33 protein-coding genes and 1 tRNA gene are annotated in these 41856 nt (G+C 46.2%); 14 read left to right on the top strand and 20 right to left on the bottom strand.

Annotation, left to right across the window (positions count from 1 at the left end):
• Window positions 1-279 precede the first annotated feature (279 nt).
• Window positions 280-2496 carry a bifunctional alpha,alpha-trehalose-phosphate synthase (UDP-forming)/trehalose-phosphatase gene (locus ACYVGR_RS03820; RefSeq protein WP_460953952.1) on the bottom strand — a complete coding sequence of 739 codons (2217 nt, stop codon included), beginning with the start codon at window positions 2494-2496 and terminating at the stop codon, window positions 280-282.
• 270 nt (window positions 2497-2766) lie between these two features.
• Here ACYVGR_RS03820 and treS point away from each other — a divergent pair, with 270 nt between their 5' ends.
• Entirely contained in the window at window positions 2767-6117 is a 3351-nt protein-coding gene (gene treS, locus ACYVGR_RS03815; protein WP_460953951.1) for a maltose alpha-D-glucosyltransferase, read from the top strand.
• 75 nt (window positions 6118-6192) lie between these two features.
• On the top strand, window positions 6193-7803 hold the full coding sequence (treF, locus tag ACYVGR_RS03810; RefSeq protein ID WP_460953950.1) for an alpha,alpha-trehalase TreF: 1611 nt from the start codon (window positions 6193-6195) through the stop codon (window positions 7801-7803).
• A 344-nt stretch (window positions 7804-8147) separates the two neighbouring features.
• On the opposite strand, the gene ACYVGR_RS03805 is transcribed toward treF, so the two are convergent.
• From ACYVGR_RS03805 to ACYVGR_RS03780, 6 genes are all read right to left on the bottom strand, one after another.
• Window positions 8148-8372 carry a universal stress protein gene (locus ACYVGR_RS03805; RefSeq protein WP_460953954.1) on the bottom strand — a complete coding sequence of 75 codons (225 nt, stop codon included), beginning with the start codon at window positions 8370-8372 and terminating at the stop codon, window positions 8148-8150.
• Between the two features lie 196 nt (window positions 8373-8568).
• A complete protein-coding gene (locus ACYVGR_RS03800) occupies window positions 8569-10317 on the bottom strand; it encodes an alpha-amylase family glycosyl hydrolase (protein ID WP_460953949.1) in 1749 nt (582 codons plus the stop codon).
• 718 nt (window positions 10318-11035) lie between these two features.
• Entirely contained in the window at window positions 11036-11299 is a 264-nt protein-coding gene (locus ACYVGR_RS03795) for a transposase (protein WP_460953953.1), read from the bottom strand.
• Window positions 11300-11845: 546 nt separating this feature from the next.
• Complete coding sequence (locus ACYVGR_RS03790) at window positions 11846-12616, bottom strand: hypothetical protein (RefSeq protein WP_460953948.1); 771 nt, start codon at window positions 12614-12616, stop codon at window positions 11846-11848.
• A 264-nt stretch (window positions 12617-12880) separates the two neighbouring features.
• Entirely contained in the window at window positions 12881-13162 is a 282-nt protein-coding gene (locus ACYVGR_RS03785) for a hypothetical protein (RefSeq protein ID WP_460953947.1), read from the bottom strand.
• Between the two features lie 547 nt (window positions 13163-13709).
• Window positions 13710-14129, bottom strand: coding sequence for a DUF3592 domain-containing protein (locus tag ACYVGR_RS03780; RefSeq protein WP_460953946.1), 420 nt, complete (start codon window positions 14127-14129; stop codon window positions 13710-13712).
• A gap of 1022 nt (window positions 14130-15151) precedes the next feature.
• Here ACYVGR_RS03780 and ACYVGR_RS03775 point away from each other — a divergent pair.
• Entirely contained in the window at window positions 15152-15520 is a 369-nt protein-coding gene (locus ACYVGR_RS03775; protein ID WP_460953945.1) for a LytTR family transcriptional regulator DNA-binding domain-containing protein, read from the top strand.
• 117 nt (window positions 15521-15637) lie between these two features.
• On the opposite strand, the gene ACYVGR_RS03770 is transcribed toward ACYVGR_RS03775, so the two are convergent.
• Window positions 15638-16078, bottom strand: coding sequence for a response regulator (locus ACYVGR_RS03770; RefSeq protein WP_460953944.1), 441 nt, complete (start codon window positions 16076-16078; stop codon window positions 15638-15640).
• An 86-nt stretch (window positions 16079-16164) separates the two neighbouring features.
• On the opposite strand from ACYVGR_RS03770, the gene ACYVGR_RS03765 reads away from it, so the two are divergent.
• The gene (locus ACYVGR_RS03765) at window positions 16165-16611 is read left to right on the top strand and encodes a response regulator (protein WP_460953943.1); all 447 of its coding nucleotides are present in this window, start codon (window positions 16165-16167) and stop codon (window positions 16609-16611) included.
• A gap of 45 nt (window positions 16612-16656) precedes the next feature.
• Here ACYVGR_RS03765 and ACYVGR_RS03760 read toward each other — a convergent pair whose 3' ends face one another.
• The 6 genes from ACYVGR_RS03760 to ACYVGR_RS03735 form a co-directional block, all read right to left on the bottom strand.
• Window positions 16657-19167, bottom strand: coding sequence for a PAS domain-containing sensor histidine kinase (locus ACYVGR_RS03760; RefSeq protein WP_460953942.1), 2511 nt, complete (start codon window positions 19165-19167; stop codon window positions 16657-16659).
• 711 nt (window positions 19168-19878) lie between these two features.
• On the bottom strand, window positions 19879-20292 hold the full coding sequence (locus ACYVGR_RS03755; RefSeq protein WP_460953941.1) for a response regulator: 414 nt from the start codon (window positions 20290-20292) through the stop codon (window positions 19879-19881).
• A 335-nt stretch (window positions 20293-20627) separates the two neighbouring features.
• On the bottom strand, window positions 20628-21041 hold the full coding sequence (locus tag ACYVGR_RS03750) for a hypothetical protein (RefSeq protein ID WP_460953940.1): 414 nt from the start codon (window positions 21039-21041) through the stop codon (window positions 20628-20630).
• A gap of 294 nt (window positions 21042-21335) precedes the next feature.
• A complete protein-coding gene (locus tag ACYVGR_RS03745; RefSeq protein ID WP_460953939.1) occupies window positions 21336-21623 on the bottom strand; it encodes a hypothetical protein in 288 nt (95 codons plus the stop codon).
• A gap of 35 nt (window positions 21624-21658) precedes the next feature.
• Entirely contained in the window at window positions 21659-22264 is a 606-nt protein-coding gene (locus ACYVGR_RS03740; protein ID WP_460953938.1) for a hypothetical protein, read from the bottom strand.
• A gap of 562 nt (window positions 22265-22826) precedes the next feature.
• On the bottom strand, window positions 22827-24158 hold the full coding sequence (locus tag ACYVGR_RS03735) for an MFS transporter (protein ID WP_460953937.1): 1332 nt from the start codon (window positions 24156-24158) through the stop codon (window positions 22827-22829).
• Between the two features lie 369 nt (window positions 24159-24527).
• On the opposite strand from ACYVGR_RS03735, the gene ACYVGR_RS03730 reads away from it, so the two are divergent.
• The 6 genes from ACYVGR_RS03730 to ACYVGR_RS03705 all read left to right on the top strand — a co-directional run bounded on the left by ACYVGR_RS03730 (window position 24528) and on the right by ACYVGR_RS03705 (window position 28723).
• Window positions 24528-24776: a hypothetical protein gene (locus ACYVGR_RS03730; RefSeq protein ID WP_460953936.1), complete on the top strand. Its 249-nt coding sequence runs from the start codon at window positions 24528-24530 to the stop codon at window positions 24774-24776.
• A gap of 7 nt (window positions 24777-24783) precedes the next feature.
• Complete coding sequence (locus ACYVGR_RS03725; protein ID WP_460953935.1) at window positions 24784-25164, top strand: hypothetical protein; 381 nt, start codon at window positions 24784-24786, stop codon at window positions 25162-25164.
• Window positions 25154-25285 carry a hypothetical protein gene (locus ACYVGR_RS03720; RefSeq protein ID WP_460953934.1) on the top strand — a complete coding sequence of 44 codons (132 nt, stop codon included), beginning with the start codon at window positions 25154-25156 and terminating at the stop codon, window positions 25283-25285. The genes ACYVGR_RS03725 and ACYVGR_RS03720 overlap by 11 nt, the downstream gene beginning before the upstream one ends.
• A 216-nt stretch (window positions 25286-25501) precedes the next feature.
• Entirely contained in the window at window positions 25502-26941 is a 1440-nt protein-coding gene (locus ACYVGR_RS03715) for a cell division protein ZapB (RefSeq protein WP_460953933.1), read from the top strand.
• 203 nt (window positions 26942-27144) lie between these two features.
• Window positions 27145-27588 (top strand): DUF1810 domain-containing protein, encoded by a 444-nt coding sequence (locus ACYVGR_RS03710; protein WP_460953932.1) that lies wholly within the window; start codon window positions 27145-27147, stop codon window positions 27586-27588.
• A gap of 724 nt (window positions 27589-28312) precedes the next feature.
• Window positions 28313-28723 carry a hypothetical protein gene (locus ACYVGR_RS03705; RefSeq protein WP_460953931.1) on the top strand — a complete coding sequence of 137 codons (411 nt, stop codon included), beginning with the start codon at window positions 28313-28315 and terminating at the stop codon, window positions 28721-28723.
• Window positions 28724-29230: 507 nt separating this feature from the next.
• Here ACYVGR_RS03705 and ACYVGR_RS03700 read toward each other — a convergent pair.
• From ACYVGR_RS03700 to ACYVGR_RS03690, 3 genes are all read right to left on the bottom strand, one after another.
• Window positions 29231-29303: transfer RNA gene (locus tag ACYVGR_RS03700), tRNA-Gly, on the bottom strand.
• A 54-nt stretch (window positions 29304-29357) separates the two neighbouring features.
• Window positions 29358-30629: an adenosylmethionine--8-amino-7-oxononanoate transaminase gene (bioA, locus tag ACYVGR_RS03695; RefSeq protein ID WP_460953930.1), complete on the bottom strand. Its 1272-nt coding sequence runs from the start codon at window positions 30627-30629 to the stop codon at window positions 29358-29360.
• A gap of 89 nt (window positions 30630-30718) precedes the next feature.
• Entirely contained in the window at window positions 30719-31231 is a 513-nt protein-coding gene (locus ACYVGR_RS03690) for a KdsC family phosphatase (RefSeq protein WP_460953929.1), read from the bottom strand.
• 47 nt (window positions 31232-31278) lie between these two features.
• Here ACYVGR_RS03690 and ACYVGR_RS03685 point away from each other — a divergent pair, with 47 nt between their 5' ends.
• The 3 genes from ACYVGR_RS03685 to ACYVGR_RS03675 all read left to right on the top strand — a co-directional run bounded on the left by ACYVGR_RS03685 (window position 31279) and on the right by ACYVGR_RS03675 (window position 34643).
• Window positions 31279-32700 (top strand): methyltransferase RsmF C-terminal domain-like protein, encoded by a 1422-nt coding sequence (locus tag ACYVGR_RS03685; RefSeq protein ID WP_460953928.1) that lies wholly within the window; start codon window positions 31279-31281, stop codon window positions 32698-32700.
• The gene (locus tag ACYVGR_RS03680) at window positions 32697-33734 is read left to right on the top strand and encodes an alpha/beta hydrolase (RefSeq protein ID WP_460953927.1); all 1038 of its coding nucleotides are present in this window, start codon (window positions 32697-32699) and stop codon (window positions 33732-33734) included. The genes ACYVGR_RS03685 and ACYVGR_RS03680 overlap by 4 nt, the downstream gene beginning before the upstream one ends.
• Before the next feature lie 93 nt (window positions 33735-33827).
• Entirely contained in the window at window positions 33828-34643 is an 816-nt protein-coding gene (locus tag ACYVGR_RS03675; RefSeq protein ID WP_460953926.1) for an enoyl-ACP reductase FabI, read from the top strand.
• A 108-nt stretch (window positions 34644-34751) separates the two neighbouring features.
• Here the strand turns inward: ACYVGR_RS03675 and ACYVGR_RS03670 are convergent, their stop codons facing one another.
• Entirely contained in the window at window positions 34752-35774 is a 1023-nt protein-coding gene (locus ACYVGR_RS03670; protein ID WP_460953925.1) for an alkaline phosphatase D family protein, read from the bottom strand.
• A 336-nt stretch (window positions 35775-36110) separates the two neighbouring features.
• On the opposite strand from ACYVGR_RS03670, the gene ACYVGR_RS03665 reads away from it, so the two are divergent.
• A complete protein-coding gene (locus ACYVGR_RS03665; RefSeq protein ID WP_460953924.1) occupies window positions 36111-36851 on the top strand; it encodes a nuclear transport factor 2 family protein in 741 nt (246 codons plus the stop codon).
• Window positions 36852-36887: 36 nt separating this feature from the next.
• Here ACYVGR_RS03665 and ACYVGR_RS03660 read toward each other — a convergent pair whose 3' ends face one another.
• The gene (locus ACYVGR_RS03660) at window positions 36888-39998 is read right to left on the bottom strand and encodes an SbcC/MukB-like Walker B domain-containing protein (RefSeq protein ID WP_460953923.1); all 3111 of its coding nucleotides are present in this window, start codon (window positions 39996-39998) and stop codon (window positions 36888-36890) included.
• The gene (locus ACYVGR_RS03655; protein ID WP_460953922.1) at window positions 39995-41221 is read right to left on the bottom strand and encodes a metallophosphoesterase family protein; all 1227 of its coding nucleotides are present in this window, start codon (window positions 41219-41221) and stop codon (window positions 39995-39997) included. The genes ACYVGR_RS03660 and ACYVGR_RS03655 overlap by 4 nt, the downstream gene beginning before the upstream one ends.
• Window positions 41222-41856: the final 635 nt, after the last annotated feature.

Here is a 41856-nt window from a genome sequence, read left to right as displayed (position 1 = left end):
TTGGCCCATGTCGGAAAGATACTTAATTTTATCTAATCATTAAATTGGAAGAGTACTAGTACTCTTCTAATTTAGAATCTTTTGATTCTATTTGATGGTTTAAGTGTTGATTATCAGTAGAATTAGATAGGGTCAGACGCACGGGTGAACCTGAGAATCTACTTTGGTAAAGCACTCGTTAACTGATAATCCACAAGGAGTCAGGCAACATACAGATCAGTCAACGTAAAAGCCAGTCTAACTAAACACTGGCTTTTTTGATTTACGGTAGGTAAGAAATCAGGCTTCAATCAAGACGTCATTCATGCGTTGTAACAGTACTTCTACGTCCTGTTGACGGGCTAGCCGATACCGTGCAAACGATACGCCCGAACCCACTTTCAGGGTGTAGGCCCAGTTGGGTAGCTGCCGAAACATATCTTCGTCGGTGGTATCGTCGCCAATGCTGATAATAAAGTCATACGGCTTTTGCTCGGCAATCGTTTGAGCTACTGTCCCTTTGCTATGTTGAGCGGGTTTTACTTCCACCACTTTGTTCCCCTGAATAACGGTTAGGGGTATGGAGGATGCCACTCGCCGGAGTTGGGCAGCCAGGTCAATAGCCTGCCCTTCTACGTCCTCGCTCTCGGCCATTCGGTAATGCCAGGCAATAGCCGTTTCTTTACCCTCAATAAATGAACCCGGAAAACGATCCACAAATTGATCCATGGTTAGGCGAACGGGTTCGACCCAGTCATCGGTCGATAAGTCGAGACGCTGCCAGGGCTGATCCGGTTTTTTCAGAAAAGCCCCATGCTCCGCTACCAGATGAACGGGAATGCTGGTAAAGGTCTTTTCCAGAAACGACCGATTACGGCCGCTAATGACCACTACGTCACTGCTTTCGGCTAACTGAATAAGTACTCTTTGTAAGGATTCGGAAGGCCGGGCCTCGGCGGGGTCATTCACAATAGGAGCCAGTGTTCCGTCGAAATCAACTAAGAGTAGTCGCTTTCTTGCGTCGCTAAAGGCGGTCATGAAAGGCTGAATGGGCAGGTCTGTTTCTAAATCGGTTGGGCTGGTTATCATATCGTTGAATGCAGTAAAAAAATCATGGCTCCACCGGAAAACATTGTGATTTTGCAGGTGCTTTCGCATGTGCAGTAACCGTTTTTCCTGTTCGGCCGCGGGCATGAGCAATGCTTGTTTAATCGCATCGGCCACTTCCTGGGTGTCGGTTGGATTGATGATGATGGCATCGCGTAGTTCCTGAGCCGCCCCGGCTAATTCACTTAAAATCAGCACGCCTTTGAGGTCGTGTCGACTGGCGACAAATTCCTTACAAACCAGATTCATGCCATCACGAATGGGTGTAATCAGGGCAATGTTGCAAGCAGTGTACAAGGCCAGTAGCTCCGTAAAGGTCAGCGATCGGTACGAATACACGATGGGTCGCCAGCCAATGGTGCCAAACAGACCGTTGATGCGCCCAATTGTTTCTTCAATCTCACGTTTAAGTTCCTGATATTGCGAGATTTTATCACGCGATGGCACAACCGTCATCACGAAGGTCACCTTGTCATGCCAATCTGGGTTCTGGATCAAAAATCGTTCGTAACCTTGTAATCGGGATGTAATTCCTTTGGTGTAATCAAGTCGGTCAACCGAAAAGATGATCTTGTTATGCCGGAGCAGATTTTTGTAGTGTTGTTGGGTGGCAAAAACCTCCGTGTCCTGTCCGCTTTTATTGAATTTATTAAAATCGATACTGATGGGAAAGGCGTTGACGCGAATTGAGCGGTCAGGCATGATGATGCGTTGCCCAATAATGGGTAAGTCCTGTACCTCAGACACGCTCTGCAAGAAATGCTGAACATAGTCGTTGGTGTGAAATCCAACGACATCAGCTCCCAGTACACCCTGAATGAGTGCTTGCCGCCAGGTTCGGGGTAATAGTTTAATAATTTCGTAAGTGGGAAAAGGGATATGAAAGAAGTAGCCAATCGACGTTTCCGGCATGGCCTGTCGGAGTAGATCGGGCAGTAACATCAATTGGAAATCGTGAATCCAGACGAGATCGCCGGGTTCGACCAGTGCGGTTAATTCTTCCAGAAAACGCGTATTGGCCTGTTGGTAACAATCAAAATCGTGTTCTTTAAAGGAGGCATAGGAGGGAAAATAATGAAATAATGGCCAGATCAAATCATTGCTAAATCCTTCATAAAAGCCTTTATGCACAGCCTCATCTATAAAAACCGGATGCGCCACAAACGTATCGTTTTCCAGGGCTGAGGAGTCGAGTTGTTGAAGGGACGAATCGCCGTGACCAACCCAGTGGATTTTGGTAGCTGATTTTTGCTGATTCTGACCCATTTGTTCTGCCATTGATAGCACAGCCGAAACCAGGCCCCCTGAATTTTGCTCGAGTTTAGGCCCTTCATCCGTTTGTTGTATCGAAAAGGGTAGGCGATAAGAAACAATGAGTAATCGATTAAACGAAGAATTAAACGTCTTCATGGTGTTGATGCGCTACTGAACGCTCAGTGTAGACTAACAAATGACGCATCAACGACTTAGAGGAGGCTTAAACAAATCTTAGAAACTCCTTAGAAGTAAAGCTTGCCCAATTTCCTCTAATCAATTTCTAAGCAGATTGTAAGCGTATTCTTAGCCTGAGACGTCAACTTGCATCACATCATTTCAACGGGTCAGCGGAATACTCTGATCCCATGCGATCTCTGGGTGGGACACGGTCAGACAACTTTCAGGCCTTACTTCTATTTCACTATGTCAAAAAATAATATGGACCTATCCGATAATCTTCTCTGGTATAAAGACGCTATTATTTACGAATTACACATCAAAGCCTTCCGCGATGGCAACGGTGACGGAATCGGTGATTTTCAGGGTCTGCTCGAAAAACTAGATTACTTACAGGAGTTGGGCGTTACGGCCATCTGGCTGCTGCCGTTCTATCCGTCACCCCTGCGCGACGATGGCTACGATATTGCGGATTATTACACCATCAATAAGTCGTATGGCGATATTGAAGAGTTTAAAACCCTGCTCAATGAAGCCCATCAGCGGAACCTGAAAGTCATTACCGAGCTGGTCATTAACCACTCCTCCGATCAGCACCCCTGGTTTCAACGTGCCCGAAGAGCACCCAAAGGATCACCCGAACGAGATTACTACGTCTGGACCGACGACCCAACCCAATACAGAGACGTTCGGATTATTTTTCAGGATTTCGAAAAATCTAACTGGACCTGGGATCATGAGGCTCAGCAGTATTACTGGCACCGCTTTTTTCATCACCAGCCTGATCTGAATTACGACAACCCACTGGTCCAGGAAGAAGTAGTCAAGATGATCGACTACTGGTGTGAGCTTGGTGTAGATGGGTTTCGGCTGGACGCCGTTCCATATCTGTTTGAATGCGAGGGGACCAACGGCGAAAATCTGCCCGAAACCCATGCCTTTCTGAAGACGCTGCGGAAACACGTTGATGATCATTTTCCCGGTGTGGTTTTTCTGGCCGAGGCCAACATGTGGCCCGAAGATTCAGCGTCGTACTTTGGCGAGGGCGATGAATGCCACATGAACTACCATTTTCCGGTGATGCCCCGCCTGTTTATGTCGCTTCAGATGGAAGACCGGTATCCAATTACCGATATTTTTGACCAGACACCCACTATTCCCGACAATTGCCAATGGGCTATTTTCCTGCGTAACCACGATGAACTGACCCTCGAGATGGTTACCGACGAAGAGCGGGATTATATGTATAAAACGTACGCTAAAGACCCAAAAGCCAAAATCAATCTGGGTATTCGGCACCGACTGGCGCCACTACTTGGCAACAACCGGAAGAAAATCGAACTGATGAACAGTCTGCTGTTTTCGTTGCCGGGCACACCTGTTATTTACTATGGCGACGAAATCGGGATGGGCGACAATGTCTACCTGGGGGACCGCGACGGCGTACGAACCCCTATGCAATGGTCGCCGGATCGGAATGCGGGGTTCTCAACGGCGAATCCCCATAGGTTATACCTACCCACTATTCTTGACCCAGAATATCATTATGAATCGGTCAATGTAGAAACTCAGCGACAAAATACATCGTCGTTGTTCTGGTTCATGAAGCGGATGATTACACTGCGCAAAAAACACAAAGCCTTTGGCCGGGGAGACCTGAACTTTCTGACTGTCGAAAATCCTAAAGTGTTAGCCTTTACACGAACCTATGCCGACGAAACCCTCCTGATCGTCATTAACCTCTCGAAGTTTTCGCAGCCCGCCCAGATTGAGTTAGCGGGGTATAGTGGATACGTACCGGTCGAAGCGTTCAGCCAACATTCGTTTCCCGTTGTTTCTGAAAATGAAACGTATTTTTTTACACTGGCACCCCATGATTATCAATGGTTCGTGTTGGAAAAAAAACGTACGGACGTAATCCCTGCTTTCCAGCTGCCGACAATCAATGTGGCGCTATGGGGACAGATTTTGAACAATGGCACTCGCGAACAACTGGAAACAAAGGTTTTGCCGGATTATTTACGCCGAACGGACTGGTTTAGCGAGAAAAAGCAGACCATACAAAGCTTCTCTATTCTGAATCAGGCCCCGCTTCTGCTCCCGGTTGGCTCGGCCTATATACTGCTGCTTGAAGTAACGTATGAACAGGATTTGCCCGAGATATTCCAGCTAATCGTTGCCTTTGCCGGTGCGTCACAGGTTGCCAGACTTACCCACGATTGCCCACAAGCTATACTGGCGAGTCTGGAGCTTGGCCATGAGTCGGGCATTCTTTGCGATGGATTGTATCTACCTGAAGTTCAGCAGGCCCTTCTTCAGAAAATGACTGAAAAAAGTAGGCATAAAGAAGGGAATCTGGCATTTCAGCATACATCGGCGCTGGCCAGTTACGTTCGGGAGCACAGCGCTATAAAGTCAAAATTAGCTACTTCTAGTCATCATTACGCAGCCATCACCTACGACCACTGTTTTCTGCTTAAATTCTACCGGAAGGTTGATATGGCTATCAATCCCGATACGGAACTGACTCGTTTCCTGTCCGAAAACGCTGATTTTTCCTATGTTCCAAAGTTTGCCGGAGCCGTAGAAATGTTTTCGGGAGGTGAGCCGATCCTGTTGGGAGTGATGCAGGAACTGGTTGCCCTGCATGGAGACGGAAAAACGTACGTACTGGAACGGATCAATAACTTTATCGAGCGTATTCTGGCCCGCAATCAGAACCAGTTAGCGACGGCTGTTGATGTCCCGCGCGGAACCTTGAGTCAACCCCTTGCACTTACTGACTTACCCATTGAAACACAGGAGTTGATCGGCCCACGGGGCGCTGAACAGGCTCGTCTACTGGGTATCCGTATCGGGCAGATGCACCGGGCTCTGGCCTCTGATCATACGCATCCGAATTTTGCCCCGGAAGAATTTTCATTGCATTACCAGCGTTCACTATTTTCGGGTTTACAGTCGTTGGTACGCGAAAGCTATCAGAGCCAGCAACGGAATCTACAACGTCTTCCCGACGATGTACGAGCGGATGTTGAGCAGATGCTGGGTCGAAAAGACGACGTCCTGAACCTGCTGAAGCGGATTTACAGTAAAAAGCTGGACACCAGCAAAATTCGAATCCACGGCGATTTGCAACTGGAAAAGATCCTGCTCACGGGCAAAGATATTGCCATCCAGGATTTTGGTGGCGATCCGACCCGAAGTTATAGTGAACGACGGCTGAAACGCTCGCCCCTGCGCGATGTCGCGGCCATGATTCGCTCTTTTTACTACGTAGGGTATGAAGGTTTTTTGCGGACCAATCAGGTAACGGATGATGATCTGGTTCGTATTCTACCCTACGCCGAGTTCTGGGCGCATTACATGAGTGGTTTCTTTATGCACGCGTATCTGGAAACGGTTCAGGGTAGTTCATTTATCCCAACCGACCCGGACGATCTGCAAATGATGCTGGAAACGTACCTACTCGAAAAAGCCATTACCGATTTGAATCAGGAACTCAATCACCGTCCCGATTGGGTGCGTGTTCCATTGCAGCTTATTAAATCCATTGTCAAAGCACCCGTCCCGGTTGTTCTTGAGCCGGAAGAGGTGTAAGTCTGGCCTTTTCAGATACGCCCTATCTTCTAAATAGGGCGTATCTGAAAAGGCCAGACCGATGAAAACGATTGTATGAAACTACCAATAAAACTGATTTTACCCTCTATCTTCTTTTTGTTTAGCCTGACTCCAGTTTGGAGCCAACAGGTTCTCGAAAAAAAAGCATACGTCGTTACCCGGAATCTGGCTGGCCCCGACGAACAGTTTGGGGCCTTATTCGAGGCCGTTCAGATGAAAGCCGTTTTCCCGGACTCCAAAACCTTTGCCGATTGTACGCCTAAATTTCCACCAGAAACGATTCTATTAAATTACGAAATTGCCCGCCAACGTAGTGATTTCAATCTGAAAGCGTTTGTGCTACAGAATTTTACGTTACCGATTAAGCCTGCGTCGGGCTACGCCAGTAAAGCCGGGCAATTGGTTCAGGATCATATTACTGATTTATGGCCCGTGCTCACCCGCCCTGCGTCGCTAACTTCTAAAGCAGCTCAGCAGACCGGTTCGTTGATTTCGTTACCAAAGCCCTATGTAGTGCCGGGCGGGCGTTTTGGCGAAATTTATTACTGGGACAGTTATTTTACGATGCTGGGGTTGAGGGCATCAGGCCAGACTAGCCAGATTCGGAACATGGTCGATAATTTTGCCTACCTCATCAAAACGGTTGGTTTCATTCCCAACGGCAACCGGACCTACTTTTTAGGGCGCTCGCAGCCACCGTTTTTCTCGTTCATGGTGAACCTGCTCAGCGAAATACAGGGCCGTCGGGTGCTGATCAATTACCTGCCCCAATTGCAACAGGAATATGATTTCTGGATGGATGGCAAAGACCAGCTTACGACCCTGCACCCAGTTCACCGGCGGGTGGTTCGGCTGGCCGAAGACGTTTACCTGAACCGGTATTTCGATGATAAACAAACACCTCGCCCGGAGTCATACCGGGAAGATGTGCTACTGGCCCGACGCGCCAAAGATCCGAAAGTACTGTATCAGCACCTTCGGGCCGGAGCTGAATCGGGTTGGGATTTTAGCAGCCGATGGTTTCGCGATGGCAAGAGTCGCCAGACAATCCATACAACAGATTTTATCCCGGTCGACTTGAACTCGCTACTCGTTCATCTAGAACTAACCCTGGCCGAAGCTTACCGCCTGAAGGGTGATGATACCCAGTCGAAAAAATATCTGCAACTGGCCCAGCAACGGCGGGAGGCTATTCAACGCTACTGCTGGAACGCGAAAAGTCTGTTCTATTTCGATTATGATTTTGTGGCCAGAAAACCGTCTACAGTTTATTCATTGGCCGCTGTTTATCCGCTTTTTGTAAAAATAGCGACGCCGGCTCAGTCAATGGCTGTGGCCCGAAAACTAGAGCAATCCTTCCTGAAACCCGGCGGTTTAACTACTACACTTGTCCGCACGGGCGAACAGTGGGACGCACCTAACGGCTGGGCTCCTTTACAGTGGCTGGCTATTCGAGGACTGCGAAACTATAGACAGTTACCACTGGCTACTAAGATTAAAATGAATTGGGTAGCCGAGAACTTGCGCGTCTATAAAGCCAGCGGTAAGATGGTCGAAAAGTACGACGTGATTAATACAACCGCAGCCAGAGGGGGCGAGTATCCCAATCAGGATGGTTTCGGCTGGACAAACGGGGTGTTGCTGAAGCTGTTGAGTGAGAAATAAATCTTATATAATCAGCCTCACTCCGCCCAGTTCCTCAACGCGGTACTGGAATCGCTGGCCGGGGAGCCGACATAAACCTGACAGGGGTAATCTATTTGGCCGAATTCTTCAGCTTCTAATCGGTTGGGTAAGCCGTATATAAATTTGGGGTTTCTGAACCCATTGATCAGATCCCAATTGACGAAAGTTTTGACGGGATGGATTTTCGTACAGATGAAATCGAATCAGATAGTTCATAATGCGTAAGGAATAGAACTAAAGCCAGAAATGCCCAAAAGATAAGATTAGCTACCTATCGCTTATAATAATGGTGCCAACCATGTATTTCCGAGGATCGGGGGCGGTCAAGCCGGACTAAATGCTGACGTTATGGCCTGAAAAAGGCCGTCTGCGGGTTGTTGTTGCAGTGCGCCAGCAATAGATTGCGGTTTGATTACCAACACAGGAACTTTAGCGTGATTGACAATCTGCTCAATAAACGGGCCGAATAAAGAAAATTTACTGGCCTTGTCGATGTCGGAGGTGATAATGATCTGGTCGGCCTGTAGTTCGCTTGCTTCTTGGTGTATCGTACACGGTTGAGCGCTGTTTGGCTGTAATCAATGGGAACCAGTAGTTTTTTATAGGCTAATTTGCATGGCTTTGGGGATTTAGATCGATTAAAAAAAATAGTAGGTACTGAGTCCAAGTTCCACCGCAATGCTTAACAACTGCTTAATACCCGATTAGAATTTGATAAGAAAGTCTAACTTGTTACGTAAATAGTTATGACCGCGCTTTATAAACCACGATCGATTCGGGCTGTAGAATGAGCGTGTCCTCATCCGAGAGAAAGTCTAGGGAAGCTACAGGACCGCTCCAAAGTGGGTCGGCCGAATCGAGTAATTTCTGCCAGTTTTTTCCCAGAGAAGGCAACGTAATCGGCTGATCTATCTGAGAAAAGTTTAATAGGCAAAGCACGTGATTGTCTCTACACCAACGGTGAAGGATCATGGTCTGCTGGTCTTGCCGGTGATTGATTTCTACCTGCTTTGGATTCAGATGGTAGAGTGCCGGTTGTGATCGGCGTAAAGCGGTAAGGGCCTGGTAATAGTGGTAGAGTGTTTTATTGGGAACCTGATTCAGTAATTCCCATGAAAGAGGCTTATTATCGGTCAATAGAGATACCTTATCCGTAGCGTGAACGGCCGAAAACGGACTGGTTTGTAATGATTCCGAAAACGGATTCGTAGCCCCCCACTCTTCGCCCATGAAAATGGTCGGAATATAGGGGCTAACCATAATGGAGCCGGCCGTAAGTTTCAATAATTCAAGGCTAATGACCGCTTCTTCCTCAGGTAATTCGTGATGACCCGCCTGCTTATAATTTTGGGAAACCGTAAGCAAAGGCGCTACAGGTGCAGTTTTTGCCTGTCGTTCAAACAACTCCTCAAGAATTGACGAAAAATGGGTATCATATGCAAAATCCTCCCGGTAGGTTTTGGCCTGGTGATCACCGCTTCTGTCGGTGAGGTAGTAACTCCGGCAATCGTCGTCGGTCGTTGCTAACGGACTACTACCAACTTGCAGACTCGTTGGGCTATACATGGGTATTTCGGTCAGACCCTGTTCGATAAGCAGGTAGTACTGACGACCCGTTAGGGCTGTCAATTTATTGGTGTGTTCCCGAATTTCCTGTAAAATTCGCTCAGAATCACTAAGTGAATACCCTACATCCAGGCGAATAGCGTCGGCATGAAAATCACGGAACCACATTAAGGTATTCTCAATCAGGTAACTCCGATACGCGTCCTGTTGGATAGTAGTGAACTGAGTGGCTTTAGTCTGACTGGTACTTTGTTTTCTGGGAATATATGTGCTAATGTCCCGATTACTGGTTGCTCCCTGATCGATGGAATTTGGAATTATATCCAGAATGACCGCAATGCCCTCATAATGGCAGGCATTGATCAGTTGTTGCAACTGAGTAGGGCCTCCATACGAAGCCTGTACGGCATAAATAAACGATTCCTTATGTGTCTGGTTTTTTGACTCCGGAAATGGAGCGACGGGTCTGATAACAAGCGCGTTGATGCCTAGTTTTTTCAAATGGCCCAGTTTGCTGATGATCGCCTGGAGCGTGCCATCGGGCGTAAAGGTGTGAATGTCGAGTTCATAAATAATGTACTCATCGAGGGGAGGGTTGATCCAGGAGGAATCTTCCCAGTAGAATTTGTTCGTATCTACCGCCTGCGAAGGGCCATATACGCCCTGGGGCTGTAACAGCGATGCTGGATCAGTATATTCCTTCTCGTTGTCGAGCACAAACGTATACAAATCGCCAGGTTTGATTTGGTCAGTCTCCAACTGCCAATAACCTGAATGATCGTTTGTTAACGGAAGGTGTACAGGCTGGTCATGGATAGCTACCGCCACCTGTTTGGCCAGCGGAGCCCATAGAACTACAGTTGCCTGCTGTTCTGTAGCAAAAGTAACCCCAAGGGTTCGTCTGTTTATATCGAGCTGATTCATCATAGGGTTCATATATAGATGCGGTAAGCAGATAGAGCTACGTATTAAAGCTCCGCTTAACCAGTCAACTTGAATCGCACGTTGTTCATTAAGTACGACTAATACCGTAGAAATTCCCGGATGTCAATCTGTTTTCGGATCATCTGGACGAGCTTCCAGACTTGAAAACCTGATACAATTACAGCTACAACTGAGAGTGTCAGAAGTGATCCTGTAAGACGAGATATCATAAACCTATCGTTGCATGATTTAAATTGATATAAACCAAAGAACGCAGGGGCGACTTAGAATCACCTTAAGCAGGTATTAGAAAGTACTTAGAGAATATATTGAATGAATTGAGGATGCTTAATCCCGCCATCCGGCTTTTTCTGTGAATCCTGACAGATATTTAACTCATTTACTGCTGGGTAAGCGGCTCAAAATGGTGTGGCCGTTATGGGTATGGAACGGTTAGAAACTGTGTGAAAATCCCGTGAACATGGAAAAAGGCATCTGATAAAAGAGGAATTTTGTAGCGACCAAACCGCAAAACTTCCCTCTCAGATGCCTCAGCACAAAAGTACGCAAAACCCCCTCAAAAATATCTGACCGAACTCTCCAATCAACCGCACGGGCGGCCCCGAATGGAAGCAGTTGAAGAAACTCCTGCCAATTCCCAAAAAACAAGCCGATGGGCCGGGACGAACCCCGCTGGGGTGGTTCCATTTAGCGGGCCAGTTTAGTGCGTAGTTTTTGACAAATTTAGATAATACTCGTTTTCAAACTGTTCTGGGCTCCGGTAGCCCAACGATGAGTGCTTGCGTTTGCGATTATAGTAGCATTCAATATATTCAAATAACTTTGTACGGGCGTCCTCAAGGTTCTGAAATATGCCATCCTGAATTAATTCAGCTTTCAATCTCGACCAGCAAGACTCCATAAAAGCGTTGTCGTAGGGATCGTCAGGATGACTCATACTTTGGCGTAACTTGTTATCTTTCAGCGTTAAGCGAAAGCCCTTGTCAATGTATTGACCGCCACGATCAGAATGAACAATCGCTTGTGCAGTGTCCCGATTTATTAGACCCTCTCAGGCTCGCCAGCAGGATTAAAAGAAACTACAAGCATTAGACCAGAAGCAGGCCGAACTAGAACAGTTGTTGAAACAAGTTTTGAGTCGAAAATAGCTGCCCAATTCTGCTGATAATCAATATTTAAACCATCAAGTAAAATCAAAAGAAGCTCTAGGATCTAAATTGGAAGAGCACTAATACCCAAGTAGTGTAAGTACTTAGTTTTTATTTTAGGTATTTATACTTAATTTTGTTGACAGCCTCGTTGAAGCTGTCTTATAAATTACGGTAATTGCTGAAACGCTGGTTCCATTTGGAGCTGGCGTTTTTGCTATAAAAAACAGCCGTCACCTAGCAAGTAACGGCTGATCAATGCATGTAATAAACTAAACCATTATCTGTACTACCCACGGGGTAGATTTGGAGTTACTGGCAGTGAGGCAACGGGCGAAGCCTGAATGAACAGTTGCCAGCAGTTAATAGGCTTCATATTCATAGATAAATTCATATCCTCCATCGCGTTGGGCTACTTTGATTAGTAAGCCATTGGCATCATAGGTATTGGTTTCATCATCAGTCAGTACATTATTTTTACTGAATGTTTTCCAATCAGGATCAAGATAAGAACCAAATAAGAACCTGTAGAATGGATTTGGCTTATCATCGTACTGGTACGTGTTTACAACGTTACTTTTATCATAGGTGGTAGTCTGCATTCTTCTTCTAACTTTTTGTTGCACAATATTACCTGCCTGATAGATATAGTCTTCAATGGTTGAATCCCTGGCCATGCCTAATCTGCCCGATAGGGATACCATTCGACTAGGGACTAGGGCCGTCGAGTTACTATACGTCAAGTGAACTTCTCCGGTTAAGGATTCATAACCAGGAGCGGATATGTAAGTGTACTTAGCGGAGAGCCGACCAGTTGAATCGAAGTAAAGTATGTATTTATTGCTACCCAAATTCGTCGTTGCTTTAGTTATTCTTCCTGTTGGGTCGTAGTCATAAAGAAAACCAACCGTTACAGGGGCAGGGCCTCCATGACTGACAACCGAGTCTATCCAGCCATTACTAGTATAGGTATAGATTGTTTCTGTGGGAAGGGAACCGGACTTCGGGTAGGATTTAGTTACTTTTTTAATTCGAAACCGCTGCTGAACTACTGGATTTTCAGGCTGCTGGCAAGCGATAAACGAGACGAAAATGCTGAAAAAGCAAAACCAGATAGACGAGTTGAGTCTCATTAGCGAAAGGTTGATAGAAAGACATTGGTTTCTGATAGATCGGCGAAGGATAAAAAAGGTAAGTCTAGAAGGGAGGAGGTAGCGGGATTATTAGCTTCAGAAGGCGGCCTCTTTCCGACTCATAGCCGTATAAACAAATAACCCTGTCTTATGGCGAGGCTATTATTGTTTGTTGAATAGGTTGGTTTGATTGCTGGTCATCGGGCAAAGTTAATGGCCGCTTACTGTTTCCCTTTTAACTTACTCTTCCCTTTCCCATTCGCTTTATAATCCATCTATCTCCCGTTGAGTCGTGTGACTACCTGTCGAAACACTATTACTTGGATTAGCCGCTGCGTCAACACCGGTACCAACTGATGAGGTAGGTACCGGATAATCCGCTCGCTTAGGTATCGTTTTGCTTTTCTGCTTGGCGTCCTTATTGTTGGGTGCGCCTTTACTCTCCATCTGGCTATTAGTAGGGGTTTGCGTATTACCAGATTGAGCCCATGCCTGTAGGGTTCCAGTCAGCAGAACCACTGCTATAGCCATTTGCATCTTTTTCATGTGTCTAGTTCGTTTACAATGGTGTCAGTTGTTGAAGTAAACAAATTGACAAGGCATAAGGGACTAGATAGTGTATCAAATAAGATGATGGAATCAATACACTTGCAACTCATTTATAGTACTAGCGATGGTGGATTTATCCTTCATATATGCCGTCTAGTAAATTTGTGATAGTTTATAGGCTTGAAAAGGTGACACAAGATTTCTAATAAAGTCTAAATCGGTAACAAATTAAGGCTTAAGTATTATTAGTTAATCCCATGAACGCCACTACGAGTATTACTATTCAAGAAGTAATCGATCAGGCCAGACAGTATCTTGAGCAGGGCATAAGCCAGGATGAAGCTATTCGTCGGGCAATTGCAGCGGCCAAAGCCTAATTACGTGAACAGAATTGGCCCAACTCTCCCTCTTATTTACGATAGGTAGTAACAGCCTATTCGTAAATCCGTGCGTCTGAAATGTCTGGTACACTATTGGCGAAGCGGATTCAGCAATGGTCCAGCGACCGTTCGGAACTTGATTAGGGAGCCAACTTTTCGGCTACTCACAATAAAAATTGCTTCATGTAATAGCCAAATACGTAATATCCTCCGCCAATGATTAGTAATCCTGCGGCAATGGCTAATAGAATGATGGCCCAGCCAAAGGCACCAAAGTAGGTTAGTACCATAGGATTCTCAGGATCGCCTAGCTTATAGACAACAGTTGCTTTTTCGCCCACTTGCCAATCTGGTGGGGAACTCGCAACATTATAGGCATGGTGTATTTCTTTGCCGGTAATAGTCGTAAATTTAAAAATAGGCCGATAGGTTGATTTCCCCTTTTTGCTATTTTCTCGAACAAGCTCTTCAACCGTGGCCAGTGTACGGGTTCCTGTTTTAATAAAATTAATCGAGTTGGAGAATAAATACAGTGAGCCTAGAAGTACTACTATGCCCGCTAAACAAGTAAGAAAGTAGCCCATTGACGCTAGGAGTTTGCTAGATGGTTTCTTTTCGCATAGGATAATGTGCCTGGCAATTTACGGTCTAGATCCCTCCCAGACGGTAATCAACTGATTGAACGGTTGTATTTTGAGTTTGATGCCTGTTGCCTAACAAGTAGGTAACTACGACTGCTACGATAATTACATCTACAGTGCGCAGCTTATTCAACCTATCACCTTACGTCTGACACCCTTAGCCTTACTGTTTCCTTGTTATTTCTCCCCAGAGTTGTACGAACAGCAACAAAATGGTAGAACAACCACTTACAGTGTCAGACAAGAAAGCCTACTATTTAATCTGAAATAGATAGGTATCACACTTGCGTTGTCTGTAACATTATAATTGTTCCTGTAGAGGTGATGGTTACCTTAGTGCGAATACTATTGGCGGGACTACAGCAATCGGTTGTTGTAGGGCTCGACCTGGATTTTTTGATAAGCCTACATTCTTGGTCAGTACATTTTTTCCCTCTATGGCCATGAATTGCCCGGTAGGAATCGTTCGCTACAGTCCTGGCCAGTTTTGCTATACCTTACCGGTTAGTTCGACCGGGTCACTCTGGTCAGGATTTGGTGCCTGGCATTTTCGAGTGTGCTGCTTCCTGCGTATTGAATGGGACACTCCCCATCATTACAGACCAGAAAAGCAGATAGCTCTGTTTATTCAGCCTCGAGAAAGTTTCAGGATTCTAAATTCAGGGGGCTCTCTCCGACGCGTTACTCCATATCCAGGTTAATGGATATCCACACAATCCTGGGGCTTAATGCCGCATTCTGGGGCGCTATCTAGTACTATTACGGTTGTGATCACTTTCTTTGCAGGCTGAGATTTATCCCTCTAAAAGAATTTCTGGCTAGGCCAATAAATAAATTTTCCAGGATTTATAAAGGATATTTTGTTACTGAAATGAAAATAAAAGAAACAAGTAGTAGTAATTTTTAGTATCATAGTAGTACTACATAGGAAAAACTGGATTTTATTTTCCTCAACGGCTCTAGCTATGAAGCGATCTTCTCATGCGGCACAGATTCAACACAACTTTGATCCTGACCAGGTTCTTTATTTAGCTGGGGATGTTAATTATTGCACCGTTTATCTGCTGGATGGCCGAGCCATTCTATCTAGTCGAACTCTAAAGTGGTATAGTGATCGGTGGACATGTTTCATTCGAATTCACAAGGGTTATTTAATCAACCCGGCGTATGTTCATACTTGTACCGTTCTTTCTTCGATTTTGGCCTATATGATTATGCATAATGGCGCTCGGCTACCGATCGGCCGACGCCGAATTAGCCAGGTCATTCAGGAGCTCGGCTTTGGATTGCCTGCCTACGGCCGTACGAGTAGCTATCTGCTGGCTGCTAGTTAAAGCCAACTTTCGCCTTTTTGTAAATTTTATCCACAGGGGTTGGGGATAGTTGTGGGTAAGTTCTGAAAAAGGGGGTATAGGGGACGCTGAATTGTAAAAGCACCTAAAGCGCTGGACTCAGTCCTCACTAAGAAAATAGAGTTTTGGCGTGGTAGCCACGTCAACCCAATACAACCGCAAATTCTCCACATACGACTTCCACTCCTCGAAGCTAAACGGCTTGCCGGTAACGGCATTGGCGCCACGCATATAAGCCTCTCCTCGTTTCAGCAGATTTTTATTGGCTGACAACATAATAATGGGTAGTAAACGACCTTGGGGATGTCCTCGTAATAAGGTCAAAAAATCCAGCCCATCCAGTTCACTTTGCAAGTCAATATCCAGCAATACCAGCCGGGGCCCCGGACCCGACAAATCGCTCAGAAAGCGGGCCGCTTCGGCAAAACTCTGGATACCCAGAAAATGGGCCTGAGGAAAGACGTTCCTGGCTGCTCGCCGGAGGATATCTACAATGTGGGGGTCATCATCAACGACCAATATGGGAAAGGAAGTTGGCATTGGGTTCACGAAAAAGTCTATAGATAAAGAAATTGAAAAACAATTAGCGATTTTTAGGGCTTATAAGGACGCAAACGATTCTTGAAATGCAACCTACCGAAGGCTCAATTGTTTCATTTATGATTCTGGTGGTCGACGATGAGCCACCCGTCTGTGATCTTCTGACCAGAATTGCGCAGAAGGCATTTCCCGAAGCGACTTTTACCAACACCCGATCGGCCCCAGAAACGCTGACTTATCTGGCCAAGACGACTAAATTGCCCCAATTAGTCTTGTTGGACATCGATTTGAAGGCCGAAGCGAATGGTTTGGCTTTATTACCAGACCTAATTCAGCGGTTTCAAGGTAAAGTCCCTGTAATCATATTTAGTATGGATGGGACCAAACTAACTATTGAACAAGCCTATCACCTAGGCGCGGTGGCCTACACGGTGAAGCCTGATGATTTGGCGGGGTGGACTGATTATCTGGCGGTGATGAGGGATTATTGGTATAAAACGACGCGGCTACCCACGAACGATTCGCTCAATTAACCCCTTGCCGTTACCCGGATTCGAATAAGTCCTGAACAAACGAATCTAAGCAATGGGTAGGTACACGCTGAACCGGGCTCCTTGACCAAGCTGACTGCTAGCCGTGATGGCTCCGCCATGATTGGCCACGACCCGCTCACAAATAGCCAGACCAATACCGGTCCCAGCAAATTCGTTCTTGCCATGCAGCCGCTGAAAGACCTGGAATATGCGGTCCAGATACTTCTCATCGAAACCGATCCCATTGTCGACCACGTCAATCTGATGATAGGCTGAGGTTGCCCAGGCCGGCTTCACGGAAATCGGGAGCTGGTCTGCTCCTAAGGTTTGGGCGTTAATGTGAATGATCGGAGGAATCGAACGTCCGGACGAGTCCGCCCGGCGAAACTTCAGAGCATTACTCAACAGATTCTGAAACAGCATATCCAATTGAGCCGCATCCCCCTGCACGGTCGGTAAAGAGCCTATCTCCACCTGGGCATTGGTTTCACTAATCACCAAGTCGAGTGTAGCGAGTACCCGATGAATGGTTCCCGTCAGCGGTACCGGCTTATTAACATCTCGTTGTGTGGCAATGCGCGAAAAGTTCAACAGATCCCGGATTAAGGTGGACATTCGGCTGGCCGCAACCTGCATCCGCTCAATATACATCTGCTCTTCACTCGATAAGGCATCCTGCCGCATCGCTAATAGATTACCGAACTGCTGGATTTTACGCAAGGGCTCCTGCAAGTCATGGGAAGCTACATAGGCAAAGGTTTGCAGGTTGGCATTCGAGCGCAGGAGCAACCCGTTGGCCTCTTCCAACTCTTCATTCAGCATGGCATACTCTTCAAGGCTGGCAGCCAGTTTTTCGTTGGTTGCCGCTAACTCCTCGGTCCGGGTTTGTACTTCATTTTCCAGCGCCAGCTGCAAGGCTTGTTGCATCGTGATATCCTGGGCCGTACCCGCCAGAATTAGTGCGTTGCCATCTGCATCGAAGGTGGTCTGTCCGCTGGCATGAATGATGCGCTCATGCCCCGTTTTGCTATGCAAGATGGTATATACCTCATCAAAATGGCCAGTGCCCCCTTTTTGAAGCGCCCGCCCGATTGCCACGTTAATTCGCTTCTGGTCTTTAGGGTGGATACTGGGAGAAGGGACCTGTTGTAAAACGGCCTCTGTGGTGCCTAACCAGGTTTGTAATCGTTCCGAATACGTAACTTGCCCGGTTTGGGCATTAATGGCCCAAGTGCCTAATTCCGCCAGTTCAATGGCATTCCGCAGAGCCGCTTCACTGTCCCGCAACGCCAATTCTCGCTGCTTGGTCTGGGTAATATCGGCAGCATGGACAATCAACCCAAGTACCTGTTCCTCTTTATTTTTGTAAGGTGTATAGGTGATGTTCAACCATCTTCCTTCCCCCATTCGAGTGGGAGACCACAATTCGTAGCGCTCCTGTTGTCCTCCATAAGCAATGGCTAAATGAGGCAGTACATTTTGATAAGCCGCTTCGCCAATAAACTCGCGTACCGTTTTTCCAATGGCCTCCGTCGGATTGACCCCGAACCATTGCCGGAAGGTATCATTGTAGTATTGATAGCGCTGCTGGTCATCCAGGTAAAAGATCATCGCTGGCACCGTATTGCTTAACAGTTCCAGATGGGTTCTGCTTTCTTCGACCTTTTTTCGAGCCAGTACTTGTTCGGTAATTTCATTAGCGACCACGGTGACACCACGAATGGTCCCATCAACCGCTCGAAGAGGTTGATAGACGAAATTGAAATACACCAGTTCAAGTTGACCCTTTCGCTTTAAGGGAGCGTTTAACTCATTCGCGTACAAAGGTTCACCAGTAGCGAGGACAGTGGCCAACAGTTCTTCGTAGCCCTTTCCCTTAATTTCTGGCATGGCCTCAAACATAGGTTTTCCCAACAACTCATCCGCTGGACGGCCAACAAGCTGCTGATAAGCCTGGTTGGCCGTTTCAATAATGTGATCAGAGCCCCGGAAGACAGCTATGGCAATGGGAGCCTGTTCCACCAGGGCCCGAAACTGTTGTTCGGGAAACTGGACCTGCTGTCGGCTTTTGGTCGCTTCGGTTGTATCCTGGCAGTTGACCAATACTCCACCATTCTGGCCATGATCATCAAAAATCAGACTACAGGAAAAAGTCCAATAAACCTCCTCCCAAACACCATGACGCTCAAGCCGTATAGGTACCTCCTGACTAGTAACGGGCTCACCCGTCTTGCGTACGCTGCTGAGCATGGGGATCATAAAGTCCCAATCTTTTCCGCATAGCTCCTGAACAGATTGACCAAGGGCCGGATGTTTTTCTGGGGCCAGGCTCGGAATCACCGCGTCATTGTAGAAGCTATAATGCTCTTCTCCCCAAAACACAAACATGGGTAGGCTTGCCTGTAGCAGATTACTAACGGAGACCCGTAAACTGTAAGGCCATTGGTCGGGTGTGCCTAAGCTGGTTTTAGACCAGTCGTACTGCCGGAGGAAGGCTGCCGTCTTGCCGTTTCCCCGTAGAAAAGGGTAATGCTTAGGGGTAGAAGTTGTCTCCAAAGTGGAAGCTGTTGACGCTATAGGGCGTTTGCTGATTGGCCTAGCCAAGGTTTACTGAGGACAAAAATAAGAAGTATGAAGTATTTGATCGACTTACCGGTAAAAAGGAAGTACCCAGCGGACTTTTTTCGGTTTTGCCGCGAAGTTGAGTGCTCATTTTCAAAATAAATATGGCTACAGCCGTCTTGCAAACTCAGCAACCAATAGTCCACTAATCCCTATTTTGTGTATTACGTTAGTTCGCGCTAGGCGCGACGGTGTGGTTTCACGAAACGCTCAGGCTGATGGCTTGGGCGTTTTTCATAAAAACAGCCGCCACCTAGTAGGTAGCGGCTGATTGCTGCATGTAATAAACTAAAATATCATTTACACTACTCATAAGCCAGGCTGTTGGTTATTGGCAGTGAGGTAACGGGCAAAGAAAAAGCTACAATCGAATGAAAAGACTTTAAAGCAGGATCAACTAATACGTTCCATTGTAAGTTATCATCTAGCTATTTCTCTACCTCATCCACACTGACTCGATAGCTATCCCAAGCTCCTTCACTAATTGCCTTTGTGTTGGCATCGCAACAGACGACCCGGCCAACCCGCAATAACCCGTATCTGAGCGTTTATTCTATTCACATCATCCTATTCTTTCAGCTCGCAGCAAGAACACTTAGTCTGTCACTAGTCATCTCTAATTCCTGTATCCGACTGTATTAGTGATTAGATGCATTGATCCAGATGCCAGGCTTTGCGAAGATGAAGAACCATTTGGCCAAGCAAATCTAAACTAATGGGCTTTATCAGATACTCATTTGCCCCTAAGGCATACGCATCCTGACGATCTGTGGCATCACTTGAGGTGGTTAGAATCACAATTGGGGTATGTTTATACTGCGTGCTAAGGCGTAACACCTGCAAGGCTTCCAGACCATTGAGTCGAGGCATGTTCAAGTCCAGGATAATTAAGCAGGGTTCTGATGTCAATTGAGCCAGCGCATCCAGCAAAGCCAGACCATCCTCGGCAAAGATCAACTCACATTCGGGGCTGTGTTGAGTGAAGGCATATTTTAATAGTAAACGATCATCTTCATCGTCATCAGCGATAAAGACAGCATGAGTAGGGTATTGATCCATTAGTTTGTTGTTACGGAGAAGGCGAATATACAACAATAGGCAGAATCCATTTACCCTAAATGCAGTAGGTGGATTAGTTTAGAATGTGTAAACAATAGCTCGCCTATTGATGGCTATAGGTATTGCTTACAACCGACTCAATGATACCAATATCGACCGTGATTCTGCAAGTAATCGATAAGCAGTGATGTCTACTTAATTTAACGTGAATAATGGATTAAGCCGTTAGGCGGTTACCCGTTGCGGTAGGTATCATGATTCATAAAAAAGGTCGGCTCCAATTTAGAGCCGACCTTTAAAAGACATTTAGTATACTCACTAAGAACTAAAATTGATTAGTTTGAGGAAGTCGTCGTAGTAGGCTTCGTCATTTTTCCTTTGCGGTTACCACGTCCCTGAGATTGCGAAGACCCTTTATCCATCGTCCCATCCTGAGTTGACATCGAGTTGCCTGTCGCATCCGTTGATGAATTGTCACGCTGATTGCCGATTCCATTCGTCGATGAGCCGTTATTCATCGAGCCTGAACGACCTGATTTGCGTCGACCACCCTGGCCAGTCTGATCGCCATTCATGGAGCCTGTTCCTGAAGTGCTACCTGTTCCTACTGTTGATCCGTTTTGAGCAGCCGAGCCGTTCGTACCGTTGCCTGTACCACTACCAGCGGTAGTGGTAGGCGTTGATTGCGCCTGTGCGCTGAAGGTAGCAATGCCGACTAGCATGGCCCCGAGTATGATTACCTTTTTCATAACCTTGAGTTGATTACACCTATTTAGTTGATAGGCAAGCATCTAACACGGGGAAATTGAGAAGAGGTAAAAAAACTGTCTTATTAATGAGAATATGGTACTATGTATAGTAAATCGCTATGGGACAACATTTTTTGACAATGGTTCACTGCCTAATCGTAACTAGTACTCGTCCAATTTAGTTTCTATCGATTCTTTGGATTCTATCGTCTTTGATTATCAGCACAATAGGACCAACCGCGCGGGCGGCCCCGAGAATCTATAGAATCCCCTAGAATCTAGTTTGCCAAAGCACTAGGCTATTGACAGTAGTTCACCAAGCTGATCCATTTCGTGTTTTAGCTCATGAATAGCATGTGTTTTCCCTTCCTGAACTTCTGACAGACACTTATAGGTATCATCTCTTAGCAGGCTCCAGGCTCGTGCATGGGAGTCGGGATCTTCATTGGTCAGCATCAGGGATTGAACGATGTCTATAATCCGATTATAGGCCTCGGTAATCTCGTCAGCACTAGTAGTTGGGAGTAGTCCCTTAAAGGCCCTTAGCTCAGCTGCGAGTTGGTCTTTTAGTTCTTCATTCATAGTCTTTGTTTCGAGATAGCTAACAGGACCTTACCTTATTTGCGATATGTGGTAATAGCCTCTTCGTAAATCCGGACACCTGGTATATCCCTCGCACCATTGGCGATATCAGCTTTAATTGCGGCTTCATCAATGATCCAGTAGCCGTTCGGCACTTGATTGGGATCTACGATTTCAAAAGTCCACCTCATCTGTACGCCTTTAGGTTTAGTGATTAAGGCGACTTCCGGCGTAAGCCAGTTCGTCTCGCCGGATTGGGCCAATGAGGCTTGCTGGGTGGCTTCAGCCTGCTGATGTTCCCTCACTCGTAATAGCTCCCGGTTATAATGCTCAACAGCATCTTTCAGGGGTTGCATCGCGGCCAGAATGGGCGCCGTCATTTCCTTTTCCAGTTCAATCCATTCATGTTTTTGCTGGTCGAGTTGACGAGTAATCTTGAGCCGCTCAGCCGTTACAAGCTTGATCAAATCATGACCCTGAGCAACGTGTTTGATGAGTGCTTCCTGTTGTTCGGGCGTGCCACAGACGGCTGGTTGTCGACGCAGAAACGTAACGTAGTCCGATAGGGTGGCTTGCAGTTGCTGGCGTCCGCTGGAATCATTGAGCGAGAGGCCGGTGGTTGGGGTGGTTTGGGTAGTCATACCCCTAAAAGCAACGAACAGGTATAAATGTTGGCTAAATCATATATGTTGAGTAGCTCTAAGTTACCCTGTAGTTGTAATATCCATAGGGATTTGGGCGAAAATAGGTCTATTAGATCGGCTTTCTCAAAAAAATAACCCCATCCTTAAGCGGACAGGGTCAATATTTTTCTTTGATGAACGTGCTCTTATGGGTTAAATCTCACGTTGGTATTCTTTAGACGGTAAAAGTGTATTTTAGACACATAAAAAACGTTGGCACCAGGAGCACCAACGTTTACATCTAACCCATAAGAACTTGCAGGCTACTAGATATAGACCTGCAATCGGAGCTAATATAGTTGAAGAAATGGAGCTATTGGTAACTTATTCGCTGTTTTTTGAATTAATTTGGCAATAAATAACTTAACTCCCACAGCATCAGAAAGTCACCCATTTATAGACTATCACTTACCTGGCAAAAGAGAACAGGCATTCACCCTGTCCTGATCCGGCAAGTTTGGAAAAACCTGACTGATGTAACGAACGTTCCTTTTTTATCAAGAATAGAAGTTTGTCGGCGCTAAATTTTTTCGACTTTTAGGACTGTTGATAAATCTTTATAGCGCCGTAAAACCAACTCGGTAAGTAGCAGGGCCACCACGGCTAAGCCACCGGCCAGTAAGCCAATTGTGGGTGCCTGAACATAAACTAATGCCTGTCCCGCCAAAAACGATCCGGCAATGTCCGACAAATTTATAAATGCCATGTAGGTGGTGAACTGTGATCCTTCCACCCCAGGCCGACAGATAGACATGAGCAGAGGTATAGCTGCCACACTTAGACTAGGGTCCATAAAATACAAGGCGACCAGGCCAGTTTGGGCAACCGTCCGATTGCTCCAGGTGGGCTCCAAGAGGTTAAATACAAGCAGATAGGTTGCGATAAGCGCTAAAACAAAAACCAGTAAACGACGGGGGCCGATTCGGTCAGCCAGATAGCCTCCCAGGAGGGCGACACTGGTGGCAACCAGCATACCGTAGGTACCAGTAAGAATGGACACGGATGTGTCGGCCCAGCCCAGCTTGTGAATTAGGTGATAATTGTAGGATCTCAAAAACAGACTTATGCTTACATAAGTGGCTACCACCCCGCCAAATAATAATAAGCTTCGTTTGGCGAAAATGCCTTTCAATAATTCGGAAAACAGCCAACTGAAGGTATGATTGGGACCCGTTTTTTTTCCCTCAGTAGCTGGGAATAAAGATTCTCGACGATTCGAAAAGGGGGAAAGCCGATCCTCAGGATGCTCCCGGATGAAACAAGTCAATAGGGTTAGAGTTAGTAGGCAGAGCGTTTGGGTTAGTGCTGCCTCAAAGAAACCGTATCTCCGCAGAATCTGCGCAAAAACGGCAGCTCCTACGCCGGTACCTAGCAGAAAGCCTGCCCGCATGAACGCGTTTGCGCGTCCCCGTTCCTGATCAGGAATGACCGAAATGGCCATGGCATCAACGCTTGCATCCTGTATGGCAGCAAAGATGCTGTGGACCAGGAAGCAGCCCCCTAGTGTCTGAAGCTGGGTTAGGGGATTGTGAATGAAGAGCAGAGCAATTGAGGCCAGTAGCGCCAATAGTTGAGCACCTAGTACCCACGGTTTCCGACGCCCCATTGACGAGCGTTGGTAGCGATCAATCAAAGGCCCCCAGACAAATTGAAACGCCCAGGGTAGCCCCACTAGTGCCGCAAACGAACCTACGGATGATGACTTAACCCCTTCGGCGGTTAAATAATTGGCTAAGGCGGTGAGCGAAAAACCAGCCGGAATGCCCTGCATGATATACAGGTAAAAGAAAACGCCGTAACGTAATGAGCGATTCTGGGAAAGTACCAGCGGAAAGGCAGAAGCTGTAGGCATAACGGGTTTACACCAGGCAGTTATACGATCTGATTCAGCCGGGTTAGTAAGTGGCCAGTAAGACTCTTTGCTTAGGAATAATGTTTTGAGAGTTGGGTTGTAGGCTTTAGGGCCCGTGATTAGCCCTAGCTTTCTACTTAAAATGACCCTATTTGTATGGCATTTTGAGGATAGGATTGCCCCTACTAGGAGTTCTCTATTGCTATAGGCTCAAACAAAAAGGCCCGGCACCAATAGCACCAGGACTTCTAAACCCACTCATATGTATAAAGTCTGTAGAGTACGCCGGCCGGTAAACCCGCCTATGACAGCAGAATCCTAATCTATTTTACCCTAAACGAGATCAAGTACGGCCTCTACTCAACTGGTATGTTTACGTTTCGCTCGGTCTGGGACGGGCGCAAACAGGCTAAAATGCCCGAAGCATCCTGGCTGCTCAACGAGCAACTCGGCGCTTACCTGCAATTTTTTCGGAGCGTGAATAGGGAGCTAGTTGATAAGCTGGAAGCCAATAAGGATTATCAACTTTTAGATGGGGATACCTTAATGGCAGCTGTCAATGCGGCTCGTAACAGAATGACATGCAGGCTCAGGCGCTTCTTCGAGCCAAAGGACTAATTCATTAATGGGCAAGTTTACCTTACAGGATTTGTATAATGACTTTATGATCTGTCGGCGGCTAGATGTGCAGCCAGATCGCGCCAAACGACACGGAGATCAGCTTTCAAAAGTTACTTATGCTTCCTATCCCCGTGATTACTACGACTTCGAAACGCTCTGGCAATGGGTGGAAGAACTTCAGGACTTAGTGACCGTACAGCGTGAACTAGTAACGTGCAGTAACAAGCAATGCTACATCGCAGATAAGCTCTACCGGCAGCTAGATGAGAAAGCAACCTTGCTAGAACAGAAGGCCGCTCTTCTATCAGAGAAAATGGAACTCCTCATCGAGCGATTAGTACAGTATGAGGTAGCCTTCTCGGCCGAGTTCATTAATGATGGCTGAATTAAATGTAACCGGGTTTAGTATCGAAATAAACAAACGCTGGCTCTGGTTGGGGCTGGTGTTTTTGTTGCTTGCGGCTTTAAGCAAAAATAAAGAAGTTGTGAAAACTATAGGTGAATAGTCAACAGGTCATGGTATGATTTCTGCTACAATGACTTTTACTCACCAACCAATTAAAAGCATTCTTCTGCTAATGAAACACCTCTTTGCCATCCTCTTTTTTTCTCAACTCGTCCTAAATCAGTCATTTGCTCAGTCAAATTACATAGCTACCTTACCAGTCTCTGCTACGCCTGGTACAGCAAATACCGTAATAGGTTCACAAGCAGGCTTTGGTATGACAAACAACACTGCGGCAAATACATTTGTTGGGGCTAGTTCTGGTGCTTACAATTCGTCAGGCCAAAGCAATACCTTTATGGGAGCTTATTCAGGATTGGCCAACATGGAAGGCGATTCAAATACCTTCATTGGGGCCTTATCAGGTTACTATAACACATCAGGAGCTTACAACTCATTTTTAGGTTCTGAAGCGGGTACAAACAATTTGAAAGGTAGCTTTAACGCCTTTTTCGGCTACCGATCCGGCTATTCTAATACTACAGGTTATAGTAATATTTTCATAGGACCTGCCTCTGGCTACACCAACAAATCAGGTCAAAACAACGTAATAATTGGTGATTCAGCGGGATATAACAACTCCGTTAGCAGAAATGTCTTTGTGGGCAGCAAAGCTGGGTATGCAAACATAACAGGTACTGAAAACTCATTTATAGGTTCTTCAGCAGGATACTCAACTATAACGGGCGTTCAGAATGTGTTTATCGGTACCAATTCGGGTTATTTCAATAATTATGGACAGGGCAATGTTTTTAGTGGCTATTCGGCAGGTTTCTACAATACGTCAGGTAGCGCAAATGTTTTTTTAGGCCTAGCCGCTGGCTTTTCGAACACCGTGGGCCAAAATAATAGCTTTCTAGGGTATGGTGCTGGATCTAGCAATAAGACAGGTTATAATAATGTATTCGTTGGTTGTCAGGCGGGCGAAAAAAATAAATCTGGAAGTAAAAACACCATTATTGGCTTTCAGGCAGGTCAGTACTTTACCGAAGGCAGCAACAACATCATCATCGGTCCGAACTCCGGCACAGCCATTACAATAGGCGATGACAATGTTTTAATGGGCTATAATAGCCAAGCTGAAGATGGACTTTATAATGCCACCGCTATCGGCTCAAACTCCCGAGTTGCTAGTAGTAATGCGCTGATTTTGGGCAACAAAGCCAACGTTGGTATTGGCACTTCAGCGCCTACAGCCCGTTTGGAAGTCGTCAGCGAGTCAATTGATGCCAGTGGTTTACGACTAACCAATCTCACCAGCCAAAGTAAACCCACTCAGTCAACAGACCAGTTCCTGTCGGTCAATGATAAAGGAGACGTTGTTAAAGCCCGCTATCAGCTACGCATCAATAATGCCAATGATTGGAGCGATAAGGTGTTTGCACCAGGCTACAATCTGCAATCATTAGCTGAAGTAAAGAAGTACATTGATGCCAACCAGCATTTGCCGGGTATGCCTTCGGCCGAACAGGTTGCCAAGGAAGGTGTTGATTTGGTGAAGATGAACGCTACCCTTCTGGAGAAAGTAGAAGAATTGACCTTGTATAGCATCCAGCTAGAAAAGACGAATCAGCAGCAAAACGAGGAACTACAGACCATCAAGCAGGAGCAGGCTCAGTTGAAGCAAATGCTACAGCAGGTGTTAAACCGCAAATGATGAGACCATTGGTGTAGGAAGTGTAGAAAATGTAGGCTGTAAAACACCTTTTTTTGCCTGCTAATATTTCCCTTCTTTACCCCAAAGTAGAAGCCAAAACTAAGGCCTATTTGTAGCTACTTATAGCGTCAACAACAGGGCATGCTCACTGGTTAAGGAAATAGTCAACCTATAGTAGCGATAGTAAGCTGCCCCAGACATACATGAAAGCAGATCATAAACTCCAGCGCTTTTTAGACGCTCAGAATAGCAGCTATGCCAAGGCCTTGGCTGAGATCATCAGCGGCCGAAAGCAATCCCATTGGATGTGGTATATCTTTCCCCAGATTGTTGGGTTAGGCCTTAGTGAAACCGCTCGATTCTACGCTATTAGAGACCTCCAGGAGGCTCGTGATTATTTGGAGCATCCCGTATTGGGGAAACGCCTGATTGAAATAGCGAACGCAATGATTCAGCTTAATGCAAAATCAGCCAATCAAATTTTGGGAAGTCCAGACGACTTGAAATTGCACTCCAGTATGACTCTGTTTAGCCTATTGGATCAAGCAGATCCTGTTTTTCAAGCGGTCTTATTGAAGTATTTTAATGGCGTTCCCGATCAGCGTACACTATCGATTGTTAAAGATATGACTACCTCAGCTACATGAAAATAATGGCTTTGGCGGCTCAAAAATCGGCCTTTTTTGTACAAGACCTCGATTTTTGAAATTTTCGCCTTTTAGTGTCGTTCGGAGAGACAAAACGGAGTAAACCCTGGTGTTTCTTTACCGACTGAAGCTAAGTTTGAAGGCTCCAGTTTTGCCTTTTTATGATTTTTTATCCACAGGGATTGGGAATAGCTGTGGGTAAGTTCTGAAAAAGGGGGTATAGGGGGCTTTCTGTAGACGTAGGCAAAGTACTTCTGCAACGAAAAGCCTCTTTTTAGCACGTTTCGGGAGGAATGGGAGGAAATAACCCGGCTTCTGTATCTATGAGACTTTTGTAGGGTACACGAGTGCTTTATTTTGTAATAAAACAGTGTGGATGATACCACCTCTAGTATTGCAAGTGCTGTTTGCAATGACATTGGAGCAATAGTCATTTATCTTTGCCCCGAAACCCGCTCCTATGCGGGTTGGTGTGGATAGAAACGGAAATGCCAGTCTCGATGGGACTGGCGTTTTTAATGAAATCAACCGCTATCTAGCAGATAACGGCTGAATTAATACAACTCTGCCTACTAATGGCAGTACTACCACAGAGCCAAGTGCACAGTTGCGCGTTGTGAGGAAACGGGACAAGTGTCAGCGTTTTTTGTTCAATATGGTTAGCACTAACTATAGGCTAGTTTCCTGGTTTGATTGTCATTTGCGCTTTTAAAGCCAACAGGTTATGAATCGCAAACAAAATCCCCTCTTTTTCCCTTTAGTTGTCCTAGTGGCTGCTGTTATGGTCAATTGCAGTAAGTTGCCAGAAGAAGATAAACCTGAATCTAACACGAGTGGTACGTATACAGGTACAGCCACCAATAAAGCCAACAGCACGGATATAAAGCCCTTGAGCCTGACGATTACCAGTGTTGGCAATCCGGTAGCGGGCACCTATAATCTGGCCGGAATGAGCGGCAAGGTGTCGGGCTCGATCTTAGGGCTCATTCTAGACCTTACTTTAAAGCCCAATACCAGTGGGACTACTTATACGCTTGGTGCCACTGCCGATGATAACAATACCACCTTGAGTGGAAATATGACCGGTGTAGAGTCAGGCACTACTGTCACTTACAGTGTGGTGGTAAAGAAATAAAAATCCCAATCGGATAACTAAGGACTTTTGAGTAATGCCAACACGAGCCACTAAGCTCATGCTAGATATTATCTCCGGAAAGTAGGTCCTACTTGTTAATCCAAGGCCTATGAGTTTCGGTAGTGACTGATAGATTGCATAGCTATCCGATCCCATTTGTAAAACTTCGCCTTCATCATAGCGTATCTGACCTGCCTGAGCCTGATACCCCACAGGTAGGCTTACCATATGGCGCAAGCGACCCACATTGACACTGGTAGGGAGTTGATTAATTGACCAAGTGGTAAAGTACATATAGGGGGCTTACCTTTACCACCAAGCAAAAACGCCCATTTAACGCTTCCGTTTTTGGGCTTTATGGACTTAGTTACCACTAGCCAAACCATAACTTGCCGGAGAGGAAGCCTAGAGGGTGTGCAAACCGTAGTGCAAACCGCTCACCAAATCTCATAAAAAATGCCGGCCAACCTTTCAGCTAACCGGCTACTTTTCATCTAGTTATGGGCGAGCGGGAAATGGGTCTCGAACCCACGGCCTGCAGCTTGGGAAGCTGCCGCTCTACCAACTGAGCTACTCCCGCTTGATTACGATAACAAAGTTGATTCTTTAAAATCAAAATGTCAAGCGCTGGTAGTCAGATCGTTTGAGCTAGTTTGCCTATCTGGACATACGTATACTCTAATTGCTCATCTGTGGTACAATAAGGGGGCATCAGGTATAAAACATTGCCCAAGGGGCGCATCAGAATACCGTTTTCAAGCAGAAAATTATAGGCTGTATCCCGAATACTATTGAAATACGATGTCTGCTCGCCAGCTTTTAAATCGAAGGCCAGTAATGTCCCGTGTTGCCGAATAGTGCCAACTGTTGCATAAGTCGCTAATTGCTTTGTGAATTCAGTATGTTTTCGGGAAATACGTTGAATACTTGCCTGTGTCTCATCCTGTAGAAGCAAGTCCATACTGGCCAAAGCTGCCGTACAGGCAAGCGGATTGGCAGTAAATGAGTGGCCGTGGAAAAGCGTTTTGAACTTGTCGTCCGACAGAAAAGCATCGTAGATGGCTTGCGTACACGTCGTTACCCCTAATGCCATTGTTCCGCCAGTCAGGCCCTTCGATAAGCACATGAGATCGGGTTTTTCCTGCAAATGATCCGATGCGAACAACTGTCCCGTCCGGCCGAAACCAGTCATCACTTCGTCGGCAATGATGAGCGAACCATGTTGGCGGGCTAGTTGAAACAACTTGTCCAGAGCGGCAGGCTGGTACATATTCATACCTCCGGACCCTTGTACTAGTGGTTCCACAATAAAAGCAGCTACTTCATCGGTAAAAAGTGTAGCGGCTCGCTGCAGAACGGCTTCCTCCTGACCTGCTATGGGAACGGGTATATACTCTACATTGAACAGGAACGGGGTAAATGGAGCGGTGAATGCACTGCGACCACTTACGGCCATTGCTCCGAAGGTATCGCCGTGATAAGCGTTCTCAAACGCTATGACTTTACGGCGGGGTTTGCCCAAATTATACCAGTATTGAAAGGCCATTTTCAGGGCGACCTCAACGGCGGTTGAGCCATTGTCGGAATAAAATACCCTGCTCTGATTTTGGGGTAAAATGGCGAGTAATCGCTCGGCTAATTCAACAGCGGTGGGATGGGTAAAGTCCGCAAAAATGACGTGTTCAAGAATTTGCAATTGCTCTGCTACCCGTTGTGCAATGTACGGATGCGCATGACCATGTAAATTGACCCACCACGACGAAATCATATCCAGATATTCACGACCGTCGGCACTATATACTACTGATCCCTGACCTCGTACAATGGGTATCGGCGTTGGCGCCGTCTGCATTTGTGTGAACGGATGCCAGATAACAGCCTTATCTCGTTCTGCTAAGTTGTTCATTTATAACGTCGATTCAATTGATTCGTTAGATTCAATTGATCCTGTGGGTACTAGAGAATCTGAAGAATCAATAGAATCCACAGAATCGTTTAAACACCCCACTTCCCCTGAGCTTTCATTACCTGCTCAATCACATCCCGAACAGCACAATGTCCACCCGAATTGGGCGATATATATTGACAAACACCCTTTATTTCGCTGACTGCATCGGAAGGGCAGGTACTGAATACACCTGCTCGACTTAGGATCGAGTAATCGGGTAGGTCGTCGCCCATGTATAAAATTTCGGATTCGTTCAGGCCGTCGCGGGCAATGTAGCCGAGGTAAGCATTGATTTTCTGGTCGGAGGGGCCACCCATGAAGATGTCCTTTACCCCCATGTTCGTCAGCCAGTTACGAACGCCATCGGCATTGGATGAAGACAGAATGGCTACGCGGAAGCCTGCTTTCAGAGCCTGTTCAATTGCATAGGTATCGCGGATGTGTACCGTTCGGAAGCGTTCGCCAGAGGCTAATAGATTAACGCTACCATCGGTCAAAACACCATCGACATCAAAAATGAAGGTCTTGATTTGGGTAAATCGCTCTTGTGTTGCTGCCATGTTGCAAGTTTAGTGAAAACCGCCCGACAGTTCCGTATTTTTGCTGCATGAATGATCAAAACCCGTCCTGGACTGGGTCGCCCCAGGTTGAATTGCCCCAGGAATTCCAGGCACAGATGCAGGCGCAACTGACAACGGAATTTCCTGATTTCCAATCTGCATTGATGGGACCTTCACCCATAAGCATTCGTCTGAATCCACGTAAGAATGGCTATGAAACAGCCAACTTACCTTCTGTACCCTGGTGTTCTGCTGGATTCTATCTGCCCGAACGGCCCAATTTTACACTCGATCCACTGTTTCAGGCAGGTGCTTATTATGTTCAGGAGGCTTCGTCGATGTTGCTCCATGATGTAGTACGACAAACTGTTAATGTAAAACACCCGTTACGGGTTCTGGATTTGTGTGCTGCGCCGGGCGGGAAAAGTACCTTGCTGGCCTCGGTTTTACATCATGATAGTTTACTGATTTGCAATGAAGTAATTCGAAGTCGGGTTTCGGTCCTGCGCGAAAATCTCGATAAATGGGGATACCCGAATGTCGTCGTTAGCAATCATGATTCAGAAAACATGGCTAATCTGGCGGGCTTTTTCGATGTGGTCGTCGTCGATGCGCCTTGCTCTGGTGAAGGACTTTTTCGAAAAGATCCCGATGCTGTACAAGAGTGGTCAGAAGCGAACGTGCAACTTTGTTCGGCTCGCCAAAAGCGGATTTTAGCCGCAGCGGCAGCGTTACTGGATAAAGATGGTATCCTGATTTATAGCACTTGTACTTATAACGATACTGAAAACGCGGAGAATGTCCGATTTCTGACCGAAAATGGTTTCAGAAATATTCCCTTGATTCTGCCTGCTGACTGGAATATAGTGGAGCGGGAAGCTGGTGACTCCGAAACGGGAGAGGCTGTTGGTTATCAATGTTACCCGCATCGGGTGAAGGGTGAAGGCTTTTTCATTAGTGTTTTTAAGAAAACGGCATTTACGGCTCCGGTGAAATTGGATGCGCGAACCTTCCGCAGTATCCGGGCCTTACGACCTCGCGAAACAGCATCGGCAGCGAAATGGCTGCAGAATCCAGCCGATTTTTCGTTCTGGGAAAAACCGAATGGCGATGTAATGGCTTTGCCGAAAGCATTGGAAAAAACGTTTCTGTTCCTCGATGTTGCCATTCGCCATAAAGGTTTCGGGCTGGAAATGGGGCAGTTTAAAGGACAGGATTTTATCCCTTCCCATGCGTTAGCGCTAAGTACAGCCGTTAATCAGAATCTGCCGAGTATCGAATTAAGTAAAGAAAACGCGTTACGATACTTTAAGAAAGAGAATCTGGTGTTCGATGAACCAGTGAAGGGTTGGCTGTTAGTCAGATACAATGGCTTGAATCTGGGTTGGGTAAAAGGCGTGGGCAACCGGGTAAATAACTATTTGCCGAAAGATTGGCGCATTCGGATGGATATAAAAGAATACGTATGAAACGGTTTTTTCTGATTTTAGGCTTGCTCTTGGCAGTTATGGTGGTTGGCTATTTACTTGGGCCATCGGCTCATTCTGACCCTATTAAAGACGTGCCGATTACACTTGACTCAGATCTGGTGAAGCTGGAACAAAGTATTGCTGAGTCAGAGCGGAAATCTAATCTACGACCCGATAATGAAGCCCGCATTGTTTGGGCCGATAGTCTGCATAAAGTCAAAACGCCTTATAGCATCGTATACATTCCGGGTTTTTCGGCAAGCTGGGCAGAAGGCGATCCGGTTCATAAACAGATTGCCAGGCACTTCGGCTGTAATTTATACCTCGCCCGTACAGCAGAGCATGGCATAAGTTCACCGGATGCGTTCAAGGAAATTACACCATCGAATTATGCGGCCTCTGCCGAACGGGCACTGGCGATCGGTAAAGCATTGGGCGAAAAAGTGATTGTCATGGGTACATCGGCAGGAGGCATGCTGTCGCTCTATCTGGCTGCGCATCATCCTGAAATTGATGCGTTAATCTTGTACTCGCCTTGTATTGCAACGGCTAATCCTGCCTTAAAACTGGCCACCAAGCCTTGGGGGAAGCAAATTCTGGATCAGGTATTTCAAGGCGAATACTTCATTAATAGCCATTATGATAATGAACGGGCTAAATATTGGTTGCCTCGGTATCATACAAACGGCCTGATTACGCTGCAAACGATGCTCGATGAATTTATGACGCCCGAGCAGTTTCAGAAAGTGAAGCAGCCGGTATTTATGGGTTATTATTATAAAGATGCCGCGCATCAGGATCAGGTCGTATCGGTACCCGCCATGCTGGAGATGTTCGACGAATTAGGTACACCCGCCGATAAAAAAGAGAAAGTCGATTTCCCCAATGCAGATGCGCATGTAATTGCCTCTCATTTCACATCGAAAGACTTAACAGGTGTTTATCAGGCCACTGAGAAATTCATGACTGATGTGTTAAAGTTACCATCTGCACCAGCATCGACGGCGACTGTAGCCCTTCACCCAAAAAAATAACCTAACTTTGAGCAATTAATGAATAATGGATTGGGATTCACTGGAACACTAGTTGGTCATCATTCATCATTCATCATTCATCATTAGAAAAACATGGCTTACGGATTACTGAACGGAAAACGCGGCATCATCTCGGGTGCCTTAGACGAAAACTCAATTGCCTGGAAAGTCGCTTTAAAAGCGAAAGAAGAAGGAGCCACTTTTACGCTGACCAATGCGCCGATTGCTATGCGCATGGGGGCTATCAAAGAACTGGCTGAACAGTGTAATGCCGAAATTATTCCGGCAGATGCCACTTCGGTTGAAGACATCGAAAATCTGTTTTCCAAATCAACCGAAATCCTCGGCGGTAAACTGGATTTCGTGTTGCATAGTATTGGCATGAGCCCAAATGTGCGGAAAGGAAAAGCCTATACCGACCTTAACTATGAGTGGTATAAGCAAAGTATCGACATTTCGGCTTTGTCTTTCCACAAAATGATGCAGACAGCCTATAAGCAGGATGCTATCAATGAATGGGGGTCGATTGTTGCTTTAACCTACATGGCGGCACAACGGACATTTCCATTTTATGGCGACATGGCCGATGCGAAAGCTGCGTTGGAATCAATTGCCCGGAGCTTTGGCTATCAATATGGTAAATATCGCAAGGTGCGTGTAAATACGATTTCCCAATCACCCACCCCAACAAAAGCTGGAAGTGGCATTGGCGGGTTTGATAAATTCTTTGACTTTGCTGATAAAACAGCTCCGCTTGGAAACGCAACTGCCGATCAGTGTGCCGATTACGTGATTTCCCTCTTCTCTGATCTGACCCGTATGGTGACGATGCAAAACCTGTTCCACGATGGCGGTTTCTCTATGACCGGAATCTCGGAAGAGGTAATGTCCTTGATTACGAAGGAATAAACACAGGGGGAAAAGGGACGAAAGGGAGGAGCGGGAAGAAAGGGAACATGCGTTGAGCAATGCGTATCCATTTTTTCCCGCTCCTCCCTTTCGCCCCTTTTCTCCTTGTCAAAATTTAATCTCCTGAGTAAGATACGTCGTCTGGTTATCGCCGTTGATCCGAACAGTAGCCGTTAGAGGTTTGGCATTCCAGTCGATGGTAATTAATCCATAGTTCAGTTCTGTAACCATTTTACCAACCCGATGGCGATTCGCTTCTTCGTGCGGAGCCGAAACGTGGGTCAAACCACTGCTGGTTATATCGTACAGATCATAAGTTAAGCCTGGTATACTTATTTTCGAAACCTCTGCCATGTGCCGGTCACCGCTGATAAGCATGGCGCCTTTGGGTTTCGTCTTGCTTATCAAATCCAGAAAGCGCTGGCGAGCGGTTGGGAAATTGGCCCATTTCTCATAGACGTGTTCTTCGGGTAGAAATTGAATACCACAACCGATAATGTGGACGTCGGCATCAGAATTGGTCAATTGTTGCTCCAGCCATTTCCACTGCGTTTCACCCAGCATATCGCCCGACGGATCGGGCACGTTTTTTTTGTTTTCCTTCTTTAATGGATCGCGGAAGTAGCGGCCATCCAGCAGAATCACTTTTACCCGTTGACCATTTGGGCCATAGGTGTTCACGGAGTAAGCCCCTGCCTGCGTTCGTAATGGACTATTGGCTGGCACATCCAGAAAATCCAGCATCACTTGCTGGCTCTCTTTTCGTTTAGGATATTCTTTGCCACCATCATTAACACCGTAATCGTGGTCATCCCAAACGCCAATGATCGGGGCCGATTGCCGTAATTGCTGATAAACTGGGTTCGATTTTTGACGCGTATATTTAGCCCGAAGGGTATCCATGCTTTCCGAATCGCCATAAATATTGTCGCCCAGCCAAATCCAGAGATCGGGTTTTTGCGCCACAATATCATCCCAGAGTGGTTGAGGACGTTTTTGATCGCTACACGACCCGAAGGCAATGGTTGAAATAGGTTTCTGAGTTGACGAAGTAACGGTTCCTGATTTAGGGGTGCGGCATCCGGTTAGTACAATGCAATTGAAGAGGAAAAGCGTAATAAGTTTTTTCATTGGAATGAGTTTGATGATTAATTCGGTAAAAGTAAAAAAGCGTTGCCGTTTCCAGGAGTAATTAAAGATTTGATAACTTTACCACCCTGAAGATTATCATCACCTATCACTGACCCGCGCCGAAAGCTCCTATCAGTTTGGATACGCTTTTCGGTATAGGCTGCCCAGCACTGCGCAGCGCTGATTCGTCCTATTCCTAGGATGGGTTTTAGGTCATTTCTCAATCCTAATAATTCTCTACCGATGAAATTTTATCGTTTCATCTTGGGCTTCCTATGCTTAGGTATCGCCCTTATTTTATCGTGTTCCAAAACGATTAGTACAAACAAGCAGATCATGCGACAAGAAGCAATCAATAAATCCATTATCCGCGATTTCTATCGCCGGGCAGTTAGTCAGGGCGACCTTGATTTTGCGAAACAAATAATAGCAGACGATTACATTCAGCATAGTCCAATGGTTAAACCAGGAAAAGCGGGGCTTCTGGAAGCATTAACCTATATGAAGCAAATGCCGAAACCGGCAAGTACCTCAACGCCTTTTCTACGCCTAATTGCCGAAGGGGACTATGTTGTAACAAATATGAGTTTCGGGTGGGGTGATAAGCAGAAGATCGTAGTTGACTTGTTCAAGTTTCGGAATGGGCAAGTAACCGAGCATTGGGACGCTATTGAAGATCAGCCCCAAACAACCCGAAACGGAAACGCCATGATGGACGGCCCATTGCCGATTGAGGATAATGGGCAGGTAGCAAACAACAAAGCCTTGGTGTCGGAGTTCTTTGAAAAGGTTTATAGCAAGCGCCAACTAGAAGCACTTCCCGATTTTGTTGACGCTAACCTAATCCAGCACATTCCTGAAATTGAAAATGGCATCGCTGGATTAGCAGCTTTTTTCCACCAGACACCGGATCAATTTATCGTAGAGAAAGTAGCCCATGTTATTGGCGAAGGTGATTTTGTAGTCGTGCAGGCAGCGGGGAAAGTAGGTTCAAAGGCGGCCACAGTCTATACTATTTTCCGTCTGAATGATGGGAAAGTAGTAGAGATGTGGGGCGTGAAGCAGATTAGTTTGTAGGTAGAACTGGCGCGGGTCTTCACCCGCGCCAGTCCTCTACTCTTCCCAACTCCGCCTAATAAGGCTCCCATTCTCCGAGGCTTCGGCACGGATGTATGTATCCACTTCCTGTTGTAGCTCTTCAACGTGCGAAATAATCCCCACTACCCGATTTTCAGCGCGTAATGCCTTTAGGGTTTTGAAGACCGTTTGCAGCGAATCTTTGTCCAGGGTGCCAAACCCTTCGTCCAGAAAAAATAGATTCTGCTTCGCTTTGGTCAAATGTTGAATATTGTCAGACAGCGCCAGCGCCAGCGATAAAGCCGCCTGAAAGGTTTGCCCACCCGACAGCGTTTTTACACTCCGGGTTTCGCCCCCGTTGAGGTAGTCTCGTACCTGAAAATTGTTTTTTTCGTCTAATTCAAGCTTCAGTTGACTATTGGTCAACTTGAAGAAACGATCATTGGCCGATTCGCAGAGGTTTTTCAAATAAACCGACGAAACATAGTTGACAAAGCCCTGCGCCCGAAACAACTCGTCCATTTTTTTTAAATCCTGCTTACGAAGATCTAACGCATCATATCGTTTCTGATGCTCCTGTTTCTGAGTCCATTGCTGTTTTAGAGTTGCCAGCACATTGGCTAGTCGCCCGAACTCTTTATTTAAGCCGTCTTTTTGTTCCCGCAATAACTTAAGCTGGCTTTGTACAGTCGCCAGAGCAGTGGGATCAAATGGGTGTTTGGCCAGATCGATTTCCAAATCGGCTATTTGCTTCTCCAGACCAGCCCGTTTTTTGTCAAATTCACGAATGCGCTGTTTCTCCTGATCGATGTCCAGATTACTTTGCAGCACTTGTTCAACGACTTCACGAGTCATAGATTCCTTGGCCAGATTTTGAGCAAGGGTCAATTCTACCGCCTGAATTTCCGTTTCCTGGTCTGTCAACTGCTTGTTCAGTTGCTGAAGTTGTTCCGCCAACGTTGCCCGCGATTTCTCGACGTCCGATTTCTGCTTATCGGCTTCGTCAAAATTGGTCTTCGTTTGCTCGTAGGCTCGATTGAGCGCGCTTCGCAAATCACTAATCTGGCGTAAATCCCACTTCTCAACCTCAGAAAGACGGTAATAAGCGAGGGATTCAACTTCCCGTTTCAATTGGCCACTCAGACCGGCAATCGCTGTATTGAACTCATTCAGCTTTTTTTCCTCATCGCGCAATACTGTTTCGATATCCTCGATTTGCCTGCTCAATTCACGAACGATCTTTTGTCCATCCTGAAGTTGCTTTTGCTGTTCGCTTTCCCGACGAATCGTACCCGTCAGATCGTCTTCCTGGTTTTTGTCGAACTCATGCCAAATGAACTGATCTTCGTGTTCGGTTAGTTGACGGACTATTTCGGTGCGTTCCTGGATAAGCCGTTTGCTGTTATCTAAAGCCGTTCGAAGATCTTTGGCTAATCCTTCGATGAGCAATCGTAACGCAGTCGTATCATCAATGCGCTGATTTACTTTGCTCAGTGCTGCTTCGCTTTTGGATACTTCCTGCTGGATAAGATCTACCTTCGACTTGTTCTGAATAGCCTCGTGCCGGGCTGGATGGTGCTCGGAACCGCAAAGAGGGCAGGGGGCGCCATCAGTTAGTGAATCGGCAAAATGCGCTAGTTCCTGTTTTACGAATGCCTGTTGATAAACCTTTTCGCGGTCTTTACGAATGCCTTTTAGTTGTTCCAACGCGGTATCAATCTGCGCTGGCAATGTTTTCAAGGTAAACGAGGCCCATTCTTCAGGGAAACCTGTCAGCGCCTGGTCTTTTTGCTGTTTGATCTGCTCAATCGCTGTTTCGTACTCAACTAACTGTTTCTGGAAGTCATCAGCCTGCTTTTTCAGCGGCTTATAAACGGCAAACCATTTTTCTGCCTGATACAGACGTTCTAGTTGGGAGGGTTGTCCAAGCAAGCGGTCAACCTGGGTCTGATACGTTTGACGCTGTGTTTTTTGACTATCACACTCTTTCTTTTGTCGTTCAATTCGAGTCGCTAGTTGTTGACGGTTGCGCGTCTGGAGTTCAATCGATTCCTGCAACGTTCGTAACTGCTGGACCGTGTCTAACTCATCGATCTGTTGTTGCAACTGGCCTCGACTTTCATAGGCTTTTTTCGTAGCCTCATAAACCGACTGAACACTGACTAACCGACTCTCTGTTAAGGCAAACTGTTTAGTTGCTTTAGTTTTCGCGTCAATCAGGCCAGTTTGCTTGTCCTGCAATTTTCGAAGCGCTATCAAATCGGCCTGAAACACAAGTCGACATGTTTCATATAAGGCAATCGTCTGTCGGAGCTGATTATAATTGATTTCCAGTGTTTGCAAACTTGCTAATTCTCGTTGCACGTTTGCCAGCTTCTGGCTTTGGGCTTGCGAATGCAACAGCTGTTGTTCGTTGGGTTCCAACTGCTCTATTTCTAGTTCCTTTGCTCGAACAGCATCCATGCTGGAGGCAATATTTGCCTCGGCGTGTGTGATAGCCTCAGGCGTAACAGCTTCCAGGGGACTTAATAATCCGCGAAGTTCGGCTAGTTGATCATCATTAGCTTTGCTTAGTTTCCCGATCCGTCCAGCCAGATCGTACTGTTCCAGTTTGAATAGCTGATTCATCATCTTAGTCCGCTCAGTGGGACTAAGCTCCAGAAATTCGCGAAACTGATTCTGAGGAATGATAATCGTACGCTTGAAATTCTCGTAGTCCAGGCCCAGAATCTGCTTCGACAGTACCGAAATATCCTCCTTTTCATTTCCGATTGGATGCCAGTCGTTTTCCTGACGGATAAACATTCGCCGTTCGCCAGGGCCAATCTCGTGGTGCTTTTTCGGATGCCGTTTCGCTTCGTATGTGAACTTGTATATATGCTGATCGGGGCCTGCCTGAAATTCGAAGTCGATAAGCAAATGTCTCGACTTCAGGTTCATCATATTATAGGCTCGTTTGTCCTGATCGTTCAAACGCTCCGTTTTACCATATAAAGCAAAGCTGATCGCTTCCAGCAGCGACGTTTTACCGCTGCCCACTTTCCCGAAAATGCCAAACACACTCGATCCGGTCAGTTTCTGAAAGTCAATTTCCTGAAGATCCTGATATGAATAGAGACCTTGAATGGATAATTTAATAGGTATCATTCAGGTTCAGTTGCTAAAATCTCCCGAAACAATTGCTGTAAGCGGCTATTAGGCTCTTGCCCTTTGTTTCGACTCTTGAAATAATTCGTAAATAGAGTTTCCATACTCTGCGTAAGATCGATAGCAGGTGTCGTTTCCTGCTCCGGCTCATCTACAATACGTACATCAGGAATAATGGTCACTAACGACTCATGCGCCTGCTGAAGCTGCCGACGTTCCTCGCTGGTCAGATACGTTGTGGTTTGCAGGGTAATTTCCGCGAAACAGTTCGGATTTTCCTGAAGCCACTCAACGGCTTCTGTAACGAGCTTAAAACGTGGGCGAAGAAGGCGTTTGCCTGTTTTGAGGGGGATCGGCGTAACGTTCACTGCCTGGTTAGGTTCAGCGTCAATCAAAACAACATATTTTTGTTGATCAGCTTCCGCAAAACTATAGGCCAGCGGGCTACTACTATATACGATTGGGCAAGGACCACCTCCCATTTGTTGATAGCGATGTAGATGACCTAAAGCCGTATATTGTATTTGCGGAGGAATCATATCAGTATAGATCATCGATGCGCCACCAATCTGTAATATGCTCCGCTCATCGTCCGATTCTTCAGGTTGTTCGCCACCCCGTTTCATAACAAATAAATGGGCAACTAATAAGTTGACCCCATTTGTATCCATATAGTTATTGGCTAGCGTTGACCAATGTCCCTGTAACGTTAGCCGGAGCTCATCATCAAGGTCAGTCATACCGAAGTAGGAACGCATCCGGTTCTCATTGGCATAAGGAGTCAGAATCAAACGAACGGGCGCATCATGTCGGGGAAGTTTCAGTTCGATAAAGCCCGGTGCTGTTTGAAGCACTTTCGCTTCACAGCTTAGTTCATGCGATTGGAATTCGGTTTTGGGAAACCCCGCGAAAATAATCCCACACTCCCGGCCAAAATGATCTTGCGCTTCAAGTCGGTCTGGATTATCGTGATTACCCGCAATAGCTACCACTGTTCGGCAACCATTCGCTGTTAATTTTTTTAACGTACTATATAATAGATCCTCCGCTTGTGGGTCAGGATTGAAGGTGTCAAACAAATCGCCAGCTACTAATACCAGGTCCACATCTTCCTGATCGGCTATCTGAACAATTTCTGCCAGTACATCCTGTTGTTCTTTGATACGCTGGAAATCCTGTAGCCGCTTACCCAAATGCCAATCGGCAGTATGTAGTATTTTCATTGTCTAGAGAATTACACCCTATAATAGAATGTAAAAGAGAGATGCAATATAGTTTATATGCCCCGTATTAAGGCTAAAAATACGTTTCCCAAAGGTCGTTTAGGTCGATTTGAACCGCTTTGGAATGATTGTTTGAAAAAAAATATAGAAATTTTGTAGTGTGTAAGTGGTTGAGGCTGGGGGTCTTACCAAATAATGTTTGGTGGGGCTCCCATTTATTTTGGACTAGGGGCTTGACAAAGGGGTAAAATCACCCTACCTTTGCAGTCCCAAATCAGGGAAATGAGTTGAGAACAACAGCGCAAGCTACTCGAAATCAACTCATTAAGTGCAACTCGCTGAAAATCAATCGCAAAAATTTATTTTCAGATTTACTTGACAAACAAAAATAAGTCTCGTACCTTTGCACTCCCAAATGACGGGAACGATTGATGAAAAGAGGGTTAAGTCTTTTGAAGTCAATCAGTTAAGTGAAAAAGATCGAAAAAATAAGTTAAAAAATAATTTCGATTTTACTTGACAAACGGGAAATAAGGCGTACCTTTGCACTCCCAAACAACGAGACACGGTTTAAGGTTTTTAAATCACTTCTCAACCACGCTTCGGCCAACGGGCCAGGCGCACAGTTCTTTGAC

The organism is Spirosoma litoris, assembly GCF_054776755.1.
This window is presented reverse-complemented; position numbering and strand designations above follow the sequence as displayed.

What these genes read in the sequence shown, in the direction of transcription:
- ACYVGR_RS03705 (WP_460953931.1), top strand. Translation starts at nt 28,313, where the DNA reads ATGAATCGCAAACAAAATCCCCTCTTTTTCCCTTTAGTTGTCCTAGTG.
- ACYVGR_RS03715 (WP_460953933.1), top strand. Translation starts at nt 25,502, where the DNA reads ATGACAAACAACACTGCGGCAAATACATTTGTTGGGGCTAGTTCTGGT.
- ACYVGR_RS03745 (WP_460953939.1), bottom strand. Translation starts at nt 21,623, where the DNA reads ATGAATGAAGAACTAAAAGACCAACTCGCAGCTGAGCTAAGGGCCTTT.
- treS (WP_460953951.1), top strand. Translation starts at nt 2,767, where the DNA reads ATGTCAAAAAATAATATGGACCTATCCGATAATCTTCTCTGGTATAAA.
- ACYVGR_RS03690 (WP_460953929.1), bottom strand. Translation starts at nt 31,231, where the DNA reads ATGGCAGCAACACAAGAGCGATTTACCCAAATCAAGACCTTCATTTTT.
- ACYVGR_RS03660 (WP_460953923.1), bottom strand. Translation starts at nt 39,998, where the DNA reads ATGATACCTATTAAATTATCCATTCAAGGTCTCTATTCATATCAGGAT.
- ACYVGR_RS03655 (WP_460953922.1), bottom strand. Translation starts at nt 41,221, where the DNA reads ATGAAAATACTACATACTGCCGATTGGCATTTGGGTAAGCGGCTACAG.
- ACYVGR_RS03730 (WP_460953936.1), top strand. Translation starts at nt 24,528, where the DNA reads ATGTTTACGTTTCGCTCGGTCTGGGACGGGCGCAAACAGGCTAAAATG.
- ACYVGR_RS03765 (WP_460953943.1), top strand. Translation starts at nt 16,165, where the DNA reads ATGCAACCTACCGAAGGCTCAATTGTTTCATTTATGATTCTGGTGGTC.
- ACYVGR_RS03785 (WP_460953947.1), bottom strand. Translation starts at nt 13,162, where the DNA reads ATGAAAAAGATGCAAATGGCTATAGCAGTGGTTCTGCTGACTGGAACC.
- ACYVGR_RS03780 (WP_460953946.1), bottom strand. Translation starts at nt 14,129, where the DNA reads ATGGGCTACTTTCTTACTTGTTTAGCGGGCATAGTAGTACTTCTAGGC.
- ACYVGR_RS03685 (WP_460953928.1), top strand. Translation starts at nt 31,279, where the DNA reads ATGAATGATCAAAACCCGTCCTGGACTGGGTCGCCCCAGGTTGAATTG.
- ACYVGR_RS03820 (WP_460953952.1), bottom strand. Translation starts at nt 2,496, where the DNA reads ATGAAGACGTTTAATTCTTCGTTTAATCGATTACTCATTGTTTCTTAT.
- ACYVGR_RS03740 (WP_460953938.1), bottom strand. Translation starts at nt 22,264, where the DNA reads ATGACTACCCAAACCACCCCAACCACCGGCCTCTCGCTCAATGATTCC.
- ACYVGR_RS03725 (WP_460953935.1), top strand. Translation starts at nt 24,784, where the DNA reads ATGGGCAAGTTTACCTTACAGGATTTGTATAATGACTTTATGATCTGT.
- bioA (WP_460953930.1), bottom strand. Translation starts at nt 30,629, where the DNA reads ATGAACAACTTAGCAGAACGAGATAAGGCTGTTATCTGGCATCCGTTC.
- ACYVGR_RS03710 (WP_460953932.1), top strand. Translation starts at nt 27,145, where the DNA reads ATGAAAGCAGATCATAAACTCCAGCGCTTTTTAGACGCTCAGAATAGC.
- treF (WP_460953950.1), top strand. Translation starts at nt 6,193, where the DNA reads ATGAAACTACCAATAAAACTGATTTTACCCTCTATCTTCTTTTTGTTT.
- ACYVGR_RS03775 (WP_460953945.1), top strand. Translation starts at nt 15,152, where the DNA reads ATGAAGCGATCTTCTCATGCGGCACAGATTCAACACAACTTTGATCCT.
- ACYVGR_RS03675 (WP_460953926.1), top strand. Translation starts at nt 33,828, where the DNA reads ATGGCTTACGGATTACTGAACGGAAAACGCGGCATCATCTCGGGTGCC.
- ACYVGR_RS03665 (WP_460953924.1), top strand. Translation starts at nt 36,111, where the DNA reads ATGCGACAAGAAGCAATCAATAAATCCATTATCCGCGATTTCTATCGC.
- ACYVGR_RS03720 (WP_460953934.1), top strand. Translation starts at nt 25,154, where the DNA reads ATGATGGCTGAATTAAATGTAACCGGGTTTAGTATCGAAATAAACAAA.
- ACYVGR_RS03790 (WP_460953948.1), bottom strand. Translation starts at nt 12,616, where the DNA reads ATGAGACTCAACTCGTCTATCTGGTTTTGCTTTTTCAGCATTTTCGTC.
- ACYVGR_RS03670 (WP_460953925.1), bottom strand. Translation starts at nt 35,774, where the DNA reads ATGAAAAAACTTATTACGCTTTTCCTCTTCAATTGCATTGTACTAACC.
- ACYVGR_RS03800 (WP_460953949.1), bottom strand. Translation starts at nt 10,317, where the DNA reads ATGATGAATCAGCTCGATATAAACAGACGAACCCTTGGGGTTACTTTT.
- ACYVGR_RS03755 (WP_460953941.1), bottom strand. Translation starts at nt 20,292, where the DNA reads ATGGATCAATACCCTACTCATGCTGTCTTTATCGCTGATGACGATGAA.
- ACYVGR_RS03680 (WP_460953927.1), top strand. Translation starts at nt 32,697, where the DNA reads ATGAAACGGTTTTTTCTGATTTTAGGCTTGCTCTTGGCAGTTATGGTG.
- ACYVGR_RS03750 (WP_460953940.1), bottom strand. Translation starts at nt 21,041, where the DNA reads ATGAAAAAGGTAATCATACTCGGGGCCATGCTAGTCGGCATTGCTACC.
- ACYVGR_RS03735 (WP_460953937.1), bottom strand. Translation starts at nt 24,158, where the DNA reads ATGCCTACAGCTTCTGCCTTTCCGCTGGTACTTTCCCAGAATCGCTCA.
- ACYVGR_RS03770 (WP_460953944.1), bottom strand. Translation starts at nt 16,078, where the DNA reads ATGCCAACTTCCTTTCCCATATTGGTCGTTGATGATGACCCCCACATT.